The sequence below is a fragment of the Mesorhizobium sp. M2E.F.Ca.ET.209.01.1.1 genome, assembly GCF_004010375.2.
Taxonomy (GTDB): domain Bacteria; phylum Pseudomonadota; class Alphaproteobacteria; order Rhizobiales; family Rhizobiaceae; genus Mesorhizobium.
The window spans coordinates 127,530-184,293 of the sequence record NZ_SADP02000005.1; the positions used below are offsets into that span (position 1 = coordinate 127,530).

The following is a 56,764-nucleotide window of genomic DNA, read 5'->3' on the forward strand; positions in this document are numbered from 1 at the left end:
AATTTGAAGCGGTAGATCAGTGGGTTGAAGTCGTTTCCTGATTCAAGAAAAGAGCCGCATCGAGCGGCTCTTTTCTTGCCCCCTCATCCGGCCGCTTCGCGGCCACCTTCTCCCCATGGGGAGAAGAGATTGGCGCCGGCGCCGACAATCTCCTCTCCCCACCGGGGAGAGGTCAGCCGAGCGAAGCGGAGGCTGGGTGAGGGGCCGTGGCGCACTCACCGCCGCCCGAACAGCCTTTCGATATCGGCAAGCTTGAGCTCGATATAGGTCGGCCTACCATGGTTGCAGGTGCCGGATCCTGGCGTCGCCTCCATCTGGCGCAGCAGCGCGTTCATCTCCTCGGCCTTGAGCAGCCGCCCCGAGCGGACGGAACCGTGACAGGCCATGGTGGCGGCGATCTTGTCGAGCCGCTCTTCGAGCGTCTCGACCGTGTCGTTGTCGGCGATCTCGTCGGCGAGGTCGCGCACCAATTGCTGCACATTGGTTTCGCCGAGCATCGACGGCGTCTCGCGCACCGCCACCGCGCCGGGGCCGAACCGCTCCAGGCCGAGGCCGAATTTGGCGAGCGTGTCGGAATGCATCGCCAGCCGCTCGGCGTCTTCCTCCGGCAGGTCGACGATCTCGGGCAGCAGAAGCATCTGCGAGGGCACCGCGCGCGAATGCAGCGCGTTCTTCAACGCCTCATAGACCAGTCGCTCATGCGCGGCATGCTGGTCGACGATGACGAGTGAATCCCGGGTCTGAGCGACGATATAGTTCTCATGCACCTGCGCGCGCGCCGCGCCCAGCACCATGCCGAGCAGCGCCTCGGCCGGCTCGGCCGCGCCGGCACGGGTATCGGCGCTGGCGACCGGTCCGGTGTCGAAAGCCGCTTGCTCGCTTTCCGCAAAGCCGTTCGCTCGCGGCCTTGCTGCGCCGTAACCCATGTCGAGCGGTCGCTGCGCCGAGCGCAACGGGTCGAAGCCGCTGGAGCCGGAAGCGTGATAGGCCGCCTCGTAGCTGCGGTGACCGCCGGTCGGGCCGGGATGCGCATAGGGCGTCGCGCCCGGCCGGAATGCCGCCATCATGCCAGCGGCGTCCGTGGTCGCCGCGCGGATGCCGGCGCCGGCCAGCGCTTCGCGGATGGCGCCGACGATCAGCCCGCGCACCAGGCCCGGATCGCGGAAGCGCACATCGGCCTTGGCCGGATGCACGTTGACGTCGACCGTCGAGGGATCGAGCGACAGGAAGAGCACGGTGACGGCATGGCGGTCGCGCGGCAGCACATCGGCGAAGGCGCCACGGATAGCGCCGGCGATCAGCTTGTCGCGCACCGGCCGTCCGTTGACATAGGCATATTGCTGCAACGCGTTGGCGCGCGTGTAGGACGGGATCGAGACGTGGCCGGCCAGATGCACGCCGTCGCGCATGGCATCGATGGCGATGGCGTTGTCGGGGAAATCCTTGCCCATCACTTGCGCGACGCGGGCTAGCCGACCTTCCGGTGTGTCGTCCGTCGCCGGCAGTTCCAAGGTCGAGCGGTCGGCGCCGGCCAGCGTGAAGCGCACGGCCGGGAAGGCGATGGCGATGCGCTTGACCACGTCGCTGGTGGCCGAGCTTTCGGCGCGTTCGCCCTTCATGAATTTGAGCCTGGCCGGGGTGGCGAAGAAGAGGTCGCGCACCTCGACCGTGGTGCCGCGATTCGCCGCCGCCGGCTTCACCGCCGAGACACGGCCGCCGTCGATGCCAATCTCGGCCGCGCTGTCGCCGCTCGCCGTGCGCGAGCGGATCGACAGCCGCGCGACAGAACCGATCGAGGGCAGCGCCTCGCCGCGAAAGCCGAGCGAGCGGATGTCATGGATGTCGTCGGAAAGCTTCGAAGTGCAATGCCGTGCAACCGCCAGCGCCAGTTCCCGCTCGGGGATACCCGAGCCGTCATCGGTGACGCGGATGAGGTTCAGCCCGCCGCCGGCGGTGACGATTTCGACGCGCGACGCGCCGGCATCGAGCGCATTCTCGACCAGCTCCTTCACCACGCTCGCCGGACGCTCGATGACCTCGCCGGCGGCGATCTGGTTGATCATCGTTTCGGAAAGCTGGCGAATGGGCATGCGGCGATTATAGGCGGATTCGAACGTCGTGGGGGAGGGGCAAGTTCACGCCTGCGCCACCAGCCAGTCCCTGACCCTGCGCGCGTTGTCGCTGAGATCGCGGTTCTTCGGCCAGATGACATGGAAGCCGATGCCGGTCCGCATCACATGATCGGTCACCGGCACCAGCAGCCCTGAGGCCACGAGGCGCTCGACCAGGTGCCGCCAGCCGAGGGAGATGCCTTGCCCTTCCATCACCGCCTGGATCACCAGCGCATAGTCGTTGATGCGCAGGCCGCGCTCGGCATTGCGCAGGCTGGTGCCGGCTGAGGCGAACCATTCGTCCCAGGTCGGGGCCTCGCGATAGGGTTCTTCGAGATGGATCAGCCGGTGCGTGGCCAGTTCCTCGACCGTCTTGGGCATGCCGAACCTGCCGAGATAGCTGGGGCCGGCGACCGGGAAGATTTCTTCGTCGGACAGCGACAGCGAATGATAGTCCGGCCAGTCGCGCGGCACGCCGCCGCGCACCCCGAGCGGAATCCCCTCGGCGATGATGTCGAGGTCGCGGTCGGCGGTCTGGATGCGCAGGTCGACGCCCGGCAATTCGTCGCGGAACTGCTGCAGGCGTGGCATCATCCAGAACGAGCCGAAGGCGGTCGAGGCGGCCAAGGTCACATGCCCGCCGGTCGCCTGCAAGCGAAGGTCTTCCGCCGATTTGCGGATATGCGACAGGCCCAGCGACACGTCGGCGTGGAAACGTTCGCCGGCTTCCGTAAGAACCACCTGGCGGTGGCGCCGCTGGAAGAGCTTGGCGCCGAGCTGTTCCTCCAGTCCGCGCACCGCATAGGAGACGGCCGCCTGCGTCATGCCGAGCTCGCGCCCGGCGGCGGTGAAGCTGGACAGTCGGCCCGCGGCTTCGAACACGATCAGGCTGCCGGCCGAGGGCAGGAGGTGGCGTAGGCTTCGCATAAGGTGAGCTTATACAAGAGATCAGGATTTTCCAGCGTCACATCCATATTTCGTCTCGCTAACGTGGGTGGCGGGAAGAAGGAGGCTCCATGAACGCACCGGCCGTCGAACTGACCGAACAGACCCACCGCCGCGGCGGCGGCCGCCTTGGCCGCAAGGCGCTGAGAAGCGCGCCGATAGCGTCCTTCCCGACCCTTGTGCGCAAGATCCCCGCCTACGAGATCGTGCCCGACGAGGCCGTGGAGCTGATCCACGAGGAATCGCTGAAGATCCTCGAGGAGGTGGGGTGCGAATTCCGCGACGACGGGGCGATCGAGCTCTGGAAGGCGGCGGGCGCCGATGTCAGGCAAACGCGCGTGCGCATCGACCGCGCGCTGCTGATGGAGCTGGTCTCGAAAGTTCCAGCGGAGTTCACGCTGCATGCACGCAACCCCGAGCGCACCGTGCGCGTCGGCGGCAAGAACTCGATTTTCGTGCCGATGTATGGCGCGCCCTATATCCGCGACCTCGACAACAAGCGCCGCTACGGCACGCTCGCTGACCTCAACAATTTCCACAAGATGGCCTACATGGCGCCAGCGCTGCATTCCTCGAGCTCGGTCATCTGCGAGCCGATGGAAATCGCGGTGCCGAAGCGCCACCTCCACATCATCCATTCGGCGCTGAAGCATTCCGACAAGCCGTTCATGGGCATCGTGACGTCCAAGGAGCGCGCCGAGGACACGATGGCGATGGCTGGCATCGTCTTCGGCGAGGATTTCGTGCGCGACAATCCCGTGCTGGTGGCGATCACCAACTGCAATTCGCCGCTGGTATGGGACGCGACCATGATCGACGCCATGCGCGTCTATGCCAGCCACAACCAGCCGCTGATCCTTGCGCCTTTCGCGCTGTGCGGCGCCTCGACCTCGGCCTCGGCCGTCGGCGCGGTGGCGCAGGTCAACGCCGAGGCGCTTGCGGGCGTGGCTTTGACCCAGCTCATCCGGCCCGGCTCGCCGCAGCTCTACGGCCAGTTCATGGTGACCGTCGACATGAAGACCGGCGCGCCAATGGGCGGCACGCCGGAGGCAGCCCAGATGATGTATCTGATGGGCGCGCTGGCCAGGAAATACAAGATGCCCTGGCGCACCTCCGGCTTCCATGTCGGCTCGAAGCTCAACGATGCCCAGGCCGGCTACGAGGCGAACATGCTGATGCATGCCGCGATCCTGTCCGGCGCCAACTACATCTGGCATTCGGCTGGCTGGCTGGAGGCGGGGCTGACCTGCGGCTACTCGAAATTCGCCACCGACTGCGAGCAGCTCATTGGCTGGTACAAATATGCCGGCGGCGTGTCCTTCGACGATTTCAAGGACGCGATGGCGGCGATCCGCGAGGTCGGCCCGCAAGGGCATTTCCTCGGCACGCAGCACACGCTCGCGCATTTCGAGAGCGCCTTCTTCATGCCCAACATCATGGACTTCAATTCCTTCGAGCAATGGAGCGCCGAAGGCGCGAAGGACCACGACGCGCGCGGCCGCGAAAAGGCGCGCGCCATGCTGGCCGACTACCAGGAGCCGAAGCTCGACGAGGGCATTGCCGAGGGTCTCGCGGATTTGATCGCGCGGCGTGAGGAAAAGCTGCCCGACAGCGTTAGTTGATAGACACGGCGTTAGTTGAACCAAAAACGGGCGAAGACCCGATAAGAATGGGAGAACGACAATGACAATTTTCAGAAGCAATGGTGACCGGGTCCCGGCCGCGATCGAAGCGATGGCCGAAGAGGCGCGCGCGGGGCGTGTCGACCGGCGCGAATTCCTGGCGCTGGCAAGCGCCTTCGGCGCATCGACGGCTTTCGCCTATGGCATGCTTGGCCTGGCCGTGCCGACCAAGGCGCTGGCCGACGAGCCGAAGAAGGGCGGCACGCTGCATGTCGCCATGTCGGTCAAGGCGCAGAAGGATCCGCGCACTTATGACTGGACGGAGATGGCGAACGTCACCCGCTGCTGGCTGGAGCCCTTGGTGCGCTACACGCACCAGTTCACCTTCGAGCCGGTCCTGCTTGAAAGCTGGGACGTCAATGACGATGCCACCGAATACACGCTGCATCTGCGCAAGGGCGTGACCTGGAACAATGGCGATGCCTTCAACGCCGACGACGTGGTCGCCAATCTAAACCGCTGGTGCGAGAAGGGGGCTTCCGGCAACTCCATGGCCGCCCGCGTTGGCGCGCTGATCGACGCCAAGACCGGCAAGGCGAAGGATGGCGCGATAACCAAGGTCGACGACCACACGGTCAAGCTGAAGCTCAACGAAGCCGATATCGCCATCATACCCGGCCTCACCGACTATCCGGCGCTGGTCGTGCATCGCGACTTCGACAAGGACGGCGCCGATCCGATCAAGAAGCCGATCGGCACCGGAGCCTTCGAGCTGGTCTCCTACGATGTCGGCCAGAAAGCGGTCGTCAAGCGCCGCGAGAACGGCAAATGGTGGGGCGGCGAAGCGCCGCTCGATGGCGTCGAGTTCATCGACTACGGCACCGACTTCAACGCCACGCTGAACGCCTTCGATTCCGGCGAGGTCGACCTCGATTTCGAAACGCCGGCCGATTATATCGACCCGCTGGACAAGATGGGGCTGGTGAAGTCGGAGGTCGCGACGGCAACCACGCTCGTCGCCCGCACCAACGTCACGCATAAGCCCTATGACGACAAGCGGGTGCGCAACGCGCTGCAGATGGCGGTCGACAACAACCAGGTCATGCAGCTCGGATACAACGGCCGCGGTACGGTCGGCGAGAACCACCACGTCGCCCCGATCCATCCCGAATACTACCCGCTGCCCAAGAAGGAGCGCGACGCCGCCGGCGCCAAGAAGCTGATGGCGGAAGCCGGCCAGGCCGATTTCGAGCACGAGCTGATCACGGTCGAGGACGAGTGGCAGAAGAACACCGGCGACGCCATCGCCGGACAGCTGCGCGATGCCGGCATCAAGGTGAAGCGCACCGTGCTGCCCGGCTCGACCTTCTGGAACGACTGGACGAAGTATCCCTATTCCATGACCATCTGGTACATGCGCCCGCTGGGCGTCCAGGTGCTGGCGCTGGGCTACCGCTCGGGCGAAGCCTGGAACGAGACGGCCTTTTCCAACCCGGACTTCGACGCCAAGCTCAAGGACGCGCTGTCGCAGATCGACGTCGCCAAGCGCAAGGAGGTGATGAAGGACGTCGAGCAGATCCTGCAGGACTCCGGCGTCATCATCCAGCCTTTCTGGCAGAAGCTCTACTGCCACATGAACAAGAAGGTGAAGAACTATTCGATGCACCAGACCTATGAAATGGACTTCCAGAACGTCTGGCTGGATGCCTGAGCGCGCCTGGCCTTCATGAGCCGCAAAAAAGGCGATATGCAGGATGCGTGGTGGCAAGCGTGCCGCCACGCACCGAACCCCGGAGATCCTGCATGAAGCCGATAGTGCTTGCCGCTGTCTTCTCGATTGCCTTGCCCGGCGCCGTGCTTGCCGGGCCGGCCTCCAACGCCGTGAAGTTCTTCTATGTGCCTTCGGTGAAGTTCGAGGGAGACGCCAAATACCGCGACCGTTTCACCGAGCCGGTCACCAAGCTGTTCGAAGCCAACGACAAGGCGCAGAAGGAGAAGCCCGACGAGGTGTCCTGCCTCGACTTCGATCCCGGGCTCGACGCGCAGGATTTCGATCAGAAGACCCTGTCCAAGACGTTGAAGCTCACCGAGGCCGTCAATGGCGACACCGCCGAGGTGACGGCAAACTTCAATCTTTTCCCGGAAGGCGATGACTCCAAACGCGAAATGGTGTGGTCGCTGAAGAAAATGGACGGCAAGTGGAAGATCGCCGACATCAGCTCCAAGACCAGCAACTGGACGCTCAGCGCGCTGGAATGCGGCGCCTCGACGGAGTGATGCCGTGCTTCGCCGTCTTGTCCTCGCGCTGTCGAGCTTGTCGATGCTGGCCGCGGAGCTGAACGGCGGCGCCTCTGCGCAGGGGCTCTTCGGCGCGCCGCCGCCGAAAGCCTCATCGGGCGACAAGTCGCCGCCTGCGGTCGACACCTCGCCGCCTGCGGCCACGGCCCCGGAAAGCAAGCCGGCCGAACCGGCACCTGCCGCGCCCGTCCTGCCCGGATCGCCGACCGCGGTGGTGAAGCCCTTCTACGAGCATCTCGGGCTGGAGCTCGATCCGTCCCAGCGCAAGAACTTCACCGATCCGGCGAAAACCGTGCTCGACAAGAGCGATGCGCTGCGCGCCTCAGGGCAGGGCGAGTGCCTGGATCCCAACATGGCGCTCGACAATGCCGACTACGACAAGCTGGCGATAGACCGGAGTCTGCGCACCATCGAGGCCGTCAATGGCGACGAGGCCAAGGTGGTCGTCGCTTTCGTCGTCGAAGGCCACCAGCACCGGCTGGAATGGAAGCTGAAGAAGGTCGGCGGCGCCTGGAAAGTGTCGGATCTCCTGTCGGTGACCGGCGAATGGGCGCTCAGCCAGTATCAGTGCGAGTGAGCTGCCGATGAATGCGCCGCTGGGTCATTGCCGATGAGGATTCGCGCTTTGCTCGGGCTCGCGCTGGCTGCGGTGTGCATCGTTGGCGGCATCGGCACATGGCGTGCTGGAACGATGCTGATTGCCCGGGAGCCTCGTCAGGCCTTGACGGCGCCCGGCGATTTGCCTGTCGAGCGCGTCGCGCTCGATCAGCCTGGCACGCCCGAGCTTGTCGGCTGGGTGGCCGAGCGCAAGGGCAGCTGCGGCGCGATCGTCCTGTTGCATGGGCGCGGCGCCAACCGGTTGGCGAATGTGCAAAGGGCGAAAATGCTGTTCGATGCCGGCTATTCCGTGGTCCTCTTCGACCTGTCGGGTCATGGCGAGAGCGGCGGCACCGTCCAGGGCTTTGGCTACAGCGAAGGGCAGGACGCCGCCCGAATCCTGGCCTATGCAAGGCAGCGCTTTCCCGGCCAGAAAATCGGCGCGCTTGGCTCGTCGCTGGGTGCCGCGTCGTTTGTCTTTGCGACGCCGCAGGCACTGGCCGACGCCTATGTGCTCGAGCAGCTCTACGCGACCTTGCGCGAGACAACGGCCTGGCGCATGCCATTCCATGCCTTGCGCAGCCTGCAGGCCGATATCCTGCTGGCACAGATGTCCGTGCGGCTCGGCTTCGGCGCCGACGACGTCAGGCCTGTCGACCGTATCGGCAAGATCGGCAAACCGCTGATCCTGCTGGCAGGCCGTGCCGATCCCTTCATCGATCGCGGGCAGGTGGCGGCCTTGCATGATGCCGCACCCGCATCGCAGCTCGTCTGGTTCGAAGGCGCCGGCCATGTCGACCTGCTGCGCTACGATACGCCGCGTTATCGCGATGCGGTTCTGCCGTTCCTGTCAAAGAATCTCTGCCAGGCCGGCCATGTCTGAGCGCTCAACCCCTCCCGCGATAGGGCGCAACGCCGGTGTCGGGCAGCCATACATCCTTGGGGGGCGCGCCGGTCTGCCAGAAGACGTCGATCGGGATGCCGCCGCGCGGGAACCAGTAGCCGCCGACGCGCAGCCAGAGCGGCTTCGTGGCCTCGACGATACGGCGGCCGATCATCACGGTGCATTCCTCATGGAAGGCGCCGTGGTTGCGGAACGAGGTCATGAACAGCTTCAGCGACTTCGATTCCACCAGCGTCCGATCGGGCGCGTAGTCGATGACGATGTGGGCGAAGTCGGGCTGGCCGGTGACCGGGCACAGCGAGGTGAATTCCGGGCAGGTGAAGCGCACGATCGCCGGCGGCCCGTCGCCGCGCTGGAACGGCACGGTCTCCAGGACCGCCTGTTCGGGGCTTTGTGGCGTCTCGACGTGCTTGCCGAGCTGGGTGAGGTTCTTGGCGTCGGTCATCAATGGCTCCTTACCGCCGGTCCGAACCACAGTTCGAAGGTAGCGGGCGTAAACGAAGAACGAAGAAGGCACCGCAATTCTTTCGGGCGCGGCACATTTGGCGCGCTCATTAGCACAATTTGAAACGGCAGGAAGACGATGACCAGTAGCGATCCGCTTCTCCAACCTTACCAGCTCAAGCACCTGACGCTGAAGAACCGGGTGATGTCGACTAGCCATGAGCCGGCCTATTCCGAGGACGGCATGCCGAAGGAACGCTACCGGCTCTACCATGCCGAGAAGGCCAAGGGCGGCATGGCGCTGACGATGACGGCGGGCTCGGCGATCGTCTCGCGCGACAGTCCGGCAGCCTTCGGCAACCTGCATGTCTATGACGACGGGATCGTGCCGTGGCTGGCCGAACTGGCGGATGCCTGCCACGAGCACGACTGCAAGGTGATGATCCAGATCACCCATCTCGGCCGCCGCACCGGCTGGAACAAGGCCGACTGGCTGCCGGTGCTGTCGGCCTCGCCGGTGCGCGAGCCGGCGCACCGCGCTTTCCCCAAGACCATCGAGGAGTGGGATATCGAGCGCATCGTCGCCGACTACGCTTCGGCCGCGCAGCGCTGCCAGGCGGCCGGCCTCGACGGCATCGAGTTCGAATCCTACGGCCATCTGATGGACGGCTTCTGGTCGCCTTTGACCAATCATCGCGACGACGAGTTCGGTGGCTCGCTCGACAATCGCCTGCGTTTCACCGACATGGTGCTCGACGCGGTTCGCGCCGCCGTCGGCGAGAAATTCGTCGTCGGCATCCGCATGGTCGCTGACGAGGATTTCGAAAACGGCATCTCGAAGGAGGTCGGCATCGAGATCGCCAGGCGTTTGGCCAACTCCGGCAAGGTCGATTTTCTCAACATCATCCGCGGCACGATCGAAACCGATGCGTCGCTGACCAAGGTCATCCCGGTCACCGGCATGCGCTCATCCCCGCATCTCGAGTTCGCCGGCGAGGTGAGGGCGGCGACGAAGTTCCCGACCTTCCATGCCGCGCGCATCTCCGATGTCGCCACGGCGCGCCACGCCATCGCCACCGGCAAGCTCGACATGGTCGGCATGACGCGCGCCCACATCGCCGATCCGCACATCATTCGCAAGGTGATGGAAGGCCGCGAGCACGAGATCCGCCCATGCGTCGGCGCCACCTATTGCCTCGACCGCATCTATGAGGGCGGCGAGGCGCTTTGCGTCCACAACGCCGCGACCGGTCGCGAGGCGACCATTCCGCACATTATCGCCAAGAGCGAAGGACCGAAGAAGAAAGTCGTGGTGGTTGGGGCGGGCGCCGGTGGCCTGGAAGCCGCGCGCGTCGCGGCCGAACGCGGCCACCAGGTGACGGTGCTCGAAGCCTCCAGCCAGGCAGGCGGGCAGGTGAGGCTCGCCACCCAGAACCCGCGCCGCAAGGAACTGATCGGCATCATCGACTGGCGCCTCGCGGAACTCGAGCGTCTTGGCGTCGAGATCCGCTACGACACCTGGGCCGAGAAGGACGATGTGCTGGCGCTGGCGCCGGACGTGGTGATCGTGGCGACGGGCGGCATGCCGCAGAACCCGCCGCTGACGGCCGGCGACAATCTTGTGACCTCGAGCTGGGACATCATGGCCGGCAGCGTCAAGCCGGCCGAGAACGTGCTGCTCTATGACGACAATGGCGGCCATCAGGGCATGGGCGCTGCCGAACTCATCGCCAACGGCGGCTCGAAGCTGGAACTGGTTTCGCCGGAGCGGTTCTTCGCGCCGGAAATGGGCGGCATGAACCACGTGCCCTATATGCGCGCCTTCCACGAGAAAGGCGTCACCGTCACCATCAACACGAGGCTGCGTTCGGTGCGGCGCGAGGGCAACCAGCTCATCGCCGAGCTGTCGTCGGACTTCGCCGACGGCTGGCGCGCCGAACGGCGCGTCGACCAGGTGGTGGTCGAGCATGGCACGGCACCACTCGACGATCTCTACCTTGCGCTGAAGCCGCTGTCGAAAAATGGCGGCGCCGTCGACTATGAGCGTCTGGTGAATGGCGGCGACATTTTCCCCGCGCGCAATGCCGAAGGCAGCTTTGTGGTGTTTCGCATCGGCGACGCGGTCGCTTCGCGCAACATTCACGCCGCCATTTATGACGGCATCCGGTTCGGCATCAGGATCTGACTGACAGGCCGCGGCGCGAAATCGCGGCGGCAGGAACAGCGCCGGACAGGATCGCTGTATCGCTGGAGGTAGCTCTTTGCGGTCAGCCTGTCTCGCTGCCGGTGCTCAAAATTCATTTGTATATGCTTGTATGTATAACCAATGATCGGCTAGTCTCGCGGGCGAGGGCGGGCCGGCAAGGCCAAGGAGGATCGACATGCGCAATGCTTCCCTCTTCGACCTGTCGGGCAGGAAGGCGCTCGTCACCGGCGCCAGCCGCGGCATCGGGCGCGGCATCGCCGAGGCGCTGAGCGCGGCCGGCGCCGCTGTCGCCGTCACGGCGCGCAGCCTTGCCTCGCTGGAAGAGACAACGGCGGCGATCAGGGCCGCCGGCGGGCTTGCGCATGCCGTTGCCCTGGATGTCACCGACGTCGCCCGTTGCCGCGCCGCCACCGCCGAGGCTGCCAACCTGCTTGGCGGTCTTGATATCCTGGTCAACAATGCCGGCATGGAAGAGGTCAGGCCTTCGCTCGATGTCGATGAAGCGCTCTGGGACCGGATCGTCGACACCAATCTCAAGGGCGCCTTCTTCTGCGCCCAGGCCGCCGCCCGCCACATGCGCGATGCCGGACGGCCCGGCGCCATCATCAATTTGTGTTCGCTGACCTCCGAGGTCGGCATCCCCACAGCCGTGCCCTATGGCTCGTCGAAGTCGGGCCTGCTCGGCATGACGCGGGCGCTGGCGGCGGAATGGGCGGGTCTCGGGATCAGGGTCAACGCCATCGCGCCCGGCTACTTCAGGACGGCGATGACGGAAGTGTTCTACGCCGACGAGGCGTGGCAGCAATCGATGCTCGCCAAGATACCGCAGCACCGTTTCGGCGACCTGTCTGATCTGCATGGCATTGCGGTGTTCCTGGCCTCGGACGCCTCGGCCTACATCACCGGTCAGTCCTTTCCGGTGGATGGGGGCTTCCTTGCCTCGATCTGAGGCGCCGTGCGGTGGCCAGCCTGGCGGCAAGGCACAGAAAAATACTGGCGACCATTATACATACATGTATATACTTTTCCCGCGTTTCTGAGGAGCAGCCATGTCCGAGATCAGCTTCCACGACCTCTCATCCGCCAGCGCCGAACAGCGGGCGAGCCTGCTGAAGCGCGCCGAAGCCGACCTCTCGGTCTTCGTCGAGAAGGTTCGCCCGATCCTCGAGGCGGTCAGGACGGATGGCGACGCGGCCCTGCTCCGCTTCGTCAGGGACCTGGACAAGGCCGATGTGGCCGCGGGCAATCTGAAGGTCTCGGAGGCGGAGTTCGACGCGGCCTTCGGCAAGGTCGACAAGGATGTCATCGACAGCATCCGCTTCGGCATCGCAAACATCAGGCATTTCCATGAGGAACAGCGTCCCGAGACGATGTGGCTCAAGGAGGTCCGCCCGGGCGCCTATGCCGGCGACCGCTACACGCCGATCGCTTCCGTCGCGCTCTACGTTCCGCGCGGCAAGGGCGCCTTCCCGTCGGTGACCATGATGACCTCGGTTCCGGCGGTCATCGCCGGCGTGCCGCAGATCGCCATCGTGACCCCGCCGACAGCGGACGGTTCCGTCGATGCCGCGACCCTCGTCGCCGCCCGCCTCGCCGGGATCGAGACCGTCTACAAATGCGGCGGTGCGCATGCGGTCGCGGCCGTCGCCTACGGCACCGAGACGGTGAAGCCCGCGCTCAAGATCGTCGGGCCTGGCAGCCCCTGGGTGGTGGCGGCCAAGAGCCTGCTCTCCTCGATTATCGACACCGGCCTTCCGGCCGGTCCGTCGGAAGCGATCATCTTCGCCGACGACAGCGTCGACGGCGGCCTCGCCGCGCTCGACCTTCTGATCGAGGCCGAGCACGGACCGGATTCCTCCGCCTATCTCGTGACGCACAGCCGCAAGGTCGTCGACGCTGCCCTGGCAGCACTTCCGGAGCACTGGTCCCGTATGACCGAGCAGCGGGTCGAGTTTTCGCGCGCGGTGCTGACCGGCAAGCGCGGCGGCATCGTGCTGACCGCAACTCTGGAGGACAGCTACCGCTTCATCAACGACTATGCGCCCGAGCACCTCGAGATCCTGTCCAGGGAGCCGTTCGCGCATCTCGGCCACATCACCGAGGCGGCCGAGATCCTCATGGGCCCGCACACGCCGGTGACGCTCGCCAATTTCGTCCTCGGGCCGAATGCGGTGCTGCCGACCAGCCGCTGGGCACGCACCTACGGGCCGCTTTCGGTGACGGATTTCCTCAAGCGTTCATCGGTCGGCTATGTGACCTCGGCGGCCTATCCGGAGCTTGCCGGCCATGCCCGCAGGCTCGCGCGCTACGAAGGCTTCAGCTCGCATGAGAACGCGGTCTCGGAAATCCGCGACCGCTATCTCGGCGCCTGACGGGCCGGCGCGATGAAGGCCGCCAGACTCCATGGACCCGGCGACCTGCGTGTCGAGGACATCGCCGCGCCAGGTACTCCCGAGGCGGGCTGGGTGAAGCTCAATGTCGACGCCGCCGGCATCTGCGGTTCCGACCTCCACAATTTCCGCACCGGACAATGGATAAGCCGCGCGCCGTCGACGGCCGGCCACGAACTGACCGGCACGGTGGTGGCGGTCGGCGAGGGCGTCGGCACCGTCGCCGTGGGCGACCGGGTGGTCGCCGATTCCCGTTTCTGGTGCGGAGAATGCGCGCAATGCCGGGCGGGCAGGCGGCATCTGTGCGCTTCGCTGGGCTTCGTCGGCGAAGTATGCGACGGCGGCTTTGCCGAGGAGACGGTGCTGCCGGCGCGCCTGCTGCATGTCATCGACGCCGCGCTGGATGAAAGAGTTGCGGTCATGGCCGAGCCGCTCGCCGTCGGGCTGCATGCTGTGCGGCGCCTGCCCAGGACGGTAGGTTCGGTGCTTGTCGTCGGCTGCGGCACCATCGGCGGCCTGGCGGCGCTGCTCCTGTCGCGGACGTTCCCGGGCGGGGTGCTGATCGCCGACCGCAACAAGGCCCGCTGCGAGCGTGTCGCCCGGGTGACCGGCGCCACCATCGTCGACCTCGACCGCGAGGCCATCGCTGCTGCGACCGCCGATGCGCCTTTGCTTGCGGCCGTCGAGGCGACCGGCAGCATCGCCGCGCTCAACCAGTTGCTGGGTGTTCTGGGCTCCGGCGCGACCGTCGCGCTGGTCGGCATTTTCCACGGCCGCCTCGACATCGACCCCAACATGCTGGTCGAGCGCGAGATCGCCTTGCTCGGATGCCACGCCTTTGCCGATGAGCTGCCCGACGCCATCGGGATGCTGGCCGAGCTGTCCGGACCGCTGATCAGCCTGATCGATCGCGAGATCGGCCTGGACGATGTTCCCGCCGCTTATGAGCGTCTTTTGGCGGGGCAGGGCGACGGCTTGAAAACCATTATCCGGCTGCGGCAGCCTGCCGGCACTTGATTTCCGATGCTTGCCGGAAAGGACTTTTGAAAAATGAGTGCTTTGCCCGATACGGCCAGCCCCCTCTACGAGAAGGTCAAGGACTATATCCTGACCAACATCGGAACCGGCAAGTGGAGCAAGGACCGCAAGCTGCCGTCCGAGAATGAATTCGTCGCCGCGCTCGGTGTGTCGCGCATGACCGTCCATCGCGCCTTGCGCGAATTGACCTCGGCCGGCTTTCTGATCCGGCTGCAGGGCGTGGGGACATTCATCGCGCCGCCCAAGCCACAATCAACGCTGATCGAGATCAACAACATCGCGGCCGAGATCGTCGCGCGCGGCAACAGGCATCGCTCGGAGGTTCTCGTCCTCGAAGGGATTACGCCGACCAAGGAGCTCTCGCTGTCCTTCGAATTCGCCAAGCGCGCGGCGCTTTATCATTCGGTGGTCGTCAACTTCGAGAACGACCTGCCCGTGCAACTGGAAGAGCGCTTCGTCAATCCGAGCCTGATCCCGGACTATGACAAGCAGGATTTCTCGAAGACGGCGACCTACGATTACCTGATGCAGAAGACGCCGGTGACCGAGGTCGAGCATATCATTTCCGCGGTTCCCGCCGATGCCGAGACGGCGCGGCACCTCGCCATCGACATCGGCGCCTGCTGCCTTCTCCTGCATCGCCGGACATGGACGGGCGCGGTCGTCGCCACAATCAGCAAGTTGACCTATGTCGGCAGCCGCTACTCGCTCGGCAGCCGCTATTCTCCATCGCGCAAGACGTGAGACGGCCGGGACTATTCCCCTTGGCGCCAGTTATGAGTGGAGCCCGCCCAAATGCCGCCAAGAGCGCGGAAATTAGCCTCTCCAACTTGTATATGCATGTATGTATTTTAGCCTTGACATCCATCGTCGCCGACGTTGAATATCGTTTCGCTTCCGTCGACGTGGCAGGTAAGACGCCGAGGCACAGTGCCGCAAGAAGCAGAAGCCGCATTCTCGCCAGACAGGAAGTTTGGTTCAAAAAAGCGCTCTGAATCATCAAAGGGGAACAAAGATGATGCGTAACCTCACAGCACAATTCCGTGCGCTCGTGGTGGCGGCCACCGTCGGCTTCGCCCCGCCGGCCCACGCCGCCGATACGGCCATTCCCGCGACGCCCGAGGCTGGATCGTTCAAGATCGGCATCGAGCCATGGCTGGGCTACGGCCAGTGGCATGTCGCCGAAGCAAAGGGCCTGTTCAAGGCGAGCGGTCTGTCGGACGTCCAGATCGTCAACTTCACCGAGGACAAGGACATCAACGCCGCCCTGGCAAGCGGCCAGCTCGACGCGGCGAACATCGCCACCCACACCGCGATGGGCATGGTTGCGGCGGGCCTGCCGGTTAAGATCGTGCTGCTGCTCGACGTCTCGATGGCGGCCGACGCCATGATCGCCGGCAAGGACGTCAACTCCGTCGCCGATCTCAAGGGCAAGCAGGTCGCCTTCGAGGAAGGCACGACCAGCGACATCCTGCTGAAATACGCGCTCGCCAAGAACGGCATGTCGATCGCCGACGTCCAGCCGGTGCCCATGCCGGCGGCGGATGCCGGCAGCGCGCTGATTGCCGGCCGCGTCCCGGTCGCGGTCACCTATGAGCCTTATCTCACCACGGCCAGGGCGCAGAACAAGGACGTCAAGCTTCTCTTCACCGCCGGCGAGGATCCCGGCCTGATCAGCGACGTGCTGGTGGTGCGCGACGAGGTCATCAAGTCGCGGCCCGGCCAGGTGCTTGCCATGATCAAGGCCTGGGATGCCGCGCTCGCGGACTACAAAGCCGACACGCCCGGCGGCCGCGCCATCATCTCCAAGGCGGTCGGTTCGAGCGTCGAGGACCTCAACACCGCCTTCGACGGCGTGCGTTACTATTCGCTGGCCGAGAACAAGGACGCCCTGACCGGCGATTTTTCCACCAAGACCTTCGCCGACGTCGAGGCCGCCGCCAAGAATGCCGGCCTGCTTCAGGCCGACGTGACGCCGGAGCAGATGATCGACCCGGCCTTCGTCAAAGCCGCGCAGTAGGCCGGGCCGTGACGGCCGCCGAGATGTCCGACAAGCCTGCCGGCAAAGCGAGCCCGCCTGGCCCGGCGACGGGACCCGCCGCCAGGCAGGCGATGCGCCGCCGCCGATCCTCCGGGATCGGCGCGCCGATCGCGCGCTCCCGCTTCCTGATCATCGCAGTGGCGGTCTTTGCCGGCCTCGGCCTGGCATGGTGGGCGGCGACGGGCCTCGACCTGGTCAAGCCTATCTTCCTGCCGTCGCCCGCCAGCGTGGCGACACAGCTCGGCAAGCTCTGGACCGACGGCACGCTGCTCACCGATCTCAAGGCCTCGATCTACCGCATTTCGGTCGGCTTTCTCATCGCCTCGGCGCTCGCTATTCCGATCGGCGTGCTGATCGGCAGCTTCCGGACCTGGGAAGCGGCCATCGAGCCGCTGGTCGATTTCATCCGCTACATGCCGGTGGTCGCCTTCGTGCCGCTCTCCATTCTGTGGGCGGGCACGAGCGACTCGCAGAAATTCCTGATCATCTTCATCGGCACTTTCTTCCAGCAGGTGCTGATGATCATGGACAACGTCAAGCGCGTGCCGGCCGACTTCGTCGGTCTCGGCAGGACGCTCGGCCTGCCGGATCGCAAGATCCTGACGCGCATCGTGGTGCCCAGCGCCTTGCCGGGCATCTGGGATACGCTTCGCATCAGCCTGGGCTGGGCCTGGACCTGGCTCGTGCTGGCCGAGCTCGTCGCCGCGACGTCAGGCCTCGGCTATCGCATCACCGTCTCGCAGCGCTATTTCCAGACCAACACCATCATCGGCTACATCCTTCTGCTCGGCATTCTCGGCCTGATCACCGACCAGGTCATGAAGGCGCTGGGCAAGGTGCTGTTCCGCCAGGACAGCCGTTCATGACGAGGTCCGGCCGATGAATTCCCCCAAATTGCGGATCAAGGGCCTCCACAAGAGTTTCGGCACCGGAGCGCGGCGCACCGAAGTGCTGCGCGACATCAACCTCAACCTCGCCGACAATGAATTTGTGTCGCTGGTCGGCACGTCCGGCTGCGGCAAGAGCACGCTGCTGTCGATCGTCGCCGGACTGCAGGATTTCGACTCGGGCGAACTCGACATCGACGGGTCGCCGATCCTGAAGCCGGGTCTCGATCGCGGCGTTGTCTTCCAGTCCTATACGCTGCTGCCCTGGCTTACGGCGCAGCAGAACATCGAATTCGCTCTCAAGGCCGCCGGCCACGACCGCGCCACATGCCGCAGGATCGCGCTTGAGCATCTCGACCTGGTCAAGCTGCCGCACTCGGCCAATCTCTATCCATCCGAGCTTTCGGGCGGCATGAAGCAGCGCGTCGCCATTGCGCGCGCGCTTTCCTACCGCCCCAAGATGCTCTTGATGGACGAGCCCTTCGGTGCGCTCGATGCCCTGACCAGGCATCAGATGCAGGAACTCCTGACCCAGATCTGGGAAGAGCACAGGCTGACCGTGCTCTTCGTCACCCACGACGTCGAAGAGGCCGTCTACCTGTCCGACCGCATTGTCGTGATGGGCATCGGCCCGGGGCGCATCATGCGGACTTTTGACGTCGACATCGAGCGCCCGCGCCGCGAAGAGGTCATGGAGAGCCCCGCTTTCATGGACCTGCAGCGCAATGTCCACAAGGCCATTCGCGAAGCCTCCAGGCGCCCCGAAATGGCTTAGGCGCGTGTCGTGCGGTCAACCAACCTGTAGCGCGCAACGGACCTTTGCAAGGAGAGCCACCTGCCGCTCTGGTCCGTTGCGCGCCGCGCCCGGTCGGTTTCGCCGGCCGTGCGATTTCAAAACAGCTTGGCGGTCGCCATGCAAAACACGGTGATGACCAGCAATCCGCCCGCAATGCGGTCGCCTCTGGTCATTTTCGCCCGAAGTTGGGTCTGCGTCGCTTGATCGGCGCCAGTCAGCTGCCTGCTGGCGGAGGCGACGAGCGCGCCCTGCACGCCGGCGGCGATCAGCGCGGTCAAGATGCCGAGCGCCAGCGCCTTCTCCATTGGGCCGAACGCGCCCTCATGGAAGAAATACCAGAGCAGTATGCCGGTCAGGAAAACCAGACCGGAGGCGCCGAGTTGGGGCCGGATGAAGCGCTCCGCCTTTATCTCCGGATCGCGGGCGACCGCAATGGTCGTGCCGGCCCAGAACACGCCGGCCATGACGTGCAGGCCGATGACGACGATATAGACATATTGCATGACCGCATTCCTCTCTATCGCCCGCCGCACGCGTCGCTGCCCTGTCACGACGCCATCAATAAGACAAAGTTAGATATCTAACGATTAGATGTCAACTCATGAAGCCGAGTTTCACGTGCCCATTGCTTGCTCTACTGTCACGTCATGACACCGTTTGACCGCCCGCCTGTCGGCATGAATCTCGCCCGCACCTCGAAAGTGGTGGCGCAGGCCTTCGATGCCGCGCTGGTCGAGGCCGGCGGCACCCTGCCGGTCTGGCTGACCTTGCTGTCGGTCAAGTCGAAGGAACTCGCCAACCAGCGCGAGCTTGCCGGCATGATCGGCATCCAGGGCGCGACGCTGACGCATCACCTCAACGCCATGGAGGCGCAAGGGTTGCTGACGCGCCGCCGCGATCCGGAAAACCGTAGGGTCCATCAGGTGGCGCTGACGGAAGCCGGCGAGGCGCTGTTCGAAAAATTGCGCCTCGCGGCGGTCGCCTTCGACAGGCGGCTGCGGGCTGGTATTCCCGATGACAGGCTGGCGGAATTCGCCGAGGTGCTGGCGATGCTGAGACGGAATGCCGAACCGCTTCAGTCGTACCCCGGTATCGCGCCGAAGGCGTAGTGGCGCAGCTTGAGCGCAGCGATCAATGCGGTGAGATTCGCCTTGCCGTCGAAGACGTCCTGGAACATCTCGTCATGCATGAGCAGGATCAGCTTGTTCGGCCTGGCGAAATGGCCGTAGCCGAACAGATGGTCGATCTCGCTCACCAGATGGTCGACGCTCTGCACCGGCTTGCCGCTGTCCTCATGCACCCATTCGTGGTCCCAGCCATATAGAGAAGCCCGACGCCGCGACGAATTCGTAATCCGGATCCTCGCGTCCGGCCTCGGCCAGTCCGAGTGAATTGTCGTCTTTGGAGTAGCTTGGCAGCCGGAACACATCGCGTCCGGGCAGGCGTGCGTGCACGGCCGGTGTCAGCCCGAGCACGACATTGGCCCGCAGCATGTCGGCGACCACGCCCTCCGTGTCGCCGTAGAAATGCCGGTAGTGATTATAGGCATGGCTGTAGCTGTGGTTGCCGATCGTCACCAGCGGCATCGATTTCGCCCGCCGCAGCTGCGCCCGGCTGGTGGCGTTGGCCTCGGCATGCATGCCGACCATGAACAAAGTCGCCGGCACCTGCTGGGCCTGCAGCACGTCGAGGATGTTGCTGGTGCCGTTCAGCGGGCCGTCGTCGAACGTCAGATAAATGGTCCGATCGGCGGCCAAGGCGGGCGATGCGACAAGCAGCAGGAATGGCAGGATATAACGAAACGGCATTCGCAAAACCCATTTGCGATCCCGATAGGCCGCCATAACGCACGGTTGTGTCAAGCTTGTCGGCGAAAGCGTTAGCCCAAACTGCCCTGCAGCACTTTGAGCTTCGTCTTCTTCGGGCTGCGCGCCGCCAGCCATTCGCGCGCCTTGTCCTGCGGCATCGGGAAGGCGATCGAATAGCCCTGCACCTGGTCGCAGCCGATCGCCATCAGCGAGTCGAGTTCGGCCTCGGTCTCGGCGCCCTCCGCGACGATCGAGATGCCCAGCCCCCTGGCAAGCTCGGTGATGGCGCGCACGATCTTGGTGTTGTCGCCGTTCTCGTTGATGTTCTGGACGAAGCGGCGGTCGATCTTCAGCCGGTCGATCTCGTTGGGGTTGACGTGGCTCAGTGAAGCGTAGCCGGTGCCGAAATCGTCCAACTCCAGATGCACGCCGGCGGCGCGGATGTGGCGGAGCTTCGAGGCGATCCCGGTCTTCTCGTCGTCGAGGATGACGGATTCGACGATCTCCAGCGAAAGCTTCTGCGGCGCCAGCCCGGCGCGCTCCAGCGTGCCGAACAGGAACGTGTCGAAATCGGGCTCGCGAAGCTCGGTGCCGGAGACATTGACGGCGATGCGCCCGAAATCGATCCCGGCGCGGTCCCATTCGGCGGCCTCGTTGATCGCCTTGCCGATGACGATCCGGCCGATATCCGGCATGAACCCGCATTTCTCGGCGACGGGAATGAACTCGCCGGGCGAGATCATGCCGCGCGTGGCGTGCTTCCAGCGCACCAGCGCCTCGATGCCGCTGATCTTGCCGCTGGTCAGCGACACCTGCGGCTGGAAATAGACCTCGAAGCTCTTGTCGGCGATCGCCGTGCGGATGTCCTGTTCGAGCTGCTTGCGGTAGTCGAGCTCGCGCCGCAGCTCCTCCGAGAAGAAGGAGAAGTTGCCGCCGCCGAGCTTCTTGGCGGAATAGAGGGCGAGGTCGGCATGGACGAGCAGGTCCTGCGCATTGTCGGCGTCGATTGGATAGACGGCGATGCCGGCGCTGGCGCCAGGCATGATGGTCGTGCCCTGGAAGGTGATCGGCTCGTTGATGTCGCCAAGGATGCGCTTGGCCAGCGCATGGATGTCCTCGGTGGTGCCGGCCCCGTTGAGGATCATGACGAACTCGTCGCCGCCAAGCCGCGCGCACAGGTCCGACGCGCGGCAGGAATCGCGCATGCGCTGCGCCGTCACCACCAGCACATAGTCGCCGGCGGCGTGTCCGAGCGTATCATTGATCTGCTTGAAGCGGTCGAGATCGAACTGGACCACCGCCAGGCGTTCGCGGCGCCGGTGCGCCCCCTTGATCAGGGTGTCGAAATGGTCGGTCAGGAAGGTGCGGTTATGAAGGCCGGTCAAGCCGTCATGCACGGCGATAAAGGCCATGGAGTTGCGCGCATCGACCAGCTCGCGCGTCTTGCGCAGGATAGCGTTGGACATCGGCCGGAAGATGAACAGCGCTACCAGCACAATGACGCCGAGGGTAGCGAAGAACAGCGTGCGGTGCAGGTCGAGGATGCTGCTGGATTTTTCGTCGGCGAAGGCGCTAATGCGCTGGGCGAGAGCGGCATAGCCGGACATCGTCGCATTGGCGACGGAAGCGTCGAGCCCGGCGCGTTCTCCGCCGGCCTTGTAGCCGTCGCTCTGCATGCCGAGCTGCGACGCGAGGGACGAGATAAGTCTGTCGCCATTGGCGACGAGGCCGACCGAGAAATAATCGAGGTGGAACGGCTTGTTGAACAGCACATACTCGATCGACTTCGGATCGTTGCGTGCCGGCGACAGCGGATCGGCGCCGGTCTCCTTGAGCAGCCGGTCGTAATTGGTCTCGAACTCGCCCGTCGCCTGCTTGAGTGCGGTGACCAGCGCCGGCTGCTTGTCGCGCGAGGCAGCACCCGTGGCGCTTGCCAGGAAGACGATGCGCTGCGACAGCGCCTTCTGCGTCGAGACGATATCGAGCAGCGCGTCATTATGCTGCTGCTGCGCCATCAGCTGCTGCAGAAGAATGAAGGAGGCCACCACCATGGCGGCAATGATCGTGAGCGCCAGCCAGTAGCCGGTCTTGATGAGCAGGATCAGCTTGCGTGAAACGCTATGCACTGGCTGCTGCGACATAACTTGAGTGACCCCTTCGGTCGACGGATTCCTGCCTTGGAACTCGTGGCGGGAAGACGTTTGCCTTGAAAGGGTTAACAGCTCGGCAAGTGTGGCCAGTCGCGATCGCAGCGGCGCGACAAAGCTCGCAAGATGGTTAGCACGTCCTTTCCTGCACACTCCATTTTTATATGCATCCTCGTACAGGATTGCGACCGGGCTTTCACGACGCCACCGAAGCGGTCGCTTTTGCGATGGATTTTTTGCAGCCGTGGCGCGACAGTCCGGCCTCGAACCGAACAGGGCCGGACCCATGAGCAAAGCATTCCTTTCCCATATCGACAGCGAGCTCCAGGGCCTGAAATCGGCCGGGCTCTACAAATCCGAACGGGTGATTTCCTCCATGCAGTCCGCCGAGATCGAGGTCGGCGGCGAAAAGGTGCTGAACTTCTGCGCCAACAACTATCTCGGCCTTGCCGACAGCCTGGACCTGCGCGACGCGGCAAAGCATGCGTTGGATCGCTACGGCTACGGCATGGCTTCGGTGCGCTTCATCTGCGGCACGCAGGAAGAGCACAAGGATCTTGAGGCGACGATCTCCTCCTTCCTCGGCATGGAGGACACCATCCTCTATTCTTCCTGCTTCGACGCCAATGGCGGCCTGTTCGAGACGCTGCTCGGCGAGGAGGACGCCATCATCTCCGACGCCTTGAACCACGCCTCCATCATCGACGGTGTGCGGCTCTCCAAGGCCAAGCGCTTCCGCTACGCCAACAACGACATGGCCGATCTCGAAGCGCGGCTGAAAGAGGCGAAGGACTGCCGTTTCCGGCTAATCGCCACCGACGGCGTGTTTTCGATGGACGGCATCATCGCCAACCTGAAGGGCGTGTGCGATCTGGCCGAAGAATACGACGCTATGGTCATGGTGGACGACAGCCATGCCGTCGGCTTCGTCGGCAGGAACGGCCGCGGCTCGGCTGAGCATTGCGGTGTCGAGGGCAGGGTGGACATCATCACCGGCACGCTGGGCAAGGCGCTGGGCGGCGCCTCCGGCGGCTACACGTCCGGCAAGAGGCAGGTGGTCGACTGGCTGCGCCAGCGCTCGCGGCCCTATCTCTTCTCCAACACGCTGATGCCGGCCATCGCCGGCGCCTCGATCAAGGTGTTCGAGCTGATCCGCCGTGGCGACGCGCTGCGCGAGCGCCTATATGCCAATGCGGATCGCTTCCGCTCCAAGATGGGTAAGCTCGGCTTTACGCTTGCCGGAGCCGACCATCCGATCATCCCGGTGATGCTGGGCGATGCCGCACTGGCGCAGGAGATGGCGCAGCGCATGCTGAAGCGCGGCATCTACGTCATCGGCTTCTCCTTCCCGGTGGTGCCGAAAGGCCAGGCGCGCATCCGCACCCAGATGTCGGCCGCCCATTCCAGCGCCGATATCGACCGCGCGGTCGAGGCATTCGGCGAGGTCGGCAAGGAACTGGGCGTGATTTCGTGAACGGCTGGCGCTGAAAAAAGGTACCGGATCAAGCGATTCAAGGAACAAAAGAATGTCCAACATGATGAAGGCGCTGGTGAAGGCAAAGGCCGAGCCGGGCATCTGGATGGAAGAGGTGCCGGTGCCGGAGATCGGCCCCAACGACGTGCTGATCAAGGTCAGGAAGACCGCGATCTGCGGCACCGACGTCCACATCTACAATTGGGACCAGTGGGCGCAGAAGACTGTGCCGGTGCCGATGGTGACCGGCCATGAATTCGTTGGCACGGTCGCGGATTTCGGCGCGGCGGTCACCGAATACAAGGTCGGCCAGCGCGTCTCCGGCGAAGGCCACATCGTCTGCGGCCATTGCCGCAACTGCCGCGCGGGCAGGGGCCATCTATGCCGCAACACGCTGGGCGTCGGCGTCAACCGCCCCGGCGCTTTCGGTGAATATATGGCCATCCCGCAACACAATGTCGTGCCGATCCCGGACGACGTTCCGGACGAGATCGCCGCTATCTTCGATCCGCTGGGCAATGCCGTGCACACGGCATTGTCCTTCGACCTGGTCGGCGAGGACGTGCTGGTCACCGGCGCCGGCCCGATCGGCATCATGGGCGCGCTGGTCGCCCAATGCGTCGGCGCGCGAAAAGTCGTCATCACCGACATCAACCCTGTCCGGCTGGATCTGGCGCGCAAGCTCGGCGTCCAGCACGTCGTCGACGCCTCGAAGGAGAAGCTGCGCGACGTCATGCCCTCGATCGGCATGAGCGAAGGGTTTGACGTCGGCCTGGAGATGTCGGGCGCCGCCCCCGCCTTCCGCGACATGATCGACACCATGAACAATGGCGGCAAGATCGCCATCCTCGGCATCGCGCCCACCGGCTTCGAGATCGACTGGAACAAGGTCATCTTCAAGATGCTGCATCTCAAGGGCATCTACGGCCGCGAGATGTTCGAGACCTGGTACAAGATGATCGCGCTGGTGCAGGGGCCGTTGGATGTGTCGGGGCTGATCACGCACCGGATTGGGATCGATGATTTTCAGATCGGCTTCGATGCAATGCGGAGCGGCAGTTCCGGCAAGGTGGTGATGGACTGGTAGGGGCGCTTCGACGGAGACGTCGAGTTCCTTCGCCAGCCTATCAGCCCTTTTCTTCCAAGGCCTCCTCCAGCGCCGCGACCCCCGTCACGATCGCGGTGCGCTCCGCCTCGCTCAACCTCTCCAGCAACTCCCTCTCAAACGCCTTCGCCAGCGGCACCATCTCACGATAGGCGGCGAGCCCCGCCTTGGTCAGCGCCAGTAGTTCCACGCGCCGATCATTGTCATCGGGCGTGCGCGTAAGCCAGCGCCGGCGTTCCAATTCGGCGACCGCTCGCGATACCTTGGTCTTGTGCATGGCCGATTGCTCGCCGAGCTCTGTCGCCGTCATCGTGCCGCGTTGGCCGAGGCCTGAGAGCGTGCGCCATTCCGGCCGCGTCAGGCCGTGGCGCTCCTTGTAGATGCGGGAGAACTCGCGGCTGACGGTGTCCGCAAGCCGGTAGAGACGGTACGGGAGAAAGCTTTCCAGTTCGAGGATTTCAGGTTCCATGAAGCGCTCTCCGGGATGCAGCGCGCCGTTGATAGTTACATTTTCGATGGTTACAAATGAAACCAGTTTGGTCAACATCGCCGGCAGGGCCGCGTCTCGAGACGCTGGCAAGCCGGGATCAGGGAGGATCGGATGGCCTTTTCCTACATGCCGGGCTTTGGCAATGATTTCGAGACCGAGACGCTGCCTGGCTCGCTGCCGCAGGGCCGCAACTCGCCGCAGCGGCCAGCCTACGGCCTCTATGCCGAGCAGCTCTCCGGCTCGCCCTTCACCGCGCCGCGCGGTACCAATGAGCGTTCCTGGCTTTACCGCATCCGCCCGAGCGTCAAACATACCGACCGCTTCAAGGGCGCGAGCTATCTTTTGTGGAAGACGGGCCCCAACATTGGCGATCATGAACTGGCGCTCGGCCAATACCGCTGGAACCCGACGCCCATGCCCATCGAGCCGACGGACTTCATCTCCGGCATGCGAACCTTCACCACGGCCGGCGACGCGGTCGGCCAGTCCGGCATGGCCGCCCATGTCTATGTCGCCAATCGCTCGATGACCGACGACCATTTCTTCAACGCCGACGGTGAGTTGCTGGTCGTGCCGCAGGTCGGCGCGTTGCGCTTCGTCACCGAAATGGGCGTGATCGAGCTTCGGCCCGGCGAGATCGCCGTGCTGCCGCGCGGCCTGGTCTTCAAGGTCGAGCTCGCCGACAAGGAGGCGCGCGGCTATGTCTGCGAGAACTACGGCGCCAAGTTCACCATGCCCGACCGCGGCCCGATCGGCGCCAATTGCCTGGCCAATCCGCGCGACTTCAAGACGCCCTGCGCCTGGTTCGAGGAGAAGGAGACGCCGTGCCGGCTGATCGTCAAATGGTGCGGCTCTTTCCACGTCACCGAGCTTGGCCATTCGCCGCTCGACGTCGTCGCGTGGCACGGTAACTACGCGCCCTACAAATATGATCTGGCGACGTTTTCGCCGGTCGGCGCCATCCTGTTCGACCACCCCGACCCGTCGATCTTCACCGTGCTGACGGCGCCGAGCGGCGAGGAGGGCACGGCCAATGTCGACTTCGTCATCTTCCCGCCGCGCTGGCTGGTGGCGGAAAACACGTTCCGGCCGCCCTGGTACCACCGCAACATCATGAGCGAGTTCATGGGACTGATCCAGGGCCAGTACGACGCCAAGGAGGAAGGCTTCGTCCCCGGCGGCATCAGCCTGCACAACCAGATGCTGGCGCACGGGCCGGACGCTTCCGGATTCGAGAAGGCGATCCGCGCGGACTTGAAGCCGGTCAAGCTCGACAACACCATGGCCTTCATGTTCGAGACGCGTTTCCCGCAGATGCTGACGCGCTATGCCGCCGAGCTCGGCACCTTGCAGGAGAACTATATCGACTGCTGGGCCGACCTGAAGAAACGTTTCAACGGCACACCGGAGGGCGACTGGTCTTGAGCGCCGAAGCAGCGGACCGACTCGTCCTGCTCGGCTCCAAGGGCGGTCCGGCGTTGCGGCCGGGCGGGCCATGGCCGAGCTCTTCGCTGCTGGAACTCGGTGGGCGTAACATCGTCGTCGATTGCGGGCTGGGCGTCACGCGCGGCCTGGCCGATGCCGGCATCAGCCTCAAGGCGCTCGACCTGATCTTCATCACGCATCTCCACTCGGACCATGTTCTGGAACTCGGGCCGCTGATCCACACCGCCTGGACCGCGGGCCTGGCGACGCCGGTGACCGTTTTCGGGCCGCCCGGCACCGGCCGTTACTGGCAGCGGTTCTGCCAGGCGATGGAGTTCGACATCGAGATCCGCATCGTCGACGAGGGTCGTCCGGATATCCGCGAACTGGTCTCCATCAAGGAATTCGGCGAGGGCGCCATCCTGGAGGAGGAAGGACTGACAGTGACGGCGCTGCGCGTCGACCATCCGCCGGTGACCGAATGCTTCGCGCTACGTTTCGAGCATGGCGGTAGAAGCGTGGTTTTTTCCGCCGACACGGCCTTCTTTCCGCCGCTGGCCGGCTTTGCCAATGAGGCCGACATTCTCGTCCATGAGGCCATGCTGGAACAAGGTTTGGAAAGGCTCGTCGCCCGAACCGGCAACGGCGCGCGGCTGCGCGAGCACCTCTTCGCCAGCCACAGCCTCGCCGAGGATGCCGGCCGCATCGCCAGCGATGCCGGCGTGCGGCGGCTGGTGCTCAACCACCTCATTCCGGCCGACGATCCAGCGATCGGCGAAGCCGATTGGGTCACCGCTGTCAGGAAATCTTGGGCCGGTGACTTGACGATTGCCCGCTACGGCCTTGTTGTGGGGTTAGGGAGTGACAATGGCTGACGTAGAGCTTTGGGACGAGGTTAATAAATCCGGGGCGGCATCGTCGGCGCAGCTTTCCCTGTTCCTGGACAGCGTGCAGGACCTACCGTCCTTTGTCCGCTTCATCGATGCGCTGCACAAGGACCGCGCGGATGCGGACCGCAAGGAGGCGGGAAGGTCCGCCGGATCCCATTCAAGCTGGAATGGGTGGGAAAACGGTTCAATAGCAGATTTCCTTGAAGCCGCAGTCGCCTGGGCCACCACCTGGACCGACGACAGCCGTCGTGGTGATCCAGCGCATCTTGCGGATGACAATCCCTGGAAGGCGGCGGCGAGAATTATCTATGCCGGCAAATACTACGAATAACGATCGGGAGGACTGATGAAGCTTGCCACCTTGAAGAACGGGACGCGCGACGGAAAGCTGGTCGTGGTCTCGCGTGATTTGACGCGGTTCACCGACGCCTCCTTCCTTGTGCCGACGCTGCAGGCGGCGCTCGACGACTGGCGCCGCATTGCCCCTCATCTCGCGACGTTGGCGGAATCGCTCGAGACCAACGCCGTCCCGTCGGAGCGTTTCCACGAACACAACGCGCATTCGCCGTTGCCGCGCGCCTATCAGTGGGCGGACGGCTCGGCCTATGTGAACCACGTCGAACTCGTGCGGAAGGCGCGCGGCGCCGAGATGCCGGCAAGTTTTTGGACCGACCCGCTGATCTACCAGGGCGGCTCGGACTCCTTCATTGCGCCGCGCGATCCGATCCGCGTGGCGGACGAGGCCTTCGGCATTGACATGGAAGCGGAGGTCGCCGTGATTGTCGACGACGTGCCGATGGGCGCGAGCCTGGAAGAGGCGAGGGAGGCGATCCGCCTCGTCATGGTGGTCAACGACGTGACGCTGCGCGCCATCACCGGCCCGGAGCTGGCCAAAGGCTTCGGCTTCTTCCAGTCGAAACCGTCTTCCGCATTCTCACCTGTCGCTGTCACGCCCGACGAGCTGGACGATGCCTGGGATGGCGGCAAGGTCAGCCTGCCGCTGCTCGCCGATCTCAACGGCAAGCCCTTCGGACGCGCCAATGCCGGCATCGACATGACCTTCGACTTTCCGGCATTGATCGCGCACGCTGCGAAAACCCGGCCGCTTGCCGCCGGAACCATCATCGGCTCCGGCACCGTCTCCAACAAGCTGGACGGCGGGCCGGGCAAACCCGTCTCGGCCGGCGGCGCCGGCTATTCCTGCATCGCCGAGCTGCGCATGATCGAGACCATCGAGAGTGGCGAGCCGAAGACGCCGTTCCTGCGTTTCGGCGACACGGTGCGCATCGAGATGAAGGACAAGGCCGGCCATTCGATCTTCGGCGCCATCGAGCAGAAGGTCGAGAAATACGTCAAATAGGCGCGGGCCGGGGGAGGAGGCCGAAACGGTGACTCTGCTCAAGCATCTGCGCCGCATGGCCCGCAACAATCTGTGGTCGAACGACCGGCTCTACCGCGCCGTGCTCGCGCTGAAGCCCGGCGAGTTCGAGGCCGGGCGCGTCAGCTTCTTTCCGTCGATCCGGGAGACGCTCAACCACATCCTCGCGGTCGACCTTCTTTATTTCGACTTCCTGACCGATGGCGGTCTCGGCGCCGCCGCCTATGACGACTTCGTACCGTTCGACGGCGCGGCAAGCCTTGCCGAGGCGCAGGCAGATTTCGACCGCAGGCTTGTCGCCTTCTGCGACGGCCTGTCGGAAGCCGATCTCGACCGGCGCGTCATCACCGACAGACGCGAGGACGGCAAGATCCCCGAACGCATCGGCGACATCCTCGCGCATGTCTTCCTGCACGACATCCATCATCGCGGCCAGGTGCATGCGATGCTCTCGGGCACTTCGGTAGCGCCGCCGCAATTGGATGAGTTTTTGCTCGATTACGACATTAAGCTCAGGAAGGACGAGGTCGAGCGGCTGGGGTTGTGAACGAGCGAAGCCATTTCGGGAATTATCGTAGTTACAAAAATTGTTGACTTAATTATTGTAGGTACATAAATTCAGATGAAGATCGTTTGGGATGAACCGAAACGGTTGGCCAACATCGACAAACACGGCTTGGATTTCGCTGCGTTGGACGACGAGTTTTTCCTTGCGTCGACGATCCGCGCAGCCGAAGCCGGTCGTTTCATGGCGATTGGCCGGATAGTTAGCGGCGTGGTTGCCGTGGTCTTTGCCCGGCTTGGCTCCGAAGGCATCTCGATTGTTTCGATGCGGCCGGCCAACCAGACGGAAAGGAGATTGTTCGATGGCGAAAACTAAGCTTCACATCACGAAGCCTGACAAGGAATTCAAGCCAGGCAAAGGCTTTACCCAGGAAGATTGGGACGCCGTTTCGGACAATCCCGAATGGACCGAGGAGGATTTTCGGAACGCTCGTCCCTTCACCGAGGTGTTTCCTGATCTTGCCGAAAGCATTCGCCGTTCGCGCGGCCGGCCGGCGCTCGACAATCCGAAGAAACAGGTGACGCTGCGCCTCGATAGCGATGTGGTTGCCCGCTTCCGTGCCGGCGGACCCGGCTGGCAGAGCCGCATCAACGATATCCTGCGCAAAGCCGCTGGCCTCCAAAAGTAGCTTCAAACACCACCGCATCGACGCCAATGGTTCGGCGCGCCACATTTAGTCGCGCCGCCGCAATTGGACGAATTTCTGCTAGACTACGACTATCAAGCTGAGAAAGGACGAGGTCGACCGGCTGAGGCTGGAATGATCAAGCCAGCGCGACATCATACGCTGAAAAATGCCGATCCGCGGTAACGAGAGTCAGGCCCTCAATTTGAGCCTGCGCGATGAGCAGGCGGTCAAAGGGATCGCGATGATGGAACGGCAAGTGTTCAAGCCTTGCCGCATGCAGTTCATTCACCCCGAGGATTGGAATTCCATTCGATTGCAGAATGTCGACGATGTTGCCGGTGAGTGTGATTTTGCCGAGCGACTTCTTGATGGCAATCTCGGCCACTGAGATGGCGCTGACGGTCACATCCTTGCCCGCCAGAAAAATGTCGCGATGGTGATCCGAAAGACGTGAGTCCGCGTTGAGCACCCAAAGCAGAATATGGGTATCAACCAGATATCTGGGGCTCATTTAGTATACTCGTCCCATTCGGGACCGAGTTCATCAAAATCGTCCGCTATCCAGATTTGGCCCTTCAGCGCTCCAAGCAGGCCTTTGCTTCCGCCAGGCCGAAAGGGAGCGCTCAAGGTTGCGACAACCTCTCCATGCTTTGTCAGATGGATCTTTTCGCCAGCCTGGGCACGCTTCACCAACTCGGAAAGCTGCGCCTTGGCTTTTGCCATTGGAATGTTCATGGGCGGCCTCTTATGACCAGAATTTAGGTCATAAGAGGCCGAGCCGCAAGCAGGTCTACGCCGCCTTGTCACCCAGCTTGATAACGCCGCGCTTGATCTGGTCCTGCTCGATCGACTCGAACAGAGCGCGGAAATTGCCCTCGCCAAAACCTTCGTCGCCTTTCCGCTGGATGAACTCGAAGAAGATCGGTCCGATGACCGTCTTCGAAAAGATCTGCAGCAGGATCTTGGTCATGCCGCCGTCGACCACGCCTTCGCCGTCGATCAGGATGCCGTGCTTCTTCATGCGCTCGATCGGCTCGTCAAGGCCGTGCACGCGTTCATGCGACATCTCGTAATAGGTGTCGGGCGGGCCGGGCATGAACTTCAGCCCGTTGGCGGCGAGCTTGTCGGTCGCCTCGTAGATGGCGTCGGTTCCGACCGCGATGTGCTGGATGCCCTCGCCATTGTACTTCTTCAGATACTCGGCGATCTGGCTGGTCTCGTCCTTGGACTCGTTCAGCGGAATGCGGATCTTGCCGCAGGGCGAGGTGATGGCGCGGCTGACAAGGCCGGTGATCTTGCCGTCGATGTCGAAGAAATGGATCTGCTTGAAGCCGAACAGGTCACGATAGAAATCCCACCATTTGTCCATGTTGCCGCGATAGACGTTGTGGGTGAGGTGGTCGAGGAAGTAGAAGCCGACGCCTTCGGGCTTCGGGTCGCGCGCGCCCAGCCACTCGAACTCGGCGTCATAGGCCGAACCCTTCTCGCCATAGGCCTCGATGAAATAGAGCAGCGAGCCGCCAATGCCGACGATGGCCGGCACGTCGAGCGCCTTGTCGGTGCCTTCATAGGGCGTGGCGCCCTTCGACACGGCATGGTTGAAAGCGTGCTTGGCATCGACCACGCGCCAGGCCATCGAGGCGGCGCAGGGGCCGTGCTTGTCGACGAACTTCATCGCATGCGAGCCGGGCTCGGCATTGACGACATAGTTGATGTCGCCCTGGCGCCAGACGGTGATGTCCTTGGTCCGGTGCTTGGCCACCGCAGTATAGCCCATGCGGGTGAACAACTCGGAAAGCTTGGCGGGCTCGGGATGCGCGAATTCAACGAATTCGAAACCGTCGGTGCCAGCGGGATTTTGCTTGCTGATTTTCGCGGGCGGTGCGTCGTGCGGGAAGGGGCCCATGGCAGTCCTCCGAAAGGTGTTTTGGCCGGGCTTGGCCATCTTTCATCAGGATAGCGCGAAGCCGCCGCACGGTGCTTGCATTCAACCGCTTGAAATGCGCATCATGTGCGCAAATTGTGCATGATTGGAGGAATACGTATGGATGACGCGCGCCTGGACCAATTTGACCGCAAGATAATGGCGCTTCTGCAGGATGATGCGCGCTTCACCAACAACGATCTTTCGGAGCGCGTGAACCTGTCGCCTTCGCAATGCTCGCGCCGCCGCCAGCGACTTGAGGACGATGGCTACATCAAGGGCTATCGCGCCGTGCTCGATCGCGATCGCCTGGGCTTTTCGCTGGTCAACGTCATCTCGGTGACCCTGGCCACTCACAACCGCGACAATGCCCGCCGCTTCGGCGAGCTGGTGGCCCGCCTGCCCGAGGTGCAGGAGGCGCACGCGCTGACCGGCGAGATGGACTATATCCTGAAGGTAGTGACGCCCGACCTCAAATCACTGTCGGAGTTCGTCAACGGTGTTCTTCTGCCGCACGAATCCGTACAGCACGTGAAGACGGCGATCGTATTAGAGACGCTGAAGGAAACCGCCGCGCTGCCTATTTAGCTCCGCTGCTGCTGGATCAGCCCATAAAGGTTGGTGCAGCGTGCGCCTGAGCGACAATAGGCAAACACCGGGCTTTCGAGCTCGTCCAGCGCTGCGGCCTGGTCCTCGACATTGTCCATGGTGATCTGGCCGCTGATGACCGGGATGTAGCGGAAGGCAAGCCCGGCGGCTTCGGCAGCTGCCTGGACGCTCCCGGCCGAAGGCTGGCCCGGCTGCTCATCGTCCGGCCGGTTGCAGATCACGCTCTTGAAGCCGGCGTCCTTGATGGCGGCGATATCCTCGGGCTGGATCTGGCCGGAGACCGAATAGTCATCGCTGATCTGGCGGTATTCCATGGTGTCGTCCTCGCAATCCTAGGCGCCTGTTGGCTTGGGCGCAGTTCTGCCACTCCCCGGACCGGCGGGCAACCACTGCCGTGGAGATTTCCTAAGTGGTCGCCACGCGGGCAAGCCGGATCCTGGCCAAGCGCGCCACCGCGATGCCCGCCACCATCGCGACGACGAAGATCAGCGTCTCCGTGCGGCCAAGGCCGAGCGCCGGAATGGCGCCGCCTGGACAAAAGCCGGCGATGCCCCAGCCAATGCCGAACAGAGCGGCGCCGCCGACGAGCTGGCTGTCGATGTCCTTCCTGGCCGGCAAGGCGAAAGCCGTTTCGAACACCGGCCTCTTGCGTCGGGCGAATATGAGACGGTAACCGGCGAAGGCAACGGCAAGGCCGCCGCCCATCACGAATATCAGGCTGGGGTCCCAGCTTCCGGCGATGTCGAAGAAATTCAGCACCTTCGCCGGATTGATCATCCCCGACACAGCGATGCCCAAACCGAAAAGTCCGCCGATCAGGAAGGCCGAGGCGAGCTTGCTCATGGTTCAGCCTCCAATCACATGACGGGCGACAAAAACAGTGACGAAGGCTGTGGCCATGAAGGTCGCGACGGCGACGAACGAGCGCGGTGACAGTCGTGCGATGCCGCAAATGCCGTGGCCGCTCGGACAGCCACCGCCGAAATGCACGCCGACACCGACGAGAAAGCCACCGACGACGAGGGCCACCGTCGGTACCGGCACATTGAATTCGATATCCTTGCCGGCGAGTTGGATCAGCAACGGCGCGCCGATCGCGCCGGCGAGAAAGGCAGCGCGCCACTTCCAGTCGGCGGACGCCGGTGGGATAACGCCGGTCAGTATCCCGGTCATTCCCGCAATGCGGCCATGCAATGTCATCAGCAGCACGGCCGACAGGCCGATAAGGGCTCCGCCAAGCAGAGACTGGAAAGGCGTGAAGTCGGTCATGGAAAGGCCAATCCGCGTCGATGAGGAGATGCTCTTTCAGCAGATAGGCATTTTCGCATGGGAATCCAGCCGGAAATGGTCCGGCTGGAAAGGCGGCGTTGGCCGTTTCGCTGCGCAGGCCGCAGCCCGGCTCAGCTGCCGAGGATCGCGCCTTTGATCTGCGTGATGTTGTTGTGCATCATGTCGATATAGGTCGAGGCCGGGCCGTCCGATCCCGACAGCGCGTCCGAATAGAGCGTGCCGCCGACCTTGATGCCCGTCTCGCCGGCAATCTGCTCGATCAGCCGCGGATTGGTGATGTTTTCGACGAAGATCGCCGCCGCCTTGTCCTGCTTCACCTGCTCGACCAGCTTGGCGACGTCGGCGGCCGAAGGCTCGGAATTGGTCGAGATGCCCTGCGGCGCGAGGAAGGTCAGGCCGTATTCGTGTTCGAAATAGCCGAAAGCGTCATGCGAGGTGATGACGACGCGCTTCGCCTCCGGGATCGACTGGATCGCGGCCTTCACTTCGCCTTCGAGCGCATCGAGCTTGGTGGTGTAGACGGCGGCGTTGGCCTTGTAGCTGTCGCAACCCTCGCCGTCGGCCGCGCAGAAGGCATCGGCGATGTTCTTCACATAGATCTTGGCATTGGCGATCGACTGGAACGCGTGCGGATCAGTGACCGTCTTGCCCCCGCCAGTGTCGGCGCCTTCGGCGGCATCGGCGTCGGCGAATTCCGGCTTGAAGTCGATCGGCGTGACACCCTTGGTCAGCGTTACGATCGCGGCCTTGGTGGCGCTGGCATCGACCAGGCGCTGGAGAAAGCCTTCGAAATGCAGCCCGTTGACCAGCACGACGTCGGCGCCTGCCATCGCCACCGCGTCGGCCGGGCTCGGCTCATAGACATGCGCGTCGCCATCCGGTCCGACGATGGTGGTGATGTTGACCCGGTCGCCGCCGACATTTTTCGCGAGGTCGGCAATCACCGTGAAGCTCGCCACGACCTTGAGCGGCGCGGCGAACGCCGATGACGTTGCGAAAGCGCTTAATGTTATAACGCTCAACGCCAGGGCGACTCGGAAGGATTTCAGCATTGGGGGACAGTCTCCTTGCTTGGGGATTGGGGTCAGGCGGTGCGGTGGCGATGATGCACGATGCGGGCGCGCAGGACGCCGCGCGTGCCGAACAGGATCGAGCAGAAATAGACGACGCCGGCCGAAAGGATGATCGCCGGACCGGAGGGCAGCGACGCGTGGTAGGACAACAGCAGTCCGGCGATGCAGGAGGCAAAGCCGATCAGCACGGCGAGCACGCACATCGGTTCCACGCGCACCGTCCAGAAGCGGGCGGCGGCGGCAGGCAGCATCATCAGCCCGACCGAGAGCAGCGTGCCAAGCGCCTGGAAGCCGCCGACGAGATTGAGCACGACAAGACCCAAGAAGATGAAATGCACCGGGCTACCCATGCGGCTCACCGAGCGCAGGAACAGCGGGTCGAGGCATTCGGCGACCAGCGCGCGCCAGAAAATAGCGAGGCAGGCGAGCGTCACCGCCACGATGCCGCCGATCAGGGTCAGCGCCTCATTGTTGAGCGCGAGCACCGTGCCGAACAGCACATGCATCAGGTCGACGCTGGAGCCGCGGATCGACACCATCAGCACGCCGACAGCCAGCGAGATCAGATAGAAGGCCGCCATCGAGGCGTCCTCGCGCTGGATGGTGAAGCGCGAGACGGCGCCCGCGCCAAGCGCGACGATGATGCCGGCGATCAGCCCGCCGACCGTCATCGGCAGGATCTCGAGCCCATAGAGCAGGAAGCCGGCGGCAGCGCCCGGCAGGATGGCATGCGCCATGGCGTCGCCCGACAGGCTCATGCGCCGCAGCATCAGGAAGACGCCGACGGGGCAGGCGCCGAGCGACAGCATCAGCGAGCCGAACAGCGCCCGCTGCATGAAGGCGAAATCGGCGAAAGGTGCGATGAACAGGCCGTAGAGGAAATCCATCACGCCGCCCTCGGTCCGGAGCCGTGGTCGTGATGATGATCATGCGTATGACTATGATGGTCGTGCCCATGATCATGCTCGCTCGGCTCGCACCATGGCGCGTTTTCCTCCCACGCCTCATGGAAACGCCGTGCCTTGAGCAGGTTTTCCGGCCGCAGCGTCTCCTTTGTGTCGCCCCAGGCGACCGGCTGGCGGGCAAGCAGCAGCGTTTCCGGGAAATTCTGCCGCACCAGATCGAGGTCGTGCACGACCACCATGATCGTGCGTTCCTCGCCATGCCAGCGTTTGATGAGTTGGATCAGGTCGCCGACGGTCTTGGCGTCGACGGCGTTGAACGGCTCGTCGAGCAGGATCAGGTCGGCGTCCTGCAGCAGCACGCGCGCAAACAGCGTGCGCTGCAACTGGCCGCCGGACAGCGTATCGATCGGCCGCTTCTCGAAGCCGCCGAGCCCGACCGCCATCAATGCCTTGCTGACCGACTCGCGATCCTCTTTCGTATACCGGCCGAGCATGCCGCGCTTCGGCCACAGCCCGAGCGAGACCAGGTCGACGACCCTCGCCGGAAAGGAGCGGTCGAGCTCCGACTGCTGCGGCAGATAGGCTGTGCGCACGCCTTGCATGCGAAGCACCGCGCCTTCCATCGGCTTCAGCACGCCGACGATGCCCTTCATCAACGTCGACTTGCCCGAGCCATTGGCGCCAACCACCGCCGTCAGCGAGCCTTTGCGGACAATGCCGTTGAGATGATGGATCGCCGGATGGCTGCCATAGCCAAGCGTCAGGTCGCGGAAGCTCAGGCAGGCATTGGTCATCAGGCGTCGGTCCGCGAAATCGTGTGTGTCGTCGATATGTGATGTTATTACATTAGTCAACACACCGCCCGGGCGGAATTGTGTCGTAACCGGTCAACTCGCCGTGTAGGCGGAAGGGCAGGGACCGGATAATTGGCTCAATTGGTTTCGCCTCCGCCGGCCTTGCCCGAAGCCGGCATGGACTCTAAACAGGCGCGACTCCAAGAAACGAAGGAACCTCTCGAATGAGCATTCGTCGCATCGATGTCGGCCCGCGCATGAGCCAGATCGTCATTCACGGCAACACCGTCTATCTCGCCGGCCAGGTCGGCGAGCCCGGCGGCAACGTCGCTTCCCAAACGCGCGACATCCTGAAGACCATCGACGAATTGCTGGCCAAAGCCGGCACCGACAAGACCAAGATCGTGCAGGCGATCATCTGGCTGGCCGACATGGGCACCTTCGCCGAGATGAACTCGGAGTGGGACAAGTGGGTGCCGCAGGGCCATACGCCCGCGCGCGCCACCGGCGAAGCCAAGTTGGCCACACCGGACTATCTGGTCGAGATCATAGTGACGGCGGCGATCTGAGCCGTCACTCCCCCTCATCCGGCCGCTTCGCGGCCACCTTCTCCCCGGCGGGGAGAAGAGATTTGCGCCGGCGCTGACCGACTCCTCTCCCCTTGGGGAGAGGTCAGCCGAGCGAAGCGGAGGCTGGGTGAGGGGGAGTCACCCCTGCGACGGGGTAAACCTTGCCACCAGCGTGTGGCTTTCCGCCGGATAGATGAACCGCACATGCGTCACCGGGTGCTCCGCGCTCCAGGTCCGGCGTTCGACCACCAGGCAGGGTGCGCCCGCGTCGATGTCGAGCGCGTCGGCAATCGTCTCGTCCGCTGCCATGGCGCGGATGCGGTGCTCGGCCTCGCTCCACGGCACGCGGCCGATCAGCCAGGGGCCCGGCGCGATGTCGAGAAAATCTTCGTCGGCTGCCTCCGACACCGCTGAAAGGTTGATCAGCCGCTGCTCGAGCGCGAACGGCCGTTCGCCGGCAAAATGCAGGCTTTCCAGCGCAAGCACCGGCCCCGATGCGGAAAGCCCGAGCAGCCCGCGGTCCTCGGCGCTGCTGCGCCGCTTCAGACGCTCCAGCCGCTCATAGCGATAGGGCAGGCCGAGCGCCTCGACTTCGATCCTAATGTCGTGCAGCTCCAGCACCGCCGCCTGCGACTGCGGCTGGCGCACGAAACTGCCGGAACGGCGGCGCCGTTCGATCAGCCCGGCCTTGGCAAGCTGCGACAGCGCCTTGTTCACCGTCATGCGCGAGCAATTATATCGAGCCGTCAGCTCGTGCTCGAAGGGAATGCGATGCCCGGGCGCCCAGGCGCCCGACAGGATCTTCTCGCGGATGTCGGACAGGATGCGCTGATGCAGCGAGAGGCTCTCGCCGCCATCGATATCATCCGGTTCGACAAGACTCATCGGATGTTCCAGTTCAGCTTTTCGACAGGGCGGTCATGACTTCGCGGAACCGCTTGGTGACCGCCTCGCGCTTCGCATGCCTGCCGCCGCTGACCTGCTTCTTGCCATGCACCCAGACGCAATCGACCTTGCTGCCATTGGCAAAGATCCAGGCGTCGAGGATCGCGTCGCCCGCCTTGCCGGCCAGCGATGGATGGTTTTGGTCGAGCGAGACGAGATCGGCCGGACCGCCGGCGGCAATCCGCGATGGGCCGGCACCGAGCGCCTGGCTGCCGCCGTCGAGCGAGGCATCGAACAGCGCGCGCCCCGTCGAGCCGCCGGCCCGCGCCATCACGTTGCGGGCGCGGTGGGCGAGGCGCTGCGAATATTCGAGCTGCCTCAGCTCATCCGGCAGGCCTATCAGCACGTTGGAATCGGAGCCGACGCCGAAACGACCGCCATGCTCGATGAACAGTGGCGCCGCGAAAGTGCCGTCGCCGAGATTGGCCTCGGTGATCGGGCACAGCCCGGCGATGGCGCCAGCCTTGGCCATGTCGACCGTTTCGGCCTCCGTCATATGCGTGGCGTGGATCAGGCACCAGCGCTCGTTCACCTTGGCATTGGCGAGCAGGAACTCGACCGGACGCTTGCCCGACCAGGAGATACAGTCCTCGACTTCCTTCACCTGCTCGGCGACATGGATGTGGATCGGTCCGTTCGGCGCCATCGACGCGACTGAATTGAGCTCGTCCGGCGTTGCGGCGCGCAGGCTATGCGGCGCGACGCCGACAACGGCCTGCTCAAGCGGACGAACAGCCTCGCGGGCTTTCTCAAGCAGACGCCCGAAGCGTTCGACATCATTGATGAATCGCCGCTGACCTTCGTTGGGAGCAGCGCCGCCGAACGCGGAATGGGCGTAGAAGACAGGCAGCAGCGTCAGGCCAATGCCGGTATCGGCGGCGGCAGCCGCGATCCGCTCCGCCATCTCGGCGATATTGGCGTAAGGTTTTCCGTCGCGATCATGATGCAGGTAATGAAACTCGCCAACCCGCGAAAAACCGGCTTCCAGCATCTCGACATAAAGCTGCGCCGCCACCGCCTCGACCTGGTCCGGCGTCATCGACAGGGCGAAGCGGTACATCACCTCGCGCCAGCTCCAGAAACTGTCGGCCGAAGGCCCTCGCAGCTCAGCCAGCCCCGCCATGCCGCGCTGGAAGGCGTGGCTGTGCAGATTGGGCATGCCGGGCACGACGATGGCATGGCGCTCGTCGCCGGCCTGCGCGGCGGCGCCGGCCTCGACATTCGAGATGCGGCCACCCTCGAAGGCGATCCGCACATTGCCTTGCCAGCCGCCGGGCAGCAGCGCCTGTTCCGCATAGATCGCCGTCACGTTCCTCTCCGAATCTGAATGCCTGGATGACATTATCGCTTGCGTCGCGTTTTAATATGTATATACATAATTGCCATCCAAGCAAACGGAAAAGATGATGGGTGGAGCAAACGGGAAGAGCGGCCTTCGTGTCTGGCGCAATGCGCGCCTGGCGACCATGGCCGAGGGCGCTGCCGGTCTCGGCATTGTCGAGAAAGGCGCGGTCATCGCGCGCGACGGGCTCTTCATATATGCCGGGGCCGAGGCCGACATGCCGGCCGCTGCGGGGCAGGGCGCCGAGGTCGTCGATTGCCAGGGCCGCTGGATCACGCCTGGGCTGATCGACTGCCATACGCACCTCGTCTATGCAGGCAACCGCGCCAACGAGTTCGAGATGCGTCTGGCCGGCGCCACCTATGAAGAAGTGGCGCGCGCTGGCGGCGGCATCGTCTCCTCGGTCAAGTCGCTGCGCGCCGCGAGCGAGGACGAGCTTGTCGCTGAGACTCTGCCGCGCCTCGACGCGTTGCTCGCCGAAGGCGTCACCACCGTCGAAGTGAAGTCCGGCTACGGCCTCGATGCCGACAATGAGAAAAAATCGCTGCGCGCCGCCCGCCGCCTGGCTGGCGAGCGCCCGGTCACGGTTCGCGCCACTTGCCTTGCAGCGCACGCGCTGCCGCCGGAAGCCAAGGGCGACAAGGACGCCTTCATCGATCTCGTCGCGGGCACCATCCTGCCGCAGGTCGCCGCCGAAAAGCTCGCCGACGCCGTCGACGGTTTTTGCGAGGGCATTGCCTTTTCGCCGGAGCAGATGGCGCGCGTCTTCGACAAGGCCAAGGCGCTCGGCCTGCCGGTGAAACTCCATGCCGACCAGTTGTCCAACCTGCATGGCGCGGCCCTTGCCGCCCGTTATGGCGCGCTGTCGGCCGACCATCTTGAATATACGGACGAGCAGGGCGCCGCCGCGATGGCCAAGGCCGGAACCGTGGCGACAATCCTGCCCGGCGCCTACTACTTCATCCGCGAGACGAAGAAGCCGCCGGTCGACCTGTTCCGTCGCCACGGCGTGAAAATGGCGGTCGCCACCGACAGCAATCCCGGCACCTCGCCGCTCACCTCGCTGCTGCTCACCATGAACATGGCCGCGACGCTGTTCGGCATGACCGTCGACGAATGCCTGGCAGGCGTCACCCGCGAAGCCGCGCGTGCGCTGGGCCTCCTCGACAAGACCGGCACTTTGGAGGCCGGCAAATCGGCCGATCTCGCCATCTGGGACATCGAGCGCCCGGCCGAACTCGTCTACCGCATGGGCTTCAACCCGCTCCATGCCCGTATCTGGAGAGGACAATGACGGAACTGACCCTGACGCCCGGCAACGCCACGCTCGCCGACTGGCGCGCCATCTATCGCGGCGCCGTGCCGAAGCTCGACGCCGCCTGCCGGCCGAAGATCAAAGCGAGCGCTGAGGCGGTTGCCCGCATCCTCGCCAAGGGCGAGCCGGTCTATGGTATCAACACCGGCTTCGGCAAGCTGGCCAGCGTCCGCATTCCAGAAAGCGATCTCGAAACGCTCCAGCGCAACATCGTGCTGTCGCATGCTGCCGGTGTCGGCGAGCCGATGCCCGTCGCCGTTGTTCGATTGATGATGGCGCTGAAGCTTGCCAGCCTCGCCCAGGGCGCATCCGGCGTGCGCGCCGAGACCATCGACCTGCTTCAAGGGATGCTCGCCAACGACGTCATTCCGGTCGTGCCGGCGCAAGGTTCCGTCGGCGCCTCGGGCGATCTCGCGCCGCTCTCGCACATGACGGCGGTGATGATCGGCGTCGGCGAATGTTTCACCCCGCATGGCCGGTTCCCGGCCAAGGTTGCCTTCGTTTCGCACGGGCTGGAGCCGGTGACGCTCGGCGCCAAGGAGGGGCTCGCGCTTCTCAACGGCACGCAGTTCTCGACGGCTTTCGCGCTGGCCGGCCTGTTCGAGGCCGAGACGCTCTACCAGTCGGCGCTGGTCGCTGGCGCGCTGTCGACTGATGCCGCCAAGGGCTCCGACGCCCCCTTCGATCCGCGCATCCATCTGTTGAGGAAGCATCGCGGCCAGATCGAAACGGCGGATGCGTTGCGCAACCTGATGGCCGGCAGCGCCATCCGTGAATCGCACCGCGTCGGCGACGAGCGGGTGCAGGACCCGTACTGCCTGCGCTGCCAGCCGCAGGTGATGGGCGCCGCGCTCGACGTTCTGCGCAAGGCCGCCGACACGCTCGAGACCGAGGCCAATGGCGTCACCGACAATCCGCTGATCTTCGCCGAGGACGACACCGCGCTCTCCGGCGGCAATTTCCACGCCGAGCCGGTGGCCTTCGCCGCCGACATGATCGCGCTTGCGGTCTGCGAGATCGGCTCGCTGTCGGAACGTCGCATCGCCATGCTGGTCGATCCGGCGCTCTCCGGCATGCCGGCCTTCCTGACGCCGAAGCCGGGGCTCAATTCCGGCTTCATGATCCCGCAGGTGACGGCGGCGGCGCTCGTTTCGGAAAACAAGCAGAAGGCCTATCCGGCAAGCGTCGATTCCATTCCGACCTCGGCCAACCAGGAGGATCATGTCTCGATGGCTGCCCACGGCGCGCGCCGGCTGCTCGGCATGATCGAGAACGCGACCGCCGTCATCGGGATCGAACTCCTGGCGGCCGCGCAAGGCTGCGATTTCCACGCGCCGCTGGCATCAAGCGAAGTGCTCGAGGCCGTGCGCAAGCTGGTCCGCGCCGAGGTGCCGCATCTCGACAATGACCGCCATTTCCATCCCGACATGGAAAAGGCGATCGCCCTGGTGCGCAGCGGCGCCGCGGTGAATGCCGCGAGCGCGGTGGCGCTGCCTTCGATCGCGGGAGCGGCGTGATGGCAACGCCCTCCTGGCTCACCGTCACCCAGGGCACCGCGCCGCTGCTGGTCTCGATCCCGCACACCGGCATAGACCTTGCAGGCCTGGACTCCCGCCTGGTCTCGGCGTGGCTTGGCCGCCGCGACTGTGACTGGTGGATCGACAAGCTCTATGATTTTGCCGCCGATCTCGGCGCGACCGTCGTGCACACCGCCATCTCGCGCACGGTCATCGACGTCAACCGTGACCCGTCCGGCGTTTCGCTCTATCCGGGCCAGGCGACGACGACGCTCTGCCCGACGGACACGTTCGACGGCGATCCGCTCTACAATATGGGTGACGAACCAACCCCGTCCGAGATCGACCAGCGCCGCGAGACCTATTTCGTGCCGTATCACGCCGCCCTGCAGGCCGAGATCGACCGGCTGCGCGGCATGCATGAGAACATCGTGCTCTATGACTGCCATTCGATCCGCTCGGTGTTGCCGCGCCTTTTCGAAGGCACGCTGCCGGTCTTCAACCTCGGCACCAATGACGGCAGGAGCACTGATCCGTCGCTGCAGCAAAAGGTCGCCGAGATCCTCGCCGCGACCGGCGAGAGCTGGGTGGTCAACGGCCGCTTCAAGGGCGGCTGGATCACCAGAAGCTTCGGCCAGCCGCAAACCGGCGTGCATGCGCTGCAGATGGAACTCTCCAACCGCGGCTACATGCGCGAGCCGGCCGCGAAGGGCTCGCCCGAGAACTGGCCGGTGCCTTACGACGCGACCTACGCCGCGCCGATCCGCGCCACGCTGAAAACCATCCTCGAAACCGCCATTGAATGGGCTGGGCGCTGACGCGCCGCCTTACTCGAAAGGGACAATGATGAACGATCCGCGCCACAACATCCGCGAAGTGCGTGCGCCCCGCGGCGACAAGCTCAACGCCCGCTATTGGACGACCGAAGCGCCGCTGCGCATGCTGATGAACAATCTCGACCCCGAGGTTGCCGAGAACCCCAACGAACTGGTCGTCTATGGCGGCATCGGCCGGGCTGCGCGCACCTGGAACGACTTCGACCGCATCGTCGCTTCGCTGAAGACGCTCGGCGAGGACGAGACGCTGCTGGTGCAGTCCGGCAAGCCGGTCGGCGTTTTCAAGACCCATTCCAACGCGCCGCGCGTGCTCATCGCCAATTCCAACATCGTGCCGCACTGGGCGACCTGGGAGAAGTTCAACGAGCTCGATAGGAAGGGCCTGATGATGTATGGCCAGATGACGGCCGGCTCCTGGATCTATATCGGCACGCAGGGCATCGTGCAGGGCACCTACGAGACCTTCGTCGAGGCCGGCCGCCAGCACTACAATGGCGACCTCAAGGGCAAGTGGATCCTGACCGGCGGTCTCGGCGGCATGGGCGGCGCCCAGCCTTTGGCCGCCGTCATGGCCGGCGCTTCCTGCCTTGCCATCGAATGCAATCCGGATTCGATCGATTTCCGCCTGCGCACCCGCTATCTCGACGAGAAGGCCGAGACGCTCGACGAAGCGATGGAAATGATCGATCGCTGGACCAAGGCCGGCGAGGCGAAGTCTGTAGGCCTGCTCGGCAACGCCGCCGAGATCGTCCCGGAGATGTTCAGGCGCGGCATCCGCCCCGATATCCTCACCGACCAGACCTCGGCGCATGACCCGATCAACGGTTACCTGCCCAAGGGCTGGACGATGGCCGAGTGGCGCGAAAAGCGCGTTAGCGACCCGAAGGCTGTCGAGAAAGCGGCGCGCGCGTCGATGCGTCAGCATGTCGAAGCGATGGTGGCGTTCTGGAACGCCGGCGTGCCGACGCTCGACTACGGCAACAACATCCGCCAGGTCGCCAAGGACGAAGGTTTCGAGAACGCCTTCGCTTTCCCGGGCTTCGTGCCGGCCTACATTCGGCCGCTGTTCTGCCGCGGTATCGGTCCGTTCCGCTGGGCAGCGCTCTCGGGCGATCCGGAGGACATTTACAAGACCGACGCCAAGGTGCGCGAGCTCACCCCCGGCAACACGCATCTGCACAACTGGCTGGACATGGCGCGCGAGCGCATCTCGTTCCAGGGCCTGCCGGCGCGCATCTGCTGGGTCGGCCTCGGCGACCGCCACCGCCTCGGCCTCGCCTTCAACGAAATGGTGGCCAAGGGCGAGCTCAAGGCGCCGGTGGTCATCGGTCGCGACCACCTCGATTCCGGCTCGGTCGCCTCGCCGAATCGCGAGACCGAAGCGATGAAGGACGGCTCCGACGCCGTTTCCGACTGGCCGCTCCTCAACGCGCTGCTCAACACCGCGTCCGGCGCCACCTGGGTGTCGCTGCACCATGGCGGCGGCGTCGGCATGGGTTTCTCGCAGCATTCGGGCATGGTGATCGTCGCCGACGGTACGCCCGACGCCGCCAAGCGCTTGGAGCGTGTGCTGTGGAACGACCCGGCGACCGGCGTCATGCGTCATGCCGATGCCGGCTACGACATTGCCATCCAGTGCGCGAAAGAGCACCAGCTCAACCTGCCGGGCATCCTGGGCTAGGCGATGCGGATCCTTCGTGCCGCCGATTACCGCGTCATGCCGTGGAAGAATGGCGGCGGCACGACCACCGAGATCGCCGTCTCGCCCGATGGCGCCGGGCTTGACGATTTCGACTGGCGCGTCTCCATGGCCCGCGTCGAAACCGGCGGGCCGTTCTCCAGCTTCACCGGCATCGATCGCACGATGTCGGTGCTGGAAGGCGAGGGGATTGTCCTCGACATCGCCGGCCAGCCGCCGGCGCGGCTGACCACGGCTTCAGTGCCGCTCTCCTTTGCGGGCGACGTGCCGACCAGCGCGGCGCTCATCGGCGGTCCGATCACCGATCTCAACGTCATGACCCGGCGCGGCCGGATGACCCATGGCGTCGAGCGCTGGCCGCTCTCCGGCGAGATTCGCATTATGCCGCGCGCCGACACGACGCTGGTTCTGGCTGTCAATGCAGGCTTCAGGCTCCTCACGGACGATGCGCCGAGCCTCGGACCGCTCGATACGCTGATCCTCGAGCGCCACAGCCCGGAATTGCGGCTCCAGCCTGAGGGGCAGGGACTGCTTTTCGTGATCGCGCTCGATCGCCTTGCCGCCAACCATTAACGGCTGTTGCCAAACATGATCGCGGCGCGGGCGAATTATCGCCCGGCCCCTTGCAAGTATCACGAAAAAGCCTGATTCCTTGCCCTGATCCAACCGGGGGCGAAGAGCGAGGGGCGTTCGCCCGCAAGCTGTCGAAAGGGCACGCCCCTGTTGTGGTGCGCAGAACAAACTTTCGGCCGATCAGTCATGCAACCGATTGCAATTGAACCGGTTTTAGGGCCATTGCCGTGGCGGTGACGCCGCATTGCGCCCCCGCTTACGGAATTTTCAATGAACATTCAGACCAATCCCAACAAGATCGAACAGACAAGCGCCGGCTTCCCGTCCGTGACGGAAGCGCCGATACGCTCCAATTTCCTGCCTGAGGACCGGCTGCGCGCCTTGGGCGTTGCTTTGGCCAAGGGCGAGGTCAAGGACCTGTTCGGCCTCGCCCCGTTCGAGTTCCAGGCCCGCATCCGCGACAGCGCCAAGAAGATTCTCGAGGTCTACCGTTCGACCAATGCCGCCCAGGCCAAGGGCGAGACCATCACGCCGGCCGCGCAATGGCTGCTCGACAACAATTATCTGGTCGAGGAGACCATTTTCCAGGTCAAGCGCGACCTGCCGCGCCGCTTCTATCGGCAGCTGCCGACGCTCACGCTCGGCGACGGCACTGTGCTGCCGCGCGCCTTCGTCGTTGCCTGGAGCTATGTCGAGCATTCCGACAGCTCCGTCTCGGCCACCATGTTCAAGGCCATTGTCGAGGGCTTCCAGTCGGTCGAGCCGATGAAGATCGGCGAGCTCTGGGCACTCCCCTCCCTGCTGCGCTTCGTGCTGATCGAGAACCTGCGCCGCATTGCCGTGCGCGTCGATCGCACCAGGCAGATGCGACACATCGCCAACGAGGTCGCCGACCGGGTTCTCGCGACCGACGACAATGCCGACCGCACCAGGATCCTGTCGCACTACAGCGCGCATGCGCAGGACACCACATTTGCCACCCAGTTGCTCTACCGCCTGCGCGACGGCTCGCAGAACGCCGGCCGGGCGCTGGAATGGCTAGAGGGAGAGCTGGAAAAGACCGGCTCCGACGCCGAGGAGATCATCATCTCCGAGCATCAGACGCTGTCCAGCGGCAACGTCACGACCGGCAACATCATCCGCGGCCTGCGCCTCATCAACGACGTCGACTGGACGGTCTGGTTCGAAGGCGTCAGCCGAATCGACACGCTGCTGCGTGAAAAGACCGATTTCGCCGACCTCGATTTCTTCTCGCGCGACCAGTACCGCACCGCGATCGAGCAGCTGGCGCGGCGCTCCGAGCTGTCCGAATATCGGGTGGCCGAAAAAGCGATCGAGCTTGCCGGCCACACGCCCGGCGTCACCGATGCGTCCGGCGTGCCGGAGACGGCGGACCCGGACGTGCACACCGATGTCGGCTTTTTCCTGGTCGGGCCGCGCCGGCAGGAGCTGGAAGGGGCGATCGGCTACCGGCCGCCCTTCTATGTGACATTCAAGCGCGCCTTTGCCAGCGCCGGCTGGCTGGGCATCGTCGTGCCGGTCTTCCTGCTGACGGCGCTGCTGCTGGTGCTGTCGGGGAGGGCGCTCGCCAATCTCGGCCTGTCGGTGGAATCGATCACGCTGATGCTGGCGCTGTTCGCGGTGCCGGCAAGCGAAGGCGCGCTCGCCTTCTTCAACACCGTCGTGGCGCTGTTCCTCAAACCCACCCGGCTCGTCGGCTACGACTACAACAAGCACGGCATCCCAGCCGAGGCGCGCACGCTGGTCGTGGTGCCCTCGCTGATCGGCTCGCGCGACGATGTCGAGGAAAACATCCGCAACATCGAGGTGCACCACCTCGCCAACACGGCGGAGGAGATCCATTTCGCGCTGTTGTCCGACTGGCCGGATTCCAAGACCGAGATCGACGCCGCCGACATCGAGATCCTGCAATATGCCCGCGACGAGATCGCCAGGCTCAATGCCCGCTATCCGTCGGAAGGCTCGCCGCGCTTCTACCTCCTGCACCGGCGCCGGCTCTATAACCAGGCGCAGGGCTGCTGGATGGGCTGGGAGCGCAAGCGCGGCAAGCTGCACGAGCTGAACCTTCTCTTGCGCGGCGACAGCGACACCACCTTCCTGCCGCTCGACCTGCCGCTGCCGGAAAAGGTCGTCTATGTGATGACGCTCGACGCCGACACGCGCACGACGCGCGATGCGGTTTCGAGCCTGGTCGGCAAGCTTGCCCATCCGCTCAACCGTCCGCATTTCGATCCGGTCAAGCGCGTCGTCAGCGCCGGCTACACCATCCTGCAGCCGCGCATCACCGCGTCGCTGACCAGCGGTGACGACGCCTCCTTCTTCCAGCGCGTCTTCTCGGCCAATCGAGGCCTCGACCCCTATGTGTTCGCCGTCTCCGACGTCTACCAGGACGTCTTCGGCGACGGGTCCTTCACCGGCAAGGGCCTCTACCATGTCGACGCCTTCGAGGCGGCGCTGAAGAACCGCATCGACGAGAACACCATCCTCAGCCATGACCTGCTCGAAGGCGCGCTCTCGCGCGCCGCGCTGGTCACCGACGTCGAGCTGGTCGAGGACTATCCGACTCGCTACTCGGTCGACGCTTCGCGACATCACCGCTGGGCGCGCGGCGACTGGCAGCTGCTCGGCTACATCTTCGACCCGCGCTCCGGCGTGCCGGCGCTGTCGCGCTGGAAGATGGTCGACAATCTGCGCCGCTCGCTCACCCCGATCTTCTGGGTCATGGCCTGCGTCGCCGGCTGGACGCTGCTGCCCTTCACGCAAGCCGCGCAGTGGCAGGCGCTGCTGATCCTCAGCCTGTTCATGGCGCCGACCTTCGACATCGTGAACGGCATCCTGCCCAAGAGCGGCGACCAGACGCCGCGCGGCCACTTCTCGGCGCTTGCGCGCGACACAGTCTTCGGCACGGCGCTGGTGGCGCTGAAGGTGCTGTTGATGGCGCATCTCGCCTGGATGATGGGCGACGCCATAATCCGCACCATTTACCGCCTCTTTGTCAGCCGGCAGAACCTTCTGGAATGGCGCACCGCCTCGCAGGCCGCCAAGGGCGGTAACGATCTCGGCGCCTATTACGGCATGATGTATGGCGCGGTGATCATCGGCGTGGTGGGCCTCGCCATTCCGGTGCTGGCCGATTCCACGGGCGCCTTCGTCGCCTTCTTCTTCGCCATCTTCTGGATCGCTTCGCCGGCCGTCGCCTGCTGGATCAGCCGCTCGGCCGAGACCGAGGACAGGCTGCGCATTTCGAGCGCCGACATCCAGGTGCTGCGCACCTTCGCGCGCCGCACATGGCACTATTTCGAGACCTTCGTCACGCCCGAGCAGCATCATTTGCCGCCGGACAATTTCCAGGAGAGCCCGGCGCCGGTGGTGGCGCCGCGCACTTCGCCGACCAATATCGGCGTCTATCTGCTCTCGGTGGTTTCGGCGCGCGATTTCGGTTGGATCAGCCTGTCGGATGCCATCACCCGCATCGACGCCACGATGACGACGATCGAGAACATGCCGCGCGACCGCGGCCATCTCTACAACTGGTACGACACGACGACGCTGAAGCCGCTCTATCCGCTTTACATCTCCGCGGTCGACAGCGGCAATCTCGCTGGACATCTGGTCGCGGTTGCCGCCTCTTGCGCCGAATGGGCCGAGGCGCCGTCCGTGCACCTGCAGGGCGATTTCGAAGGCATTATCGACACCGTCACCATTCTCGACGAAAGCCTGGACGAGCTGCCGGACGACCGACGGCAGCTGCGGCCGCTGCGCCAGCGCCTGGCCGACCGTCTTGACGGCATGCGCCGCGCGGTTGCGACCATCAAGGCGCAGCCGGAGATGGCCTCGATCCGCACCATCAACCTTGCCGTGCTGGCCGGCGAGATCCGCAAGCTCGCCACCGCCATCCACACCGAGGCGGCCTCGCCCAAGAGCGATGTCATCGCCGACTGGGCGGAACGGCTGGAGGCGACCTGCGAGGCGCATGTGCACGATTCGCACAATGACGAGAGCGCCGTCGCCGCTCTGCGCGCCAAGCTGCTCGCCCTGCGCGAGCGCTGCCGCCGCTACGCCTTTGAGATGGATTTCTCCTTCCTGATGCGCCAGGAGCGCAAGCTGCTCTCGATCGGCTACCGTGTCGAGGACCGCCAGCTCGACGAGAGCTGCTACGACCTTCTCGCTTCCGAGGCGCGGCTCACCAGCCTGTTCGCCATCGCCAAGGGCGACCTGCCGACCGAGCATTGGTTCCGTCTCGGACGGCCGATCGTCGAGATCGGCTTCCAGGGCGCGCTGATGTCCTGGTCGGGCTCGATGTTCGAGTATCTGATGCCGCCGCTGGTGATGAAGGAGCCGCAGGGCTCGATTCTCAACCAGACCAGCAAGCTCATCATCAAGCGCCAGATCCAGTATGCGCGTTCCAAGAACGTGCCCTGGGGCATTTCGGAAGCGGCTTATAACGCCCGCGACCGCGAGCTCACCTACCAGTACACCAATTTCGGCGTGCCCGGCCTCGGCCTGAAGCGCGGCCTTGGCCAGAACACCGTGATCGCGCCCTATGCGACGATCCTGGCGGCGCAGTTCAGCCCGCGCGAGGCGGTGCAGAACCTGCGGCGTTTGCGCTCGATCGGCGCGCTTGGCCGCCACGGCTTCTACGACGCGGTCGATTTCACGCCGCAGCGCGTGCCCGAAGGCACCGACCATGCCGTGGTGCAGAACTACATGGCGCACCATTCCGGCATGTCGATCGCGGCGGTGGCCGACGCCATTTTCGAGGGCCGGCTGCGCGAGCGTTTCCACAGCGACCCGGTGATCGAGTCGGCCGAGCTTCTCCTGCAGGAGAAGGCGCCGCGCGACATTCCGACCGCGACCGTCAGGACGGAAGCCGACGAACGTTCCAAGGACGAGACGGAGACCGAGAGCCCGGACAGCCGCGTCATCCTCGACCCGATCAAGGCGCTGCGGGCGACCAACGTCATGTCCAACGGCCGCTATTCGGTCATGGTCACCGCGACGGGCTCCGGCTACAGCCGCTTCGGCGAGCTTGCCGTCACCCGCTGGCAGCCGGATCCGAGCGAGGATCGCCTCGGGTCCTACATCTTCCTGCGCGACACTGCGACCGGCGACTGGTGGTCCGCCACCGCCGAGCCGAAGCGCGCCGAGGGCGAGCGCGTCCAGACGCTGTTTGCCGACGACAAGGCGAGCTTCACCAAATCGGTCGGCTCACTGCGTTCCGAGGTCGAATGCATCGTCATTTCCGAAGGCAATGGCGAAGGCCGCCGCATCACGCTCTACAATGACGGCGCCACCGACCGTCATATCGAGGTGACCTCCTTCGCTGAGTTGGTGCTCGGCAACGAGGCCTCGGACAACGCGCATCCGGCGTTCTCCAAGATGTTCGTCGAGACCGAGATCGCGGCGAACAACGGCGCGATCTTCGCCACGCGGCGCAAGCGCGACAAGAACGACCCCGACCTCACCATGGTGCATTTCGTCACCGACCCGTCGGGCCCGTCGCGCGATGCCGAGGCCGAGACCGACCGGCGAGCCTTCATCGGCCGCGGCCGCACCATCGCCGATGCCGTCGCCTTCGACCCCGGCGTCAGGCTTTCCGGCAGCCAGGGCTTCACGCTCGACCCCGTGGCGGCGCTGCGCCGCCAGGTGCGCGTGCCGGCCAACAAGAAAATCTCGCTGACCTTCTGGACCGCCGTCGGTGCCAATCGCGGCGAGCTCGACGAGGCGATCGCCCGGCTCGACCACCAGGAGAGCTTCGCCCGCCAGGCCATGCTGGCCTGGACGCGCAGCCAGGTGCAGACGCGCCATCTGGGGCTCAGCCTCACCGACGCCGCCAATGTGCAGAAGCTGGCGCGTTACCTCATCTATCCCGATCCGTTCCTGCGCCTGCCGGCGGAATCCATCGCCTCGGGCCTCGGCCGCCAGTCGAGCCTGTGGCCGACCAGCATCTCCGGCGATTTCCCGATCTTCCTCGTGCGTATCGGCGACGTCGCCGATCTCGAGATCGTCGCCCAGGCGCTGCGCTTCCAGGAATATATGCGGGCGCGCGGCATGATGATCGACTTCGTCGTCGTCAACGAACAGGCCTCGTCCTACGTACAAGACCTGCAGCGCGCGGTGGAAACGCTGTGCGAGAACAGCCGCCTGCGCGGCCGCGAGCTCGGGCCGCGCCAGCACATCTTCGCAGTGCGCCGCGACCTGATGGACGAGCCGACCTACAAGACCTTGCTGTCGGTCGCGCGAGTGGTTCTTCACACCCGCAACGGCACGATCTTCGACCAGCTCGAACGCGCCGAGACGGCGGCGCTGCAGGCCCGCGATGCCTTGCTGCAGGCGGAGGGCGGCTCGCCGCGCGAACCCAGCCCGCCGCTGCCCCTGCCGGTGCCGGCAAGCCGGGTTGGAACCGACATCGCAGCCGACGGCAGAGGCCTCAGCCTCTGGAACGGCTTTGGCGGCTTCGATGGCGATGGCCGCCACTATGTCACGCGGCTGACCGGACGGCGCTCGACGCCGCAGCCCTGGATCAACGTCATCTCCAACGCGTCCTTCGGCTTCCACGTCTCGGCCGAAGGCGCAGGCTTCACCTGGAGCCGCAACAGCCGCGACTACCAGCTGACGCCATGGTCAAACGACCCGGTGTCGAACCGGCCCGGCGAGGGCTTCTATGTCTTCGACCACGCCAGCGGCAAGGCGTTCTCGCCGATGGCGGCGACGGTACGCGATCCGTCGATGACATATGAGACCTGGCACGGCCAGGGCTTCTCGACCTTCCGCTCCAAGCGAGGCCCATTGTCGATGGACCTGACGCAGGTGGTGGATCCCGTCGATCCGGTGAAGATCAGCCGGCTGCGCATCCAGAATACCGGCTCCGTGCCGGCGCGGCTGCGCGTCTATGCCTATGCCGAATGGGTGCTGGGCGGCCATCGCTCGCGTACCGCGGCGACCATCGTGCCTTCGCGGGATGCGGCTACGGGCGCGCTTCTGGCGCAAAACCCCTACGGCCTCGACTTCGGCGAGCGCGTCGCCTTCCTGGGAGCAAGCCACCCCATCCATTCGGTGACCGCCGACCGCTCCGAATTCATCGGCAGGCACGGCACGACCGAATATCCGCAAGCCGTGCTGGGCGGGCTTGCGCTCTCCGGTCGCATCGAGGCGGGCGACGATCCCTGCGCGGTTCTCGCCAGCGACATCGACATCCCCGCCGGCGGCGACGTCACGCTGTCCTGGCTGCTTGGCGACGCGGCCACGCCCGCAGAGGCAAGCGCGCTGGTGCAGACCCATCGCGGCAAGGATTTCGACCAGCGCCTCGCCGACAATGAAAAGGCCTGGCGCGGCTTCCTCGACACCATCCAGGTCGAGACGCCGGACGAGGCGATGAACGCCATGGTCAACCACTGGCTCCCCTACCAGAGCCTGGCCTGCCGCATCCGCGCGCGCTCGGCCTTCTATCAGGCCAGCGGCGCCTTCGGCTTCCGCGACCAGTTGCAGGACACGTTGGCGCTTCTGGCGCACGATCCGAAGCTGGCGCGCGACCAGATCCTCAATGCGGCGCGCCGGCAGTTCCCGGAAGGCGACGTGCAGCACTGGTGGCTGCCGCGCACCGATGCCGGGGTGCGCACCATGATCTCGGACGACGTCGTCTGGCTGGCGCATGCGACGGCCCGCTACATCGAGGTGACCGGCGACGCCGCGATCCTCAAGGAACAGTTGCCCTTCATCGACGGGCAGCAGCTCGGCGCAGGCGAGCATGACGCCTTCTTCACGCCCGAGATCACCAAAAACACCGCTTCGCTTTACGACCATTGCGCGCGGGCGCTCGATCTCGCGATCAAGCGCAGCAGCCCTGCCGGCCTGCCGCTGATCCTCGGCGGTGACTGGAACGACGGCATGAACCGTGTCGGCGAAGGCGGCAAGGGCGAGAGCGTGTGGTTGGGCTGGTTCCTTCTCAAGACGCTCACCGACTTTGCGCCTGTCGCCAAGGGGCAGGGCGACACCAAGCGGGCGCAGGCGTGGACAAAGCACGCTGACGCGCTGAAACGGGCGCTGGAGAATACTGCCTGGGACGGCCAGTGGTATCGGCGCGGCAGCTTCGACGATGGCACGCCGCTCGGCTCGCACAATTCGGACGAGTGCAAGATCGACTCCATCGCCCAGTCCTGGAGCGTGCTGTCGGGCGAGGGCGATCCTGCCCGCTCGACGACGGCCATGGAGCAGGCGACCGAGTTGCTGGTCGATGACGAGCTCAAGATCGTCAAGCTGTTCACGCCCCCCTTCTCGAAAAGCGAGAAGGACCCCGGCTATATCAGGAGCTACCCGCCGGGCGTGCGCGAGAATGGCGGCCAGTACACTCATGCCGCCACCTGGTTCGTGATCGCGCTCGCCGAAATGGGCCGCACCGACGAGGCCTATCGCTGTTTCTCGATGCTGAACCCAGTCAATCATGCCTCGGACGAGGCGGCTGCCGAACACTACCGCGTCGAGCCCTATGTCGTGGCCGCCGACATCTATGCCGGCGAAGGCAAGGGCGGCCGCGGCGGCTGGACCTGGTATACGGGCTCGGCCGGCTGGCTTTACCGCGCCGCGGTGGAAGGCATCCTCGGCATCGAGCGGCGCGGCAAGGAGATCACGTTTAGGCCGAAGCTGCCCGGGCACTGGGACGGCTACGCTGCGACGCTCAAGATGTTCGGCGGTGAAATCAAGCTTCGCGTCATCCGCGACAAAAAGACCAAGTCGATCTCGCTAGAAGTCGACGGTTCTAAGAAAAGATCGGCCTCTTTCGAGCCGAAAGCCGGCGGCAAGACCGAGGTCGTCGTCAGGATACCTGCGTAAAATCAAAGGCTTGGCTGATTGGCCGCGCGCTCTTCGGAGTGCGTGGCCATTTCGCTTTTTTTACTTGGCGGTGATGCCGGACATCGCGGCGTGCGATCTTTTAGCGCATGCTAACCAAGCGGCGGGTGATTAAAAATGTGGCAGCGGAGAGCAAGTGCCACTATTTTGCCGCAAGGCTGACATTTCACCTTTTATCTCAAACCGTTAGGTGATCACGTCAGATTTCGTACCGTCGTCATCTTTTGTTCGCAAAATGGGAACGGAAGGGATAGACGACGCATTGTTTCGCGACACATTAACCTGTACGTGTCAAAAAATGGTGCGGTGCACAATACCGGCATTGAGCACGGACAAGAGTTTGGCGGAGTAGCTGAAGTGTCACTTCTGCAGATCTACTTTAGAGCGCTGGGTTATCTGGCGGCCGACAAGAAGCGCGTCGCGCTGATTTGCGGCGCCAACGTCGCGCTCGCGGCGATCGCGATCCTCGAGCCGATCCTCTTGGGTCGGGTCATCGGTGCCATTTCCGAAAAAGGCGCGGTGTTCTCGACGCTCGCCGTCTGGGCCGCTCTGGGCGCCTTCAACGTCGTCGCCTTCGTGCTGGTGGCGCGCGGTGCCGACCGCTTCGCCCATGCCCGCCGCTCCGAAGTGCTGTGCCAGTCCTTCGAACGCGTGATCACCATGCCGCTCGCCTGGCACCACCAGCGCGGCACGTCCAATTCGCTGCACACGCTGCTGCGTGCCGTCGAGACCCTGTTCAGCCTCTGGCTCGAATTCATGCGCGTGCATCTGTCGACCGCCATCGCGCTGGTGCTGCTGGTGCCGACCGCGCTCGCCATGGACATCCGCATGTCGGTCGTGCTGCTCGGCCTCGGGGTGCTTTACGTCGGCATCGGCCGTATCGTCATGCGCCACACCAAGTCGGGGCAGACCGCCGTCGAGCGCCATTACCACACCGTCTTTGCCCACGTGTCCGACAGCGTCAGCAATGTCGCCGTGCTGCAAAGCTACAACCGCATCGGCCATGAGACCGCGACGTTGAAGCGTTACGTCAAGGATCTGCTCGACGCGCAGAACCCTGTGCTCGACTGGTGGGCGATCGCCAATGCGCTGAACCGGCTGTCGTCGACCATCTCGATGATGATCGTGCTGTCGATCGGCGCCTATCTCGTCACCCGTGGCCAGCTCCGCGTCGGCGACGTCGTCGCCTTCACCGGTTTTGCCGGGATGCTGATCGCCCGTCTCGACCAGATGTCGGCCTTCACCACCCAGATTTCCGAGGCCCGCGCCAAGCTCGAGGATTTCTACCGCCTTGAGGACTCGGCCGCCGAAGCCATCGAGCCGGATGGCTTGCGCGAGCTCACCAACGTCACCGGCCATGTGCGCTTCGAGGACGTCAGCTTCGAGTTCGCCAATTCGGGCCACGGCATCGAAGACGTCTCGTTCGAGGTTCAGGCTGGCCAGACGGTCGCCATCGTCGGCCCGACCGGTGCCGGCAAGACGACGCTGATCAATCTGCTCCAGCGGGTCTTCACGCCGTCCTGCGGCCGTATCCTGATCGACGGCATCGACACCAAGACCGTGACCCGCAAGTCGCTGCGTCACTCGATCGCCACCGTCTTCCAGGACGCCGGCCTGCTCAACCGCTCGATCGAGGACAATATCCGCGTTGGCCGCGCCGATGCGAGCAATGACGAGGTGCACGCCGCCGCCAATGCCGCCGCCGCCCAGGACTTCATCCTGGCCAAGAGCAGCGGTTACGACACCGTCGTCGGCGAGCGCGGCGGCCAGCTCTCGGGCGGCGAGCGCCAGCGCATCGCCATCGCCCGCGCAGTGCTGAAGGATGCGCCGATCCTGGTGCTCGACGAGGCGACCAGCGCGCTCGACGTGGAGACCGAGGACCGCGTCAAGGAGGCGATTGACGAGCTGCGCCGCAACCGCACGACCTTCATCATCGCCCACCGCCTGACCACGGTCCGCGACGCCGACCTCGTCGTCTTCATGGACAAGGGCAGGGTGGTCGAGATGGGCGGCTTCACCGAGCTGTCGCTGCGCAACGGCCGCTTCGCCGCCCTGCTGCGCGCTGGCGGCCTGCTCAACGACGAAGAGGTCCGCCGCCTCAGCCGTCCGGTTACGGAAGCGGCGTAATCCTAGAATTCCCCCTTCCCCCCTTGTGGGGGAAGGTGTCGCCGAAGGCGCGGGGTGCTCCAGGGAAAGCCGGCGTCTCACTCCGCTGGAACACCCCTCATCCGTCTCGGCGCTACGCGCCGATCCACCTTCTCCCACAAGGGAGAAGGAAACGCCTGCGACATCCGTCCAATTGCCCCTGACCTCACG

52 protein-coding genes (1 of these 52 running past the window's edge) are annotated in these 56,764 nt (G+C 64.6%); 33 read left to right on the top strand and 19 right to left on the bottom strand.

Features of this window, described 5'->3' with window-relative positions:
- Nucleotides 1–15 carry the end of a DMT family transporter gene (locus tag EN852_RS12035; protein WP_127873901.1) on the top strand. Its footprint begins 879 nt before the window's first position, so the window shows 15 of its 894 coding nt (coding positions 880–894); the start codon falls outside the window, past its left edge; the stop codon is at nt 13–15.
- 200 nt (nt 16–215) lie between these two features.
- On the opposite strand, the gene mutL is transcribed toward EN852_RS12035, so the two are convergent.
- Both mutL and EN852_RS12045 read right to left on the bottom strand, forming a co-directional pair.
- Complete coding sequence (gene mutL, locus EN852_RS12040; protein ID WP_127873900.1) at nt 216–2,090, bottom strand: DNA mismatch repair endonuclease MutL; 1,875 nt, start codon at nt 2,088–2,090, stop codon at nt 216–218.
- 45 nt (nt 2,091–2,135) lie between these two features.
- Nucleotides 2,136–3,038, bottom strand: a complete 903-nt coding sequence (locus tag EN852_RS12045; protein ID WP_127873899.1) for a LysR substrate-binding domain-containing protein — start codon at nt 3,036–3,038, stop codon at nt 2,136–2,138.
- An 89-nt stretch (nt 3,039–3,127) separates the two neighbouring features.
- Here EN852_RS12045 and EN852_RS12050 point away from each other — a divergent pair, with 89 nt between their 5' ends.
- The 5 genes from EN852_RS12050 to EN852_RS12070 all read left to right on the top strand — a co-directional run bounded on the left by EN852_RS12050 (nt 3,128) and on the right by EN852_RS12070 (nt 8,456).
- A complete protein-coding gene (locus EN852_RS12050; protein WP_127873898.1) occupies nt 3,128–4,678 on the top strand; it encodes a trimethylamine methyltransferase family protein in 1,551 nt (516 codons plus the stop codon).
- 61 nt (nt 4,679–4,739) lie between these two features.
- Nucleotides 4,740–6,389, top strand: a complete 1,650-nt coding sequence (locus EN852_RS12055; protein ID WP_127873897.1) for an ABC transporter substrate-binding protein — start codon at nt 4,740–4,742, stop codon at nt 6,387–6,389.
- 92 nt (nt 6,390–6,481) lie between these two features.
- Nucleotides 6,482–6,955, top strand: a complete 474-nt coding sequence (locus EN852_RS12060; protein ID WP_127873896.1) for a DUF3828 domain-containing protein — start codon at nt 6,482–6,484, stop codon at nt 6,953–6,955.
- A gap of 4 nt (nt 6,956–6,959) precedes the next feature.
- Complete coding sequence (locus tag EN852_RS12065) at nt 6,960–7,553, top strand: hypothetical protein (RefSeq protein WP_127873895.1); 594 nt, start codon at nt 6,960–6,962, stop codon at nt 7,551–7,553.
- 33 nt (nt 7,554–7,586) lie between these two features.
- The gene (locus EN852_RS12070) at nt 7,587–8,456 is read left to right on the top strand and encodes an alpha/beta fold hydrolase (RefSeq protein ID WP_127873894.1); all 870 of its coding nucleotides are present in this window, start codon (nt 7,587–7,589) and stop codon (nt 8,454–8,456) included.
- A gap of 4 nt (nt 8,457–8,460) precedes the next feature.
- Here EN852_RS12070 and queF read toward each other — a convergent pair whose 3' ends face one another.
- The gene (gene queF, locus EN852_RS12075; RefSeq protein ID WP_095818451.1) at nt 8,461–8,922 is read right to left on the bottom strand and encodes a preQ(1) synthase; all 462 of its coding nucleotides are present in this window, start codon (nt 8,920–8,922) and stop codon (nt 8,461–8,463) included.
- A gap of 138 nt (nt 8,923–9,060) precedes the next feature.
- Between queF and EN852_RS12080 the strand changes: the two genes are divergently transcribed.
- From EN852_RS12080 to EN852_RS12115, 8 genes are all read left to right on the top strand, one after another.
- Nucleotides 9,061–11,106 carry an NADH:flavin oxidoreductase gene (locus tag EN852_RS12080; RefSeq protein WP_127873893.1) on the top strand — a complete coding sequence of 682 codons (2,046 nt, stop codon included), beginning with the start codon at nt 9,061–9,063 and terminating at the stop codon, nt 11,104–11,106.
- 196 nt (nt 11,107–11,302) lie between these two features.
- Complete coding sequence (locus tag EN852_RS12085; protein WP_127873892.1) at nt 11,303–12,076, top strand: glucose 1-dehydrogenase; 774 nt, start codon at nt 11,303–11,305, stop codon at nt 12,074–12,076.
- A gap of 100 nt (nt 12,077–12,176) precedes the next feature.
- Entirely contained in the window at nt 12,177–13,499 is a 1,323-nt protein-coding gene (gene hisD / locus EN852_RS12090) for a histidinol dehydrogenase (RefSeq protein WP_127873891.1), read from the top strand.
- Nucleotides 13,500–13,511: 12 nt separating this feature from the next.
- On the top strand, nt 13,512–14,534 hold the full coding sequence (locus EN852_RS12095; RefSeq protein ID WP_127873890.1) for an alcohol dehydrogenase catalytic domain-containing protein: 1,023 nt from the start codon (nt 13,512–13,514) through the stop codon (nt 14,532–14,534).
- A 33-nt stretch (nt 14,535–14,567) separates the two neighbouring features.
- Nucleotides 14,568–15,299: a histidine utilization repressor gene (gene hutC / locus EN852_RS12100; RefSeq protein WP_127873889.1), complete on the top strand. Its 732-nt coding sequence runs from the start codon at nt 14,568–14,570 to the stop codon at nt 15,297–15,299.
- A 271-nt stretch (nt 15,300–15,570) separates the two neighbouring features.
- Nucleotides 15,571–16,575 carry an ABC transporter substrate-binding protein gene (locus EN852_RS12105; protein WP_189545867.1) on the top strand — a complete coding sequence of 335 codons (1,005 nt, stop codon included), beginning with the start codon at nt 15,571–15,573 and terminating at the stop codon, nt 16,573–16,575.
- A 92-nt stretch (nt 16,576–16,667) separates the two neighbouring features.
- Entirely contained in the window at nt 16,668–17,462 is a 795-nt protein-coding gene (locus EN852_RS12110) for an ABC transporter permease (RefSeq protein WP_189545886.1), read from the top strand.
- A 13-nt stretch (nt 17,463–17,475) separates the two neighbouring features.
- On the top strand, nt 17,476–18,258 hold the full coding sequence (locus EN852_RS12115) for an ABC transporter ATP-binding protein (protein ID WP_127873888.1): 783 nt from the start codon (nt 17,476–17,478) through the stop codon (nt 18,256–18,258).
- A 116-nt stretch (nt 18,259–18,374) separates the two neighbouring features.
- Here EN852_RS12115 and EN852_RS12120 read toward each other — a convergent pair whose 3' ends face one another.
- Nucleotides 18,375–18,782, bottom strand: coding sequence for a hypothetical protein (locus tag EN852_RS12120; RefSeq protein ID WP_127873887.1), 408 nt, complete (start codon nt 18,780–18,782; stop codon nt 18,375–18,377).
- Between the two features lie 144 nt (nt 18,783–18,926).
- Between EN852_RS12120 and EN852_RS12125 the strand changes: the two genes are divergently transcribed.
- Nucleotides 18,927–19,388, top strand: a complete 462-nt coding sequence (locus EN852_RS12125) for a MarR family winged helix-turn-helix transcriptional regulator (protein ID WP_127873886.1) — start codon at nt 18,927–18,929, stop codon at nt 19,386–19,388.
- Here the strand turns inward: EN852_RS12125 and EN852_RS42260 are convergent.
- Genes EN852_RS42260 through EN852_RS12135 form a run of 3 tightly spaced genes read right to left on the bottom strand, consistent with a single transcriptional unit; the run spans nt 19,355 to nt 22,228 of the window.
- Entirely contained in the window at nt 19,355–19,579 is a 225-nt protein-coding gene (locus tag EN852_RS42260; protein WP_246694256.1) for a hypothetical protein, read from the bottom strand. The two genes, EN852_RS12125 and EN852_RS42260, sit on opposite strands and share 34 nt — an antisense overlap.
- The gene (locus EN852_RS42265) at nt 19,572–20,222 is read right to left on the bottom strand and encodes a polysaccharide deacetylase family protein (protein WP_246694257.1); all 651 of its coding nucleotides are present in this window, start codon (nt 20,220–20,222) and stop codon (nt 19,572–19,574) included. The genes EN852_RS42260 and EN852_RS42265 overlap by 8 nt, the downstream gene beginning before the upstream one ends.
- Nucleotides 20,159–22,228, bottom strand: a complete 2,070-nt coding sequence (locus EN852_RS12135) for an EAL domain-containing protein (RefSeq protein ID WP_127873885.1) — start codon at nt 22,226–22,228, stop codon at nt 20,159–20,161. The genes EN852_RS42265 and EN852_RS12135 overlap by 64 nt, the downstream gene beginning before the upstream one ends.
- 292 nt (nt 22,229–22,520) lie before the next feature.
- Here EN852_RS12135 and EN852_RS12140 point away from each other — a divergent pair, with 292 nt between their 5' ends.
- Entirely contained in the window at nt 22,521–23,708 is a 1,188-nt protein-coding gene (locus tag EN852_RS12140; RefSeq protein ID WP_127873884.1) for a glycine C-acetyltransferase, read from the top strand.
- Nucleotides 23,709–23,760: 52 nt separating this feature from the next.
- Entirely contained in the window at nt 23,761–24,795 is a 1,035-nt protein-coding gene (gene tdh / locus EN852_RS12145; protein ID WP_127873883.1) for an L-threonine 3-dehydrogenase, read from the top strand.
- A 40-nt stretch (nt 24,796–24,835) separates the two neighbouring features.
- Here tdh and EN852_RS12150 read toward each other — a convergent pair whose 3' ends face one another.
- A complete protein-coding gene (locus tag EN852_RS12150; protein ID WP_127874396.1) occupies nt 24,836–25,282 on the bottom strand; it encodes a MarR family transcriptional regulator in 447 nt (148 codons plus the stop codon).
- A gap of 132 nt (nt 25,283–25,414) precedes the next feature.
- Here EN852_RS12150 and hmgA point away from each other — a divergent pair, with 132 nt between their 5' ends.
- The 7 genes from hmgA (at nt 25,415) to EN852_RS12185 (ending at nt 30,189) form a co-directional block, all read left to right on the top strand.
- On the top strand, nt 25,415–26,728 hold the full coding sequence (hmgA, locus tag EN852_RS12155) for a homogentisate 1,2-dioxygenase (protein ID WP_127873882.1): 1,314 nt from the start codon (nt 25,415–25,417) through the stop codon (nt 26,726–26,728).
- Nucleotides 26,725–27,603, top strand: a complete 879-nt coding sequence (locus EN852_RS12160) for an MBL fold metallo-hydrolase (RefSeq protein WP_127873881.1) — start codon at nt 26,725–26,727, stop codon at nt 27,601–27,603. The genes hmgA and EN852_RS12160 overlap by 4 nt, the downstream gene beginning before the upstream one ends.
- A complete protein-coding gene (locus EN852_RS12165) occupies nt 27,596–27,949 on the top strand; it encodes a hypothetical protein (RefSeq protein ID WP_210238235.1) in 354 nt (117 codons plus the stop codon). The genes EN852_RS12160 and EN852_RS12165 overlap by 8 nt, the downstream gene beginning before the upstream one ends.
- Before the next feature lie 15 nt (nt 27,950–27,964).
- On the top strand, nt 27,965–28,978 hold the full coding sequence (locus EN852_RS12170) for a fumarylacetoacetate hydrolase family protein (protein ID WP_127873880.1): 1,014 nt from the start codon (nt 27,965–27,967) through the stop codon (nt 28,976–28,978).
- Nucleotides 28,979–29,006: 28 nt separating this feature from the next.
- Entirely contained in the window at nt 29,007–29,543 is a 537-nt protein-coding gene (locus EN852_RS12175; protein ID WP_127867711.1) for a DinB family protein, read from the top strand.
- A gap of 75 nt (nt 29,544–29,618) precedes the next feature.
- The gene (locus EN852_RS12180; protein WP_127873879.1) at nt 29,619–29,876 is read left to right on the top strand and encodes a BrnT family toxin; all 258 of its coding nucleotides are present in this window, start codon (nt 29,619–29,621) and stop codon (nt 29,874–29,876) included.
- On the top strand, nt 29,863–30,189 hold the full coding sequence (locus EN852_RS12185; RefSeq protein ID WP_127867713.1) for a BrnA antitoxin family protein: 327 nt from the start codon (nt 29,863–29,865) through the stop codon (nt 30,187–30,189). Before EN852_RS12180 ends, EN852_RS12185 begins: the two co-directional genes overlap by 14 nt.
- 136 nt (nt 30,190–30,325) lie before the next feature.
- On the opposite strand, the gene EN852_RS12190 is transcribed toward EN852_RS12185, so the two are convergent.
- The 3 genes from EN852_RS12190 to hppD are packed head-to-tail and all read right to left on the bottom strand — an operon-like array spanning nt 30,326 to nt 32,095.
- Entirely contained in the window at nt 30,326–30,700 is a 375-nt protein-coding gene (locus EN852_RS12190; protein ID WP_127867714.1) for a type II toxin-antitoxin system VapC family toxin, read from the bottom strand.
- Nucleotides 30,697–30,924, bottom strand: coding sequence for a type II toxin-antitoxin system prevent-host-death family antitoxin (locus EN852_RS12195; protein ID WP_127873878.1), 228 nt, complete (start codon nt 30,922–30,924; stop codon nt 30,697–30,699). The genes EN852_RS12190 and EN852_RS12195 overlap by 4 nt, the downstream gene beginning before the upstream one ends.
- 55 nt (nt 30,925–30,979) lie before the next feature.
- Nucleotides 30,980–32,095 (bottom strand): 4-hydroxyphenylpyruvate dioxygenase, encoded by a 1,116-nt coding sequence (gene hppD, locus EN852_RS12200; RefSeq protein ID WP_127873877.1) that lies wholly within the window; start codon nt 32,093–32,095, stop codon nt 30,980–30,982.
- A gap of 138 nt (nt 32,096–32,233) precedes the next feature.
- Between hppD and EN852_RS12205 the strand changes: the two genes are divergently transcribed.
- The gene (locus EN852_RS12205) at nt 32,234–32,701 is read left to right on the top strand and encodes an Lrp/AsnC family transcriptional regulator (RefSeq protein ID WP_127873876.1); all 468 of its coding nucleotides are present in this window, start codon (nt 32,234–32,236) and stop codon (nt 32,699–32,701) included.
- Here EN852_RS12205 and EN852_RS12210 read toward each other — a convergent pair.
- From EN852_RS12210 to aztA, 6 genes are all read right to left on the bottom strand, one after another.
- Nucleotides 32,698–33,036, bottom strand: a complete 339-nt coding sequence (locus EN852_RS12210; protein ID WP_127873875.1) for a TIGR01244 family sulfur transferase — start codon at nt 33,034–33,036, stop codon at nt 32,698–32,700. The two genes, EN852_RS12205 and EN852_RS12210, sit on opposite strands and share 4 nt — an antisense overlap.
- Before the next feature lie 91 nt (nt 33,037–33,127).
- Nucleotides 33,128–33,565: a DUF6691 family protein gene (locus EN852_RS12215; protein WP_127867718.1), complete on the bottom strand. Its 438-nt coding sequence runs from the start codon at nt 33,563–33,565 to the stop codon at nt 33,128–33,130.
- A 3-nt stretch (nt 33,566–33,568) separates the two neighbouring features.
- Nucleotides 33,569–33,991 (bottom strand): YeeE/YedE thiosulfate transporter family protein, encoded by a 423-nt coding sequence (locus tag EN852_RS12220; protein ID WP_127873874.1) that lies wholly within the window; start codon nt 33,989–33,991, stop codon nt 33,569–33,571.
- A 131-nt stretch (nt 33,992–34,122) separates the two neighbouring features.
- Nucleotides 34,123–35,064 (bottom strand): zinc ABC transporter substrate-binding protein AztC, encoded by a 942-nt coding sequence (gene aztC, locus EN852_RS12225; protein ID WP_127873873.1) that lies wholly within the window; start codon nt 35,062–35,064, stop codon nt 34,123–34,125.
- A 32-nt stretch (nt 35,065–35,096) separates the two neighbouring features.
- Complete coding sequence (gene aztB, locus EN852_RS12230; RefSeq protein ID WP_127873872.1) at nt 35,097–35,972, bottom strand: zinc ABC transporter permease AztB; 876 nt, start codon at nt 35,970–35,972, stop codon at nt 35,097–35,099.
- Nucleotides 35,972–36,784: a zinc ABC transporter ATP-binding protein AztA gene (gene aztA / locus EN852_RS12235; RefSeq protein WP_127873871.1), complete on the bottom strand. Its 813-nt coding sequence runs from the start codon at nt 36,782–36,784 to the stop codon at nt 35,972–35,974. The genes aztB and aztA overlap by 1 nt, the downstream gene beginning before the upstream one ends.
- Before the next feature lie 224 nt (nt 36,785–37,008).
- Between aztA and EN852_RS12240 the strand changes: the two genes are divergently transcribed.
- Nucleotides 37,009–37,353: a RidA family protein gene (locus EN852_RS12240; protein ID WP_041008682.1), complete on the top strand. Its 345-nt coding sequence runs from the start codon at nt 37,009–37,011 to the stop codon at nt 37,351–37,353.
- Between the two features lie 138 nt (nt 37,354–37,491).
- Here the strand turns inward: EN852_RS12240 and hutC (EN852_RS12245) are convergent, their stop codons facing one another.
- On the bottom strand, nt 37,492–38,238 hold the full coding sequence (hutC, locus tag EN852_RS12245) for a histidine utilization repressor (RefSeq protein WP_127867724.1): 747 nt from the start codon (nt 38,236–38,238) through the stop codon (nt 37,492–37,494).
- 13 nt (nt 38,239–38,251) lie between these two features.
- The gene (locus EN852_RS12250) at nt 38,252–39,607 is read right to left on the bottom strand and encodes a formimidoylglutamate deiminase (RefSeq protein WP_127873870.1); all 1,356 of its coding nucleotides are present in this window, start codon (nt 39,605–39,607) and stop codon (nt 38,252–38,254) included.
- A 97-nt stretch (nt 39,608–39,704) separates the two neighbouring features.
- Here EN852_RS12250 and hutI point away from each other — a divergent pair, with 97 nt between their 5' ends.
- The 7 genes from hutI (at nt 39,705) to EN852_RS12285 (ending at nt 56,575) form a co-directional block, all read left to right on the top strand.
- Nucleotides 39,705–40,934: an imidazolonepropionase gene (gene hutI, locus EN852_RS12255; RefSeq protein ID WP_189545869.1), complete on the top strand. Its 1,230-nt coding sequence runs from the start codon at nt 39,705–39,707 to the stop codon at nt 40,932–40,934.
- Nucleotides 40,931–42,472, top strand: coding sequence for a histidine ammonia-lyase (gene hutH, locus EN852_RS12260; protein ID WP_127873868.1), 1,542 nt, complete (start codon nt 40,931–40,933; stop codon nt 42,470–42,472). Before hutI ends, hutH begins: the two co-directional genes overlap by 4 nt.
- The gene (gene hutG, locus EN852_RS12265; protein WP_127873867.1) at nt 42,472–43,290 is read left to right on the top strand and encodes an N-formylglutamate deformylase; all 819 of its coding nucleotides are present in this window, start codon (nt 42,472–42,474) and stop codon (nt 43,288–43,290) included. The genes hutH and hutG overlap by 1 nt, the downstream gene beginning before the upstream one ends.
- Nucleotides 43,291–43,318: 28 nt before the next feature.
- Complete coding sequence (gene hutU, locus EN852_RS12270; protein ID WP_127874394.1) at nt 43,319–44,989, top strand: urocanate hydratase; 1,671 nt, start codon at nt 43,319–43,321, stop codon at nt 44,987–44,989.
- 3 nt (nt 44,990–44,992) lie between these two features.
- Nucleotides 44,993–45,580: a HutD family protein gene (locus EN852_RS12275; protein WP_127873866.1), complete on the top strand. Its 588-nt coding sequence runs from the start codon at nt 44,993–44,995 to the stop codon at nt 45,578–45,580.
- 270 nt (nt 45,581–45,850) lie between these two features.
- Entirely contained in the window at nt 45,851–54,430 is an 8,580-nt protein-coding gene (locus tag EN852_RS12280) for a glucoamylase family protein (protein WP_127873865.1), read from the top strand.
- A gap of 375 nt (nt 54,431–54,805) precedes the next feature.
- Complete coding sequence (locus EN852_RS12285) at nt 54,806–56,575, top strand: glucan ABC transporter ATP-binding protein/ permease (RefSeq protein WP_127873864.1); 1,770 nt, start codon at nt 54,806–54,808, stop codon at nt 56,573–56,575.
- Nucleotides 56,576–56,764: the final 189 nt, after the last annotated feature.

What these genes read in the sequence shown, in the direction of transcription:
- EN852_RS12120 (WP_127873887.1), bottom strand. Translation starts at nt 18,782, where the DNA reads ATGCAATATGTCTATATCGTCGTCATCGGCCTGCACGTCATGGCCGGC.
- hutC (WP_127867724.1), bottom strand. Translation starts at nt 38,238, where the DNA reads ATGAGTCTTGTCGAACCGGATGATATCGATGGCGGCGAGAGCCTCTCG.
- aztC (WP_127873873.1), bottom strand. Translation starts at nt 35,064, where the DNA reads ATGCTGAAATCCTTCCGAGTCGCCCTGGCGTTGAGCGTTATAACATTA.
- EN852_RS12165 (WP_210238235.1), top strand. Translation starts at nt 27,596, where the DNA reads ATGGCTGACGTAGAGCTTTGGGACGAGGTTAATAAATCCGGGGCGGCA.
- EN852_RS12205 (WP_127873876.1), top strand. Translation starts at nt 32,234, where the DNA reads ATGGATGACGCGCGCCTGGACCAATTTGACCGCAAGATAATGGCGCTT.
- hppD (WP_127873877.1), bottom strand. Translation starts at nt 32,095, where the DNA reads ATGGGCCCCTTCCCGCACGACGCACCGCCCGCGAAAATCAGCAAGCAA.
- EN852_RS12140 (WP_127873884.1), top strand. Translation starts at nt 22,521, where the DNA reads ATGAGCAAAGCATTCCTTTCCCATATCGACAGCGAGCTCCAGGGCCTG.
- EN852_RS12085 (WP_127873892.1), top strand. Translation starts at nt 11,303, where the DNA reads ATGCGCAATGCTTCCCTCTTCGACCTGTCGGGCAGGAAGGCGCTCGTC.
- hutH (WP_127873868.1), top strand. Translation starts at nt 40,931, where the DNA reads ATGACGGAACTGACCCTGACGCCCGGCAACGCCACGCTCGCCGACTGG.
- hutI (WP_189545869.1), top strand. Translation starts at nt 39,705, where the DNA reads ATGGGTGGAGCAAACGGGAAGAGCGGCCTTCGTGTCTGGCGCAATGCG.
- hutC (WP_127873889.1), top strand. Translation starts at nt 14,568, where the DNA reads ATGAGTGCTTTGCCCGATACGGCCAGCCCCCTCTACGAGAAGGTCAAG.
- EN852_RS12190 (WP_127867714.1), bottom strand. Translation starts at nt 30,700, where the DNA reads ATGAGCCCCAGATATCTGGTTGATACCCATATTCTGCTTTGGGTGCTC.
- EN852_RS12135 (WP_127873885.1), bottom strand. Translation starts at nt 22,228, where the DNA reads ATGTCGCAGCAGCCAGTGCATAGCGTTTCACGCAAGCTGATCCTGCTC.
- EN852_RS12050 (WP_127873898.1), top strand. Translation starts at nt 3,128, where the DNA reads ATGAACGCACCGGCCGTCGAACTGACCGAACAGACCCACCGCCGCGGC.
- EN852_RS12280 (WP_127873865.1), top strand. Translation starts at nt 45,851, where the DNA reads ATGAACATTCAGACCAATCCCAACAAGATCGAACAGACAAGCGCCGGC.
- mutL (WP_127873900.1), bottom strand. Translation starts at nt 2,090, where the DNA reads ATGCCCATTCGCCAGCTTTCCGAAACGATGATCAACCAGATCGCCGCC.
- EN852_RS12125 (WP_127873886.1), top strand. Translation starts at nt 18,927, where the DNA reads ATGACACCGTTTGACCGCCCGCCTGTCGGCATGAATCTCGCCCGCACC.
- EN852_RS12105 (WP_189545867.1), top strand. Translation starts at nt 15,571, where the DNA reads ATGATGCGTAACCTCACAGCACAATTCCGTGCGCTCGTGGTGGCGGCC.
- hutU (WP_127874394.1), top strand. Translation starts at nt 43,319, where the DNA reads ATGAACGATCCGCGCCACAACATCCGCGAAGTGCGTGCGCCCCGCGGC.
- EN852_RS12110 (WP_189545886.1), top strand. Translation starts at nt 16,668, where the DNA reads ATGCGCCGCCGCCGATCCTCCGGGATCGGCGCGCCGATCGCGCGCTCC.
- EN852_RS12180 (WP_127873879.1), top strand. Translation starts at nt 29,619, where the DNA reads ATGAAGATCGTTTGGGATGAACCGAAACGGTTGGCCAACATCGACAAA.
- tdh (WP_127873883.1), top strand. Translation starts at nt 23,761, where the DNA reads ATGTCCAACATGATGAAGGCGCTGGTGAAGGCAAAGGCCGAGCCGGGC.
- EN852_RS12170 (WP_127873880.1), top strand. Translation starts at nt 27,965, where the DNA reads ATGAAGCTTGCCACCTTGAAGAACGGGACGCGCGACGGAAAGCTGGTC.
- EN852_RS12055 (WP_127873897.1), top strand. Translation starts at nt 4,740, where the DNA reads ATGACAATTTTCAGAAGCAATGGTGACCGGGTCCCGGCCGCGATCGAA.
- EN852_RS12215 (WP_127867718.1), bottom strand. Translation starts at nt 33,565, where the DNA reads ATGAGCAAGCTCGCCTCGGCCTTCCTGATCGGCGGACTTTTCGGTTTG.
- EN852_RS12150 (WP_127874396.1), bottom strand. Translation starts at nt 25,282, where the DNA reads ATGGAACCTGAAATCCTCGAACTGGAAAGCTTTCTCCCGTACCGTCTC.
- EN852_RS12095 (WP_127873890.1), top strand. Translation starts at nt 13,512, where the DNA reads ATGAAGGCCGCCAGACTCCATGGACCCGGCGACCTGCGTGTCGAGGAC.
- EN852_RS12195 (WP_127873878.1), bottom strand. Translation starts at nt 30,924, where the DNA reads ATGAACATTCCAATGGCAAAAGCCAAGGCGCAGCTTTCCGAGTTGGTG.
- EN852_RS12210 (WP_127873875.1), bottom strand. Translation starts at nt 33,036, where the DNA reads ATGGAATACCGCCAGATCAGCGATGACTATTCGGTCTCCGGCCAGATC.
- EN852_RS12060 (WP_127873896.1), top strand. Translation starts at nt 6,482, where the DNA reads ATGAAGCCGATAGTGCTTGCCGCTGTCTTCTCGATTGCCTTGCCCGGC.
- aztA (WP_127873871.1), bottom strand. Translation starts at nt 36,784, where the DNA reads ATGACCAATGCCTGCCTGAGCTTCCGCGACCTGACGCTTGGCTATGGC.
- EN852_RS12240 (WP_041008682.1), top strand. Translation starts at nt 37,009, where the DNA reads ATGAGCATTCGTCGCATCGATGTCGGCCCGCGCATGAGCCAGATCGTC.
- EN852_RS12115 (WP_127873888.1), top strand. Translation starts at nt 17,476, where the DNA reads ATGAATTCCCCCAAATTGCGGATCAAGGGCCTCCACAAGAGTTTCGGC.
- EN852_RS12045 (WP_127873899.1), bottom strand. Translation starts at nt 3,038, where the DNA reads ATGCGAAGCCTACGCCACCTCCTGCCCTCGGCCGGCAGCCTGATCGTG.
- hmgA (WP_127873882.1), top strand. Translation starts at nt 25,415, where the DNA reads ATGGCCTTTTCCTACATGCCGGGCTTTGGCAATGATTTCGAGACCGAG.
- EN852_RS12080 (WP_127873893.1), top strand. Translation starts at nt 9,061, where the DNA reads ATGACCAGTAGCGATCCGCTTCTCCAACCTTACCAGCTCAAGCACCTG.
- queF (WP_095818451.1), bottom strand. Translation starts at nt 8,922, where the DNA reads ATGACCGACGCCAAGAACCTCACCCAGCTCGGCAAGCACGTCGAGACG.
- hutG (WP_127873867.1), top strand. Translation starts at nt 42,472, where the DNA reads ATGGCAACGCCCTCCTGGCTCACCGTCACCCAGGGCACCGCGCCGCTG.
- hisD (WP_127873891.1), top strand. Translation starts at nt 12,177, where the DNA reads ATGTCCGAGATCAGCTTCCACGACCTCTCATCCGCCAGCGCCGAACAG.
- EN852_RS12070 (WP_127873894.1), top strand. Translation starts at nt 7,587, where the DNA reads ATGAGGATTCGCGCTTTGCTCGGGCTCGCGCTGGCTGCGGTGTGCATC.
- EN852_RS12220 (WP_127873874.1), bottom strand. Translation starts at nt 33,991, where the DNA reads ATGACCGACTTCACGCCTTTCCAGTCTCTGCTTGGCGGAGCCCTTATC.
- aztB (WP_127873872.1), bottom strand. Translation starts at nt 35,972, where the DNA reads ATGGATTTCCTCTACGGCCTGTTCATCGCACCTTTCGCCGATTTCGCC.
- EN852_RS42265 (WP_246694257.1), bottom strand. Translation starts at nt 20,222, where the DNA reads ATGGCTGGCGGCGCGCAGCCCGAAGAAGACGAAGCTCAAAGTGCTGCA.
- EN852_RS12185 (WP_127867713.1), top strand. Translation starts at nt 29,863, where the DNA reads ATGGCGAAAACTAAGCTTCACATCACGAAGCCTGACAAGGAATTCAAG.
- EN852_RS12275 (WP_127873866.1), top strand. Translation starts at nt 44,993, where the DNA reads ATGCGGATCCTTCGTGCCGCCGATTACCGCGTCATGCCGTGGAAGAAT.